This is a genomic window from Pseudomonas sp. 05N432, assembly GCF_056396945.1.
On record NZ_JBFTMM010000001.1, the window covers coordinates 169527 to 225418 of the forward strand.

Sequence of the window (55892 nt, forward strand, 5' to 3'; positions counted from 1 at the left end):
ACCGCGTTCTTGGCCAGGATTGCGTTGGCCAATTCCATGTCGGTAGCCTTCAAACCCGGATTGTCGGCACGGACTTTCTGCATGGCGGATTCCAGGTACGGACCACGGATATTGCCGTCACTGGCCACGAAGCTGCTGGCGTCGTCCTGAGCGGCGACGACCAGCTTGTGATCCCTGGAGGTCAGGTAGGTGGACGCGGTGGTCGCACCTGAGGAAATAACTTCTTGCAAGATGCCGTCATGGTCGTGGTCACGGCCATGGGCCATTGCTGAACCGATAGACAGGGAAAGCAAGGCAAACGTAGCGGCAGCAAGTTTAAAACGCATTATGGGTGACTCCAGTGGGATTTCTGGCAGGTTGGATTGCCAATACCCCAAACGAGTTCCGTAGCGTTCATCGGCGTGTTCGACCAGGATAACCCCCCCTATTTCTGCTCACTCTGCGGCGTCACTCGCAGCACCTCTTCAATTGTCGTCAGCCCCGCCGCGACTTTTTGTGCGCCCGACAGCCGCAGGCTGCGCATGCCTTCCTTGAACGCCTGGCGACGGACGGCGAGCAGGTCGGTGTCGGGGTTGATCAGGGCTTTGACGCTGTCGGTCATTTGCATGATTTCGTAGACCCCGGCGCGTCCGCGATAACCGGTGTCGCGACACTCCAGGCAGCCAATCGCACGTTGGGCGTTGCCTGGCAGCGGTGCTTGCCAGGGACGGGTCAAAGTTTGCCAATCGTCTTCGCCCAGCGTCAGCGGTGCCTTGCAATGCGGGCATAGCGTGCGGACCAGACGTTGTGCCATGACTCCCAGCAGGGTGGCTTTGATCAGGTAATGCGGCACGCCGAGTTCCAGTAAGCGGCTGATGGCGCTCGGTGCGTCGTTGGTGTGCAGGGTCGACAACACCAGGTGCCCGGTGAGTGCCGCCTGAATAGCCATTTCGGCGGTTTCGAGGTCGCGGATCTCGCCGATCATGATGATGTCCGGATCTTGTCGCATCAGTGCGCGCACACCGCTGGCAAAGGTCAGGTCGATGTTGTGCTGGACCTGCATCTGATTGAACGCCGGCTCGACCATTTCGATCGGGTCTTCGATGGTGCAGAGGTTGACCTCTGGCGTCGCGAGTTTTTTCAGCGTGGTGTAGAGCGTGCTGGTCTTGCCCGAACCGGTCGGCCCGGTGACCAGAATGATGCCGTTGGGCTGGCGGGTCATGTCCTGCCAGCGGCGCAGGTCATCGGCGGAAAACCCGAGCTGGTCGAAGTCCTTGAGCAGCACTTCCGGATCGAAGATCCGCATGACCATTTTTTCCCCGAATGCCGTGGGTAGCGTCGACAGCCGCAACTCTACTTCGCCGCCGTCCGGAGTTTTGGTCTTGACCCGGCCATCCTGGGGTTTGCGCTTTTCTGCAACGTTCATCCGCCCCAGGCTCTTCAGGCGACTGACGATCGCCATGGTCACCTGCGGTGGAAATTGATAGACGTTGTGCAATACGCCGTCGATGCGAAAGCGCACGGTGCCTTGTTCGCGCCGTGGTTCGATGTGGATATCACTGGCGCGTTGCTGGAAAGCGTACTGGAACAACCAGTCGACGATGTTGACGATGTGCGCGTCGTTGGCGTCCGGTTCCTGATCGCTGGCGCCGAGGTTGAGCAACTGTTCGAAGTTGCCCAGGGTGTTCATGTGCTGATCGGCATTGGTCGCGCCGCTGACCGATTTGGCCAGGCGGAAGAATTCCACGCTGAAGCGCTGGATATCCGCCGGGTTGGCCACTACCCGTTTGATCGGCAACTGTAGAACGTGGGTCAGGTCGGCTTCCCAGCTGCGCACATAAGGCTGCGCGCTAGCGACAGTGACGGCGTCGCGGTCGATCGCTACCGCGAGGATCTTGTGGCGCTGGGCAAAGGCGTAAGACATCAGCGAGGTAATTTGCGCGACGTTTATTTTCAGCGGGTCGATGCGCAAGTAAGGCTGGCCGGCCTGCTGCGAGAGCCACAGGGTCAGGCTTTCCAGATCCAGGCGTTTGCCGGGGCGGCTGAGGTCGTCGAGGTGTTGGCTGGCAAGGAACTCCAGCGGGTGCAACTGGCTGTTGCTGGCGTTGCGACGGGTGGTCAGCGCGTGCTCGGCCGAGTCCTGGCTGATGAAACCTTGGGCGACCAGTTCGCGTAGCAGGTCATTGAGATCCAGCCAGCGATCCTGAGTGGCGAGTTGAACGGACATCCGGGCTCCTTATGGAAACGATCCTGCACGTGCGGTGTAGACAGGTGCGTCTCTGACCACAGATGCCAAGAATAGTCCCCGCAAGGACCGACCGTTCGGTTGTCGGCCGATTCATCGTTGCGAGTCTTTACCGGAACGCTTCAGCCGGCGGCCTGTGCAGGCTGAACCCATTGCGAATCAGCCGCTTGCAGTTCCACCGAGCAGACACTGATCAGGTTACGTAATTTTTCCGCGATGACCTGGGCGCGGTGCCAGCTCAAGCCGTCCATGACGACACTGATCGACAGCAGGTCGTCGTCGCGCAGCACATTGACCTGCTGCGGAACCAGAAACTGCAATGCGAACAGATTCAGTGTCCGACACAACACGTCCGGCTCGGCCTCGGCCAGCAATTGGTAGTGCACGCGGCAATGGGCATTACTGACGTTCCACACATCGGCGCGGGTTGGGGTGTTGCTGACGGCTTCGAGCGGGGGCATGGTCGGTCTCCAAATCATTGGAGAAATTTTTACATTCGGTGCCGGGTATTTCTTATCTATGATGAGGCTAATTGGCTGTAAATCGAATTGTCCAATTCTCAGATAATGTTTTTACGGGTTTTTCTATGCATAGCGAACTTGACGCGTACGACCGACGGATTCTGGCGCTGCTGCAAGAGGACGCCTCACTTTCCAGTGCGCAGATTGCCGAGCAGGTCGGGCTATCGCAGTCGCCGTGCTGGCGGCGCATTCAGCGGATGAAGGAGGAGGGGGTTATTCGTGGGCAGGTGACCTTGCTCGATCGCAAGAAAATCGGCCTCAACACGCAAATTTTCGCCGAAATCAAACTCAACGCCCACGGGCGTTCGAACTTCACGGAGTTCACCGAGGCGATTCGCGGTTTTCCGGAGGTGCTGGAGTGTTATGTGCTGATGGGTGCGGTGGATTTTCTGTTGCGGATCGTCACCGCAGACATCGAAGCTTATGAGCGCTTCTTCTTCGAGAAGCTGTCGATGGTGCCCGGGATTCAGGAGGTCAACTCGATCGTGGCCTTGTCGGAGATCAAGTCCACGACGAGTTTGCCGGTGTTGCGGGGTTAAAGCCTTGCGGTGAATGTGCGGGCCTCATCGCGGGCAAGCCTTGCTCCTACGGGTTATGTGCCAACCACCCAATGGTGATTTGCCGTACATACTGTAGGAGCAAAGCTTGCTCGCGATGGCGGTCTTACATACGCAACAACATCTTCCACGCGCGGTTCTGATACACCGCAATCGCCTGCTGCTTGCGTGCGTCCAGCACTTCGTCGGTGATCGGCTCGTTGGCCAGTTGCGCGAGTTTGTTCAGTTCACCGTACAGGCGATCCATTTCCGGGATGTCCAGCACGTTGCGGGCATGGTGCAGCCAGGCCTGGATGCGTTCAATACGCGGCAGTTGCTCGGCCAGGTCTTCCGGCTGTTGCTGATAGCGCTGCAATTGCAGGGACGTCGCTTCTTCGCCCAGCAGGCGCGGCAACCAGTTACCCAGTTGTGCAGCACCCTGGCGATTGCCGCGAACGTTGCGATCGGCAGTCCAGGTGCGGGCCAGCAACCAGCGCGAGGTGTTCAGCGAGAACTGGCCCCAGCGCGGGTCTTCGAGCTCTTCAAGGAACTGCTCCGGCGCGGCTTTGCGCACGTCTTCGTCGTCCAGACCTGCCTGAACCAGCGGGCGCCAGTCTTCCAGCAAGGCATCCAGCGCCACGCGCAAGTCGTGGGTCGACTGACGCGGAGCGGCTTGACCCAGGCTGCTGAGCAGTGCGCGCAATTCAGCCAGGTTTTCGACCCAGTCCTGCAGCAGGCGCCAGTGGCCGTTGAAGCGATACTGCTCGGCCAGACGCTGACTGCTGCCCAGCAAGTGCCAGCTCAATGCGGCGAACGCGTCGTCCAGCGGCATTTCGAAGGTCAGCTCCGGCGCTGGCAGGCTCAATGAATAGCTGTTGGCGTCGAACAGGCGGTAGCCGCGCTCGGCCTTGCTGATATCGCACGGCATCAGCGCCAGGGTCGCGGCCAGCTCGGCGGCCAGTTCCAGCAATGCCTCGGGCTCGCCTTCGCGTAGCTCCAGCTCCAGCTCGCAGATTTCTTCTTTCTGTTTGCCGGCAATCACGTTGCCCAGGTCCAGTGCGGCTTCGATGACCACTTTGGTCTTGCCACGGCCCCAGGCGATTTCTGCGCGTTCACGGACGAAATCAGTGGTGAAAATAGCCTTCAGGGTTTTCTTGTCCAGCTCGGCCAGCTCTTCGGGCCAGCATTCGCCGTCGAGTTTCTTCACGTCGAGCTTGGCTTTGGGCAGATTCCAGTCGTATTCGTTACGCTCGGACAGACCGGCGACACTGTGGCCACGGGTCTTGAGTGTTTGAATGACTTCTTCGCCATCGCGGCGCAGGCGCAGGGCGACCTTGGCGCGGGCCAGGTCACGTTCTGGCGTGTCGAAGTACTGGTTCATCAACTCACGGCGTTCCCAGCCACTTTTGTTACGTTTTTTCAGTAGCGGGTGCTCGCGCAGGGCGGCGAGGGTTTCGCGGCTGACGCGGAGTTTGATTTCGGTTTCTTTCTGCATGGCCGGAAAATCCAGGATCGGGAGCGCAGCCGGGGGAATGTGTGGCTGCCAAGGCCGTGCAGTGTACAGCACTCATTAAACCTACGCGCCGCGACGGTTTATTCCTGTCACAGGATGGCTCTATGATGAGTGTTCATCTTGGGAGTTGGGAGTCAGCGATGCCTTTGCCGTCCATGAAAGATCAGTTCGCTGCGCTGATCGCCGCACCGTCCGTCAGCTGTACCCAACCCAGCCTCGATCAATCCAATCGCGCGGTCATTGATTTGCTGGCGACCTGGCTCGGTGACCTGGGCTTTTCGTGCGATATCCAGCAAGTCAGTCCTGGCAAATTCAACTTGCTCGCCAGTTTTGGCAGTGGCCCCGGCGGGCTGGTACTGGCCGGGCACAGCGACACGGTGCCGTTCGACGGCGCGCTGTGGCAGACCGATCCGCTGAAACTGACCGAAGTCGACGGCCGCTGGGTCGGCCTCGGCAGTTGCGACATGAAGGGGTTTTTCGCGCTGGCCATCGAAGCCGTGTTGCCGCTGCTGGATAAACCGTTCAAGCAGCCACTGATGATCCTCGCCACCTGTGACGAAGAAAGCTCCATGGCGGGTGCCCGGGCGTTGGCGGCTGCCGGTCGGCCATTGGGCAGGGTAGCGGTGATCGGTGAGCCAACAGGCTTGAAACCGATCCGTCTGCATAAAGGCGTGATGATGGAGCGCATCGATATTCTCGGTCAGAGCGGCCATTCGTCCGATCCGCGCCTGGGCCATAGTGCTCTGGAGGCCATGCACGATGCGATGGGCGAGTTACGCGGCTTGCGCCTGCAATGGCAGCGCGAGTTTCGTAATCCGCAGTTCAGTGTGCCGCAACCGACACTGAATTTCGGCTGCATCCACGGTGGCGACAACCCGAACCGGATCTGCGGTCAATGCTCGCTGGAATTCGACCTGCGGCCCTTGCCAGGCATGGACCCGAACGCATTGCGTGCAGCGATCCGGCAGAAACTCGAACCGGTCGCCGAGCTCCATCAGGTCAAGATCGACTACGCTCCGCTGTTCCCTGAAGTGCCGCCTTTCGAGCAGGCGGCCGACTCGGAACTGGTGCAGGTCGCCGAAAGACTCACCGGCCACCTTGCCGAAGCAGTAGCGTTCGGCACTGAAGCGCCTTATCTTCAGCGTCTTGGCTGCGAGACAGTGGTGCTTGGCCCAGGTGATATCGCCTGCGCCCACCAACCAGGGGAATACCTTGAAATGTCACGTTTGCAGCCTACCGTGCATCTATTACGTCAACTGATCGAACACTACTGCCTGACCCCGGCTTGATAAATCCCGGGGCACCCAACCCGTATTCATGAGGAGAACGCGCGTGTCGCCAAGCCTGTTCCGACGATAACCACCAGCCCGCTGTGCGTTTTGCTTCGTCCTTTTTATCGGCTGCTATTTGTTACAGGCGCAGGTGTTATGCCCGAATACGTTAACTGGCTTCGTCACGCTTCCCCTTACATCAACGCTCACCGCGATTGCACCTTCGTCGTCATGCTGCCCGGCGACGGCGTCGAGCACCCGAACTTCGGCAATATCGTCCACGACCTGGTGCTGCTGCACAGCCTGGGTGTGCGGCTGGTATTGGTTCACGGTTCGCGTCCGCAAATTGAAACCCGTCTTGCCGCACGTGGCCTGACTCCGCATTACCACCACGGGATGCGCATCACCGATGCGGCGACCCTGGAGTGTGTGATCGATGCGGTGGGGCAACTGCGTATTGCCATCGAGGCGCGCCTGTCGATGGACATGGCGTCTTCGCCGATGCAGGGCTCGCGTCTGCGAGTGGCCGGCGGCAATCTGGTGACCGCACGGCCGATCGGTGTGCTCGAAGGTATCGATTATCACCACACCGGCGAAGTGCGTCGGGTCGACCGCAAGGGCATCAACCGTCTGCTGGATGAGCGCTCTATCGTATTGCTGTCACCGCTGGGCTACTCGCCGACCGGGGAGATCTTCAACCTGGCCTGCGAAGACGTCGCCACCCGCGCCGCCATCGATCTGGGCGCCGACAAGCTGCTGCTGTTCGGCGCGGACCCGGGGCTGATCGATGAAAACGGCCGTCTGGTCCGTGAACTGCGTCCGCAGCAGGTGCCGGCGCATTTGCAGCGTCTGGGTGCGAACTATCAGGCCGAGTTGCTGGATGCCGCGGCTGAAGCCTGCCGTGGCGGCGTCGGCCGCAGCCACATTGTCAGTTATGCCGAAGACGGCGCGCTGCTGACCGAACTCTTCACCCGTGACGGTGGCGGTACGTTGGTGGCGCAGGAGCAGTTCGAGGTAGTGCGCGAAGCGGCTATCGAAGACGTCGGTGGTTTGCTGGACCTGATCAGCCCGCTGGAAGAGCAGGGGATCCTGGTGCGTCGTTCTCGCGAAGTGCTGGAGCGCGAAATCGAGCAGTTCAGTGTGGTTGAGCGTGAAGGCATGATCATCGCCTGTGCGGCGCTGTATCAGATCGCGGACTCGGATGCCGGGGAACTGGCCTGTCTGGCGGTGAACCCGGAATACCGCCATGGCGGCCGTGGTGATGAATTGCTGGAACGGATCGAGACCCGTGCTCGTGCCCAAGGGCTCAAAACCCTGTTCGTCCTCACTACCCGGACGGCGCACTGGTTCCGCGAGCGCGGCTTTGTGCCCAGCAGCGTCGAGCGCCTGCCGTCGGCCAGGGCCTCGCTGTACAACTATCAGCGTAATTCGAAGATCTTCGAAAAGACTCTGTAACCTGAGGCGCCTAGACTACCCCCGAGGCTGGCGGATCGTAGGAATAAGTCGATCATTTCTGTCATTTTGTTGCTTGTTACGGTGTTCAGTGAGCAGATGGAAAAAAAGTCTACTACTGTATACAAACTGTAACAATTTGACGGGAAGATGCACGTTTCGCCATGATGGCGTCGCTTATTTGATCGTGATTGACGTATGAGGGATTACGCGAGCACGAATGGAACTAAAGAAGCGTTTGTAAATATCATTTAGGAATTAGTTCATGGGCCGATACCTCTGCATGCGGTTCGGTTGAGGCGTGTTGAGCTATATTCCCAAATCGCATGAAAAATAAAGAAATAATTCTTTTTGGGTTTATGAGAAATTCACTAACCTGAACGGACCAAACACTGCGATTAGACCAAAGTCGTAGACGCGACTGCTTACGATTGACTTATCGGTCACGGTCTTGCGCTAATCGCGCATCGATGGGAACCGGGGCGTCAGATCCTGGACCAAAGTGCACAAAAATTAGAAACGTAGAGGAGCGAAACATGAATAAGTCCACCTTGGCCCTGGCTGTGGCCGTAGGGGTTTTGGCGCAGCAGGCAAGCGCCGCCGGTTTCATCGAAGACAGTAAGGCGACCCTGGGTCTGCGTAACTTCTACATCAACACCGATAACCGTGACGGCCAACCATCGGCTACGTCCAACACCAGGAGCAAGAACGCAGAATGGGGCCAAGGCTTCGATCTGCGCTTTATCTCGGGTTACACCCAAGGTACTGTCCAGTTCGGTGTTGACGCCATTGGCCTGTATGGCGTGCGTTTGGACTCCAGCCGTGAAAATCACGGTAACTACACCGGTACTGCTTCCGGTGGCACTGTATTCCCAAGTGATGGCAAGGAGGCTGTTAACGAATTCGCCAGCCTGGGTCTGACCGGTAAGGTCAAAATCTCCCAGACCGAGCTGAAAATCGGCACCCTGCAACCGAACAACCCGGTCATTAAGTACAACGATGGTCGTCTGTTGCCACAAACCTTCACCGGTGGCGAGATCAAGTCCAACGAGATCAAGGACCTGACCCTGACTGCAGGCGAGATCAACGAGGCCAAAGGCCGCAACTCCAGCAACGACGAAGGTCTGTCGATCGCCGGTGCCAACGGCAGCTCCAACTACGACGCGGGCAAGTTCAGCAACAAGTTCTACTACGGTGGTGCTGACTACAAGCTCACCAAAGACCTGACCGCCTCGTACTACTACGGCGAGCTGAAGGACTTCTACTCGCAGAACTTCCTGGGCCTGGTGCACAACTGGTCCATCGGTCCTGGCGTGCTGAAAAGTGACCTGCGCTACTACCGTAGTCGCGACAACGGTGCCAACGGCAACGACAAAAACTACTTCACCTCGGGTTACTACCCAGACACCCCAAAATCGCTGACCAAAGGCAAGGTCGACAACAACCTGTACAGCTACCTGGCTTTGTACTCGGTTGAAGGTCACACCTTCGGCGGCGGCTATCAGGTCAGCAGCGGCGACAGCGATTTCCCTTATCTGAACCAGGGTGACGGCTCGTCGAACAGCACCATCACTGACATGCAGATCCAGAAGTTTTCCCGCGCTGGCGAACGTACCTGGCAAGCTCGCTACGCCTATGACTTCGCCAAGGTTGGCGTACCTGGCCTGACCGCCGGTGTGATCTACCTGCGTGGCAACGGTATCGACACCACTACTGGCGACAAAACCGAGTGGGAACGTGACCTGAGCCTGGCGTACGTGGTTCCGGAAGGCCCGCTGAAAAACCTCGGCTTTGCCTGGAAAAACGCCATGTGGCGCACCGACCTTGCTAACACCCGCGACCAGGACGAAAACCGCCTGATCGTCAGCTACTCGATCCCGCTGTTGTAATACCCAGGCGTTTGTAAGCCTGTATAAAAAGCCCCGTTCGGCGCAAGCCTGGCGGGGCTTTTGCGTTTCAAGTCGGGCCCACCCCCGCAGGCCCGCCTTCACTTCCCTCTTTGCAGCAACTCAAGGCCTTCTCGAACCTTGGTTCCAAGAGTGGTCTTTGCTTGTGTATACGTCCAGTGAACAGATGTTTAATATTCACTTTTAGTCTAAATAAATCGATATTTATTCTTTTTAATAAGCGGCGACACTAGGCACAGTAGGCTCATCACGCACTCACCAGGAGCAGCACCATGAGCCTCAGACTGGGCGACATTGCCCCCGATTTCGAACAGGATTCCAGCGCCGGCACTATCCGTTTTCACCAGTGGCTGGGCGATAGCTGGGGCGTGTTGTTTTCCCATCCAGCGGACTTCACACCGGTGTGCACCACGGAGCTGGGGTTTACCGCCAGGCTCAAGGATGAATTCACCCAGCGCGGCGTGAAGGCCATTGCACTCTCGGTCGACCCGGTGGACTCGCACCACAAGTGGATCGAAGACATCAACGAAACCCAGAACACCCTCGTCAACTTTCCGATCCTCGCCGACGCCGACCGCAAGGTCTCCGACCTCTATGACCTGATCCACCCGAATGCCAACGACACCCTGACCGTGCGTTCGCTGTTCGTCATCGACCCGAACAAGAAGGTTCGCCTGACCATCACGTATCCGGCCAGTACCGGACGCAACTTCCACGAGATCCTGCGGGTGATCGACTCATTGCAGCTCACCGACAACTACAAAGTGGCCACCCCGGCCAACTGGCAGGACGGTGATGAAGTGGTGATCGTGCCGTCGTTGAAGGATGAAGATGAAATCAGCAAACGCTTCCCTAAAGGCTACCGTGCAGTGAAACCGTATTTGCGTCTGACGCCACAACCCAACAGGTAAGTCATTGACGTTTTGCGGCGTGGCTTAAATCGCTATCGCGAGCAGGCTCGCTCCCACAGGTGTACACATCCCAATGTGGGAGCGAGCCTGCTCGCGATAGCGGTCTGCCAAGCGCAACAGCTTCAAAGTATCCACAAAGCAGGGGATTTCAGGCCGTTTCGACGGCCTTTTTTTTCGCCTGGAAAACGTTTTCCTGCATATGCATTAAAAGAATAAACACATAAATAAATATGATTTATGGATATATAAATCAACTGGTAAGGTCTGTCCATTGTCGCGAGATCGCACACTGCGAATCGCCGGAAACGCTTAAGGAATAGCCGCATGCTGGTCGTCTCACTCGGAGGAAGTCCCAGCCAACGCTCCCGCTCCGGGGTGCTGCTGGATCGCTCCCAACGTTGGTTGCAGCAACAAGGTGTAGAGGTGGTGAGTTATCAGGTACGGGACTTCCCGGCCGAAGACTTGCTGCATGCACGCTTCGACAGCCCGAAGGTGATCGACCTGTTGCAACAGATTGAAAACGCCGATGGCTTGTTGATTGCCACGCCGGTCTACAAGGCGTCGTTTTCCGGCGCACTGAAAACCTTGCTGGACCTGCTGCCGGAGCGCGCCTTGAGCCACAAGGTTGTACTGCCGATGGCCACTGGCGGCAGCATCGCCCACATGCTGGCCGTGGATTACGCGCTCAAGCCCGTGCTGTCGGCACTGAAAGCCCAGGAAATGCTCCACGGAATTTTCGCCGAAGACAGCCAGATCGCTTACGGCGAAGGCAGTGCGCAGGCGCAGTTGTCGCCGGCACTGGAGCAGCGCTTGGTTGAGGCGCTGGAGCAGTTCTTCAGTGCCATGGCCCGTCGGCCCAAGCCGCTGGACCCCAACCTGTTGAATGATCGTTTGTTGAGTGCTCGCTGGAGCATTTAAGCCTTACCCGAATTTGATGTACTGGCCTTACTCGCCCGCTAACGGGCAAGCAGGTGCAGCCAAAACCCTACTGCAAAAAGGAGAGCGCTATGCGCACTGTCATTTTGCGTCGAGGTCTGGTCGCTCTGTTTGCTGCGGCTGTGTCCTTCGGCGTCATTACTCAAGCTCAAGCGGCCGAGACCTTGCGAATCGGCTATCAAAAGTACGGCACCCTGGTGCTGCTCAAAGCCCGCGGCTCGCTGGAAAAACGCCTCGCCGCCCAAGGCATCAGCGTGCAATGGACTGAATTCCCCGGCGGCCCGCAGCTGCTCGAAGGGCTGAATGTCGGCTCGATCGATTTCGGCGTGACCGGCGAGACTCCACCGGTGTTCGCTCAGGCGGCCGGTGCCAACCTGCTCTACGTCGCGTACGAGCCACCTGCGCCGACCAGCGAAGCGATCCTGGTGCCGAAAGACTCGGCGATCAAATCGGTGCAGGACCTCAAGGGCAAGAAAGTCGTCCTCAACAAAGGCTCCAACGTGCACTACCTGCTGGTGCGCGCACTGGAAGACGCCGGTCTCAAGTACACCGACATCCAAACCGTATTCCTGCCACCGGCCGATGCCCGTGCGGCGTTCGAACGCGGCAGCGTCGATGCCTGGGTGATCTGGGACCCGTACCAGGCCGCCGCCGAACAGCAACTGCACGCGCGCACCTTGCGTGACGGCAGCGGCATCGTCGACAACCATCAGTTCTACCTGGCGACCAAGCCTTATGCCGAAAAACATCCGGACGTGATCAAGACCCTGGTGGAGGAAGTCCGCACCATCGGCGAATGGTCCAAAGCCAACCCTGAAGAAGTCACCCAACAAGTCTCGCCGCTGCTCGGCTTGCCGGCAGACATTACCCTGACCGCGGTGAAACGCCAGGGCTTCGGCGCGCATCTCCTCACGCCGCCAGTGATCGCGGCCCAGCAGAAAATCGCCGACAGCTTCTACCAGCTCAAATTGATTCCGAAACCCTTGAGCATCAAAGACGTTATCTGGACGCCACCGGCAGCCGTTGCCACTGCGCCGTAATTCGATTTCCTTAGGAGACCACTCCATGAGCCTTAATATTTTCTGGTTCCTGCCTACCCACGGTGACGGCCATTACCTTGGCACCGCCGAAGGCGCTCGCGCCGTCGATCACGGTTATTTGCAGCAAGTCGCCCAAGCGGCGGATCGCCTGGGTTTTGGTGGGGTACTGATTCCCACCGGCCGCTCCTGCGAAGACTCGTGGTTGGTGGCTGCGTCGCTGATCCCGGTGACCCAGCGTTTGAAGTTTCTGGTCGCGTTGCGCCCCGGGATCATTTCCCCGACGGTGGCCGCGCGCCAGGCGGCGACCCTGGATCGCTTGTCCGGTGGGCGTGCGCTGTTCAACCTGGTGACGGGTGGCGATCCAGAAGAACTGGCCGGCGACGGATTGTTTCTCAGTCACGAAGAGCGTTATCAGGCCTCGGTGGAATTCACCCGGATCTGGCGTCGGGTGCTGGAAGGCGAGACGGTCGACTACGACGGTCAGCACATCAGCGTGAAGGGCGCGAAATTGCTCTATCCGCCGATCCAGCAACCGCGTCCGCCGCTGTACTTCGGTGGCTCTTCTGAAGCGGCTCAGGATCTGGCTGCCGAGCAGGTCGAAATGGTCCTGACCTGGGGCGAGCCACCGGCCGCCGTCGCCGAGAAAATCGAACAAGTACGCGCCAAGGCCGCGAAGCTCGGGCGCACCGTGCGCTTCGGCATTCGTTTGCATGTGATTGTCCGCGAAACCAACGCTGAAGCCTGGCAGGCTGCGGATCGCTTGATCTCCCATCTGGACGACGACACCATCGCTCGTGCTCAAGCTTCGTTGGCGCGTTTTGACTCAGTCGGCCAGCAGCGCATGGCCGCGCTGCACGGCGGCAGCCGCGACAACCTGGAAGTCAGCCCGAACCTCTGGGCCGGTGTCGGTCTGGTGCGCGGCGGTGCTGGCACCGCATTGGTCGGCGACGGTCCGACTGTGGCCGCGCGGGTCAAGGAATACGCGGACCTGGGCATCGATACCTTCATCTTCTCGGGCTACCCCCATCTGGAGGAATCGTATCGGGTCGCGGAGTTGTTGTTCCCGCACCTCGACGTCGAGCGTCCCGAGTTGCCGAAAAGCGCCGGTTACGTCAGCCCGTTCGGCGAGATGGTCGCCAACGACATTCTTCCCAAAGCCGCGTCCCAGAGCTGAGGCGCGCCATGAAAAGGGAAAAGCTTATCCACAGCCTGGCGCCGTGGGCCTTGCCGGTGCTGCTACTGGCGGTGTGGCAGTTGTCGGTGTCGGCGGGCTGGTTGTCGACACGGATTTTGCCGGCCCCCAGCGCGGTGATCGAGGCGGGCGTGAGCCTGGTGCGCAGCGGCGAAATCTGGAAACACCTGGCGATCAGCGGCTGGCGCGCCGGCATTGGTTTTGTGATTGGCGGCGGTATCGGTCTGGCATTGGGTTTCATCACCGGCCTGTCGAAGTGGGGCGAACGCCTGCTCGACAGTTCGGTGCAGATGATCCGCAACGTGCCGCATCTGGCGTTGATTCCGCTGGTGATCCTCTGGTTCGGCATTGACGAGTCGGCGAAGATTTTCCTGGTGGCGCTGGGGACGTTGTTCCCGATCTACCTCAACACTTACCACGGCATTCGCAACGTTGACCCGGCCTTGGTCGAAATGGCGCGCAGTTACGGCTTGTCCGGTTTCAGCCTGTTCCGTCAGGTGATTCTGCCGGGCGCGCTGCCTTCGATTCTGGTGGGCGTGCGCTTTGCCCTGGGCTTCATGTGGCTGACCCTGATCGTCGCTGAAACCATCTCTGCCAGCTCCGGCATTGGCTACCTGGCGATGAATGCCCGGGAGTTCTTGCAGACGGATGTGGTGGTGCTGGCGATTGTTCTGTACGCGGTGCTCGGCAAATTGGCCGACCTTGCAGCCCGTGGTCTGGAGCGGGTCTGGTTGCGCTGGCACCCGGCCTATCAAGTGGCCAAGGGCGGTGCAGCATGACGGCGCAACAACCTCCACGCCTGCTGCGCGGAATTCCGCTGGTGGTGCGCAAACTGCAAAAAACCTTTGGCGCGCGGCAGGTGCTGCGCGAGATCGATCTGCACATTCCGGCCGGTCAGTTCGTGGCCGTGGTCGGTCGCAGCGGCTGTGGCAAAAGTACCTTGCTGCGTCTGCTGGCAGGCCTTGATCAACCCACGGACGGTGAGCTGTTGGCCGGTTCTGCACCGCTCGACAAGGCGCGCGAAGACACCCGGTTGATGTTCCAGGAAGCGCGTTTGCTGCCATGGAAAAAGGTCATCGACAACGTCGGCCTCGGGCTCAAGGGCGATTGGCGCCAGCAGGCGCTGGACGCACTGGACGCCGTGGGCCTGGCAGATCGCGCCGATGAATGGCCGGCGGCGTTGTCCGGCGGGCAGAAGCAGCGGGTGGCCTTGGCGCGAGCGCTGATCCATCAGCCACGCTTGCTGTTGCTCGATGAGCCGCTGGGCGCACTGGATGCGCTGACCCGGATTGAAATGCAGCAACTGATCGAACGTCTTTGGCAGCAGCACGGTTTTACCGTGTTGCTGGTGACCCATGACGTCAGCGAAGCGGTGGCGATTGCCGACCGGGTGTTGTTGATCGAAGAGGGCGAAATCGGCCTCGACCTGCTGGTCGAACTGCCGCGCCCTCGGGTCCGTGGTTCCCATCGGCTGGCAGCGCTGGAAACCGAAGTGCTCAACCGCGTGCTGTCACTTCCGGGTTCGCCGCCTGCGCCGGAACCTGTTTCACCCTTGCCCACGCAATTGCGCTGGGCTCACTGACTCGATGTTCACCCAACGACAGGAATCAACCTCATGACGATCAAAGCCATCAATGTTCGTAACCAGTTCAAAGGCACCATCAAGGAAATCGTCGAGGGCGACGTGCTCTCGGAAATCGATGTTCAGACAGCGTCCGGCATCGTCACCTCGGTTATCACCACGCGCTCGGTCAAAGAGCTGGAACTGGCGATCGGCAGCGAAGTGATCGCCTTCGTGAAATCCACCGAGGTGTCGATCGCCAAGTTGTGATCGATGTGTCACACACAACCCCGGACGGCTTGAGCCCTTCGGGGTTGTTCCATGTGTGCCTGTCATGGAATCAGTGGTGTGGCCATCGCGAGCAGGCTCGCTCCCACAGGGGGATTTCTGCCATACACAAAATCTGTGTTCACTGAAGATCTATGTGGGAGCGAGCCTGCTCGCGATGAGGCCCGAGAAGGCAACAAGGAAATCAGGCGGGAATAGCGCGCTTGGGCAAATACGGTGGCAAATACAGCCCCAGATAAGCATCAAACACCCGCATCCCTTCCTCGGCCATGCGTGGGGTGATCTGCCCATGTTGTTGCACTGAGCGCGCATAGACGCGATCACCCAGCTCCATGGCCAAGGCAAACACATCGACATCCTTGGGCAACGTCGGCAGTTCGAAATGCTGATCGAAGAGTTTGTGCATCAGGTCGCCGAGTTCGAGGTCGTGCTGGCGGTCGGCCTGGGTGACTTCGGTCAGGCCGTGTTGAGCGAGGATCAGTTGCCGGGCGGCGGCGTCTTCGTCGTAGATGGCGAGCATGCGTTGCTCGACCAGTCGCGACAGATCACGCCAGCCATTCAGCGAGTCGACGTCGATCGGTTCTTGCAGGCACGCGCGAAAAGCGCTGTGGACGTCGGCGGTCAGGGCTTCGAGCAGGGCCGGGACGCTGGCGAAGAAGTGGTAGACCGATGACGGCGGGATCTCGGCGCGTTCGGCCACGCTGTAGATCGACAGGCTGGCCACGCCCTCGGCGGCAAGCAGCGTGCGGGCGGCGTCGAGTATCGAGTCGATCCGGGCCTGGCTGCGTGCGCGGGGTTTGCGAAGGGGGGCGGGGCGGGTCATTGAAGTCTCCTGCAGGGCAGCGGGCATTGTACGAGCAGGGTTCGATGTTGTCTGCCAGGACGCTTTCGCGAGCAGGCTCGCTCCCACATTTTATCTCCAGTGAGCATGAAACTTGTGTCTGACACCGATCTATTGTGGGAGCGAGCCTGCTCGCGATCCGCCGCAGGCGGCCACAAAAAAACGCCGCTGGCGATGAGGCCGGCGGCGTTGTTTTTTTGCTACAGCCGCTTACACGGTGTGCAGGTACCAGTTGTACTCGAGGTCGGAGATGGAGTGTTCGAACTCCTCCAGCTCGCTCTCTTTACAGGCGACAAAAATGTCGATGTATTTCGGATCGATGTACTTGGCCATGACTTCGCTGTCGTCCAGCTCGCGCAGTGCATCACGCAGGTTGTTCGGCAGGCTTTGCTCGTTCTGCTCGTAGCTGTTGCCTTCGACGGGCGCGCCCGGCTCGATCTTGTTGGTCAGGCCGTGATGCACGCCTGCCAGGACCGAAGCCATCAGCAAGTACGGGTTGGCATCGGCGCCAGCAACGCGGTGTTCGATACGTACGGCGTCGGACGAGCCGGTCGGTACGCGAATCGCCACGGTACGGTTATCCAGGCCCCAGCACGGCGAGTTCGGCACGTAGAACTGTGCGCCGAAACGACGGTACGAGTTGACGTTCGGGCAGAGGAAGGCCATCTGCGCCGGTAGGGTCTCGAGCACACCGCCGATCGCGTGACGCAGTGCGGCGTTCTGCTCGGGATCCTCACTGGCAAAAATATTCTTGCCGTCTTTATCAAGGATCGAGATGTGGACGTGCAGACCGTTACCCGCCTGGCCTGGGTAAGGCTTGGCCATGAAGGTGGTGTCCATCTCATGGTCGTAGGCGATGTTCTTGATCAGACGCTTGAGCAGTACCGCGTAATCGCAGGCCTTGATCGGGTCGGCAACGTGGTGCAGGTTCACTTCGAACTGCGCCGGAGCACTTTCCTTGACGATCGCGTCGGCAGGGATGCCTTGCTCTTTCGCACCTTCCAGGATGTCCTGGAGGCAGTCGACGTATTCGTCGAGGTCGTCGATCAGGTAAACCTGGGTCGAGTGCGGACGTTTGCCGGAAATCGGCGAGCGTGGAGGTTGTGGCCGGCCATTCACGTTCTCCTGGTCGATCAGGTAGAACTCAAGCTCGAATGCGGCGCAGATGGTCAGGCCCATCTCGTCGAACTTGGTCACGACCTGGCGCAGGACTTCACGTGGGTCGGCGAAGAAAGGTTCACCTTCCAGTTCGTGCATGGTCATCAACAGTTGCGCGGTAGGGCGCTTCTGCCAGGGTTCATTGCACAGGGTATCGGGGATTGGATAGCAGATTCGGTCAGCATCACCGATGTCCAGGCCCAGGCCGGTGCTTTCCACCGTCGAGCCGTTGATATCCAGAGCAAATAGAGAGGCCGGCAGGTTGATGCCTTTCTCGTAAACCTTGTGGAGGCTGGTGCGTTCGATGCGCTTGCCGCGCACCACACCATTCATATCCGCAATCAGAAGGTCAACGTACAGAACCTCAGGATGTTCCTTAAGGAACGCGTTCGCTTCGTTGAGCTGAACGGCACGCGGGGGTACCGACATGATGCAACACCTTTGTTGTTAAAAATATCAATCATTGATCTTTTCGGATTCCAGTCAACCCGAACGGCATGCCGAAGTCAAGCGAGGCCTTTTTTGCCCTAAAAAAGCGCTCCAAGGGCATTTTTGAGGCGCTTTGGGGCACTTTTATGCATTCAGGGTCTTTGGCGGCCGCAGCCTTGAGCGGGGCGTGTTGTATTTTTTACGGGGGTGTTGTGTAAAAAAATGAACAACGCTAAGCTCAAATCAAACCCATAACAGCAATAATACCGGGGTGCTTCATGTCTCGCCTGCCGTTAATCGGCGTCACCAACTGCTCAAGGCAGATCGGTTTGCATGCTTATCACATCACCCGCGATAAGTACGTCCGCGCAGCGGCCACCGCTGCCAAGGGCCTGCCGTCGATACTCGCGTCACTGGCGGAACTGCTCGATCCGACCGATATTATTGACGGTCTGGATGGCATCCTGTTTACCGGCTCTCCTTCTACTGTAGAACCTTTTCACTATAGCGGTCCTGCGAGTGTGCCGGGAACTGCTCATGATCCTGCACGCGACGCCACTGCCCTCCCGTTGATTCGCGCCAGCCAGCAGGCAACACAACGCGACGCGGATGCGTCAAATAACGCCTGACGTTTAAAGACGTCAGGACACTCAGCCCAGAGGCATTTATGAGTAACAACCTCGACCAGCTCACCGATTGGTTGAAAGACCACAAGATCACAGAAGTCGAATGCATGATTGGCGATCTGACCGGGATCACCCGCGGCAAGATTTCGCCGACCAACAAGTTCATTGCCGAAAAAGGCATGCGCCTGCCCGAGAGTGTGCTGTTGCAAACAGTGACGGGCGACTACGTCGAAGACGACATCTATTACGAACTGCTCGACCCGGCCGACATCGACATGATCTGCCGCCCGGACTCGAACGCGGTATTCCTCGTGCCGTGGGCCATCGAGCCGACCGCGCAGGTGATTCACGACACCTACGACAAGCAGGGCAACCCGATCGAGCTGTCGCCGCGCAACGTGCTGAAGAAAGTCCTGAAGCTCTATTCCGACAAGGGCTGGCAGCCGATCGTGGCGCCGGAGATGGAGTTCTACCTGACCAAGCGTTGCGAAGACCCGGACTTCCCGTTGCAGCCGCCGATTGGCCGCTCCGGTCGCCCGGAAACCGGACGTCAGTCGTTCTCCATTGAGGCGGCTAACGAATTCGACCCGTTGTTCGAAGACGTCTACGACTGGTGCGAACTGCAAGAGCTGGATCTGGACACGCTGATCCACGAGGACGGCACGGCGCAGATGGAGATCAACTTCCGTCACGGCGACGCGCTGTCCCTGGCCGACCAGATCCTGGTGTTCAAGCGCACCATGCGCGAAGCGGCGCTCAAGCACGACGTGGCCGCGACCTTCATGGCCAAGCCGATGACCGGCGAGCCGGGCAGCGCGATGCACTTGCACCAGAGCATCATCGACATAGAAACCGGCAAGAACGTCTTCTCCAATGAAGACGGGACGATGAGCGAGCTGTTCCTGCACCACATCGGTGGCTTGCAGAAGTTCATCCCCGAGCTGTTGCCGCTGTTCGCACCCAACGTCAACTCGTTCCGCCGCTTCCTGCCGGATACCTCGGCGCCGGTGAACGTGGAGTGGGGCGAAGAAAACCGCACCGTCGGCCTGCGAGTCCCGGACGCAGGGCCGCAAAACCGTCGGGTGGAAAACCGCCTGCCGGGCGCCGATGCCAACCCTTACCTGGCGATCGCCGCGAGCCTGCTCTGCGGTTACATCGGCATGGTGGAAGGCATCAACCCGAGCGCACCGGTGGTTGGACGGGGTTACGAGCGACGCAATCTGCGTTTGCCGCTGACCATCGAAGACGCACTGGAGCGCATGGAACACAGCGCGACCATCGAGAAGTATCTGGGCAAAAAATTCATCACTGGCTACGTCGCGGTCAAGCGGGCCGAGCATGAAAACTTCAAGCGCGTGATCAGTTCGTGGGAGCGGGAGTTCCTGTTGTTCGCCGTCTGATGCGCCGGGTGCAGCCCTGAACAGCCGCACTCTCACCCTATAAGGAGAGCTTTATGACCAGCAAGAACCCGCAAACCCGTGAATGGCAAACCTTGAGCCGCGAACACCACCTGGCGCCTTTCAGCGACTTCAAGCAGCTGAAAGAGAAAGGCCCGCGGATCATCACCAACGCCAAGGGCGTTTATCTCTGGGACAGCGAAGGCAACAAGATCCTCGACGGCATGGCCGGCCTGTGGTGCGTGGCTATCGGTTACGGTCGCGATGAACTGGCCGATGCCGCCAGCAAACAGATGCGCGAGCTGCCTTATTACAACCTGTTCTTCCAGACCGCCCACCCGCCGGTACTGGAGCTGGCCAAGGCCATCTCGGACATCGCGCCAGAAGGCATGAACCACGTGTTCTTCACCGGTTCCGGCTCCGAAGGCAACGACACCATGCTGCGTATGGTCCGCCACTACTGGGCGATCAAGGGCCAGCCGAACAAGAAGGTCATCATCAGCCGCATAAACGGCTACCACGGCTCGACCGTGGCCGGCGCCAGCCTGGGCGGCATGACTTACATGCACGAACAGGGCGACTTGCCGATCCCGGGCATCGTTCACATCCCGCAGCCGTACTGGTTCGGTGACGGGGGCGACATGACCCCTGAAGAGTTCGGTATCTGGGCCGCCAACCAGTTGGAAGAAAAGATTCTCGAACTCGGCGTCGACACGGTCGGTGCGTTCATTGCCGAGCCGATCCAGGGCGCGGGCGGCGTGATCATTCCGCCAGACAGCTACTGGCCGCGCATCAAGGAAATCCTCGCCAAGTACGACATCCTGTTCGTTGCGGACGAGGTGATTTGTGGTTTCGGTCGTACCGGCGAGTGGTTCGGCAGCGATTTCTACGGCCTCAAGCCCGACATGATGACCATCGCCAAAGGCCTGACGTCCGGCTACATCCCGATGGGTGGCCTGATCGTGCGTGATGAAGTGGTCGATGTGCTGAACGAAGGGGGCGACTTCAACCACGGATTCACCTATTCCGGGCACCCGGTCGCCGCTGCGGTGGCACTGGAAAATATTCGTATTCTGCGCGAAGAGAAAATTATCGAGCACGTTCGTGCAGAAACGGCACCTTATTTGCAAAAGCGTCTACGGGAACTGAACGATCACCCTCTGGTGGGTGAAGTTCGTGGGGTAGGTCTGTTGGGGGCTATCGAACTGGTTCAGGACAAGGCGACCCGTGCGCGGTATGTCGGCAAGGGGGTTGGCATGATCTGCCGGCAGTTCTGCTTCGACAACGGGCTGATCATGCGCGCCGTGGGCGACACCATGATCATTGCTCCGCCACTGGTCATCACCAAGGCCGAGATCGACGAACTGGTGACCAAGGCGCGCAAGTGCCTGGACCTGACGCTGAGTGCGCTGCAAAGCTAAGTGCTAGGCTCTGAGCGAGGTCCGTGGCTGGCACTTCGCTCAGGGCGCACAAAGGATGGGTCTTTCCTTGAAAGCCTGCCTTGTAACTTGCCAGACTATCCGCTGTTTGAGTTGCCAAGGAATCGGCCGCTGGATCTTGGTTCACAAAAAAAATGTGGTTAAAAAGAATAATTGGAGCATTACGCATGAAGGCATTAGGTTTGAAGAAAACTGGCAAGACACTGCTCGCCTTGTCCCTGATGGGCGTGATGGCTGGGGCAGCCCAGGCCGACGATAAAGTACTGCACGTTTACAACTGGTCCGACTACATCGCACCGGACACCATCGCGAACTTTGAAAAAGAGTCCGGGATCAAGGTCGTCTACGATGTGTTCGACAGTAACGAAACCCTCGAGGCGAAGTTGCTGGCCGGTAAGTCCGGTTATGACGTGGTGGTGCCCTCCAACAACTTCCTGGCCAAGCAGATCAAGGCCGGTGTTTACCGGGAGCTGGACAAGTCCAAGCTGTCCAACTACGGCAACCTGAACAAGTCGCTGCTCAAGGCGGTTTCTGTCAGCGACCCGGACAACAAACATGCCTTCCCTTACATGTGGGGTTCGATCGGTATCGGTTACAACGCCGAGAAGGTCAAAGCGGCGCTGGGCATCGACAAGATCGACTCTTGGGATGTGGTGCTCAAGCCGGAGAACATCGCCAAGCTCAAGGGCTGCGGCGTGAGCTTCCTCGATTCGCCGACCGAAATGCTGCCAGTTGCCCTGCATTACCTGGGTCTGCCGACCGACAGCCAGAAAAAGGAAGATCTGAAGAAGGCTGAAGAGCTGTTCCTGAAGATTCGTCCTTCGATCACCTACTTCCACTCGTCCAAGTACATCTCGGACCTGGCCAACGGCAACATCTGCGTAGCCGTCGGCTATTCGGGTGACGTTCAGCAGGCCAAGACCCGTGCCGCCGAAGCCGGTGACAAGGTGAAAGTCAGCTACGCCATTCCAAAAGAAGGCGCCGGCAGCTTCTACGACATGGTCGCTATTCCTAAAGATGCGGAAAACGTCGAGGGTGCCTACAAGTTCATGAACTACCTGTTGCAGCCGAAAGTGATGGCTGAAATCACCAACGCCGTGCGTTTCCCTAACGGCAACGCCGAAGCCACTCAGTACGTGAACAAGGAAATCACCTCGGACCCGGGCATCTACCCGACTGCCGAAGTGCAGGCCAAGCTGTATGCAATCGCCGATTTGCCAGCCGCTACCCAGCGTGAGCTGACCCGCAGCTGGACCAAGATCAAATCCGGTAAATAAGCCGGTTTAAGGCAATAACCTGTTGCCGTCGTCGCTCTGGCGGCGGCAGCAGGGATAATTAAATGACAGAAAGTTTTGCTGGAAAGGTTTATCGAGGGTAAGTTGCGCGCCGGTTTTGTTGCCACGCAGCCATGGCTGTCACGTAACGCTGGGCAACTTGGGCCCAACTATTTTAGAGGACCTTCACTTGCCTGTTTCTTTGTTTCGCAACGCCTTGCTGATCGGCGCCGGCCTGACGCTCGCCGTCAGTGTTCAAGCTGCGTCCACCGTGCATATTTATAACTGGTCGGATTACATCGGGCAGACCACCCTCGCCGATTTCGAAAAAGCCACTGGCGTCAAGCCGGTGTACGACGTGTTCGACTCCAACGAAACCCTGGAAGGCAAGTTGCTGGCCGGGCACACCGGGTATGACGTGGTCGTGCCGTCCAACCACTTCCTGGGCAAGCAGATCAAGGCCGGGGCGTTCCAGAAGCTCGACAAGTCGCAGTTGCCGAACTACCCCAACCTCGATCCGGTGCTGCTCAAGCGCCTGGAAATGAACGACCCTGGCAACCAGTACGCCGTGCCGTACCTGTGGGGTACCAACGGCATCGGCTACAACGTCGACAAGGTCAAGGCGGTGCTCGGCGTCGACAAGATCGATTCCTGGGCCGTGCTGTTCGAACCCGAGAACATCAAGAAGCTCAACAGCTGTGGCGTGGCCTTCCTCGACTCGGCTGACGAAATGCTGCCGACGGTCCTGAACTACATGGGCCTGAACGCCAACAGCACGAACCCGGACGACTACCAAAAGGCTGAAGCCAAGTTACTGGCAGTGCGGCCTTATGTGACCTACTTCCACTCGTCCAAATACATCTCGGACCTGGCCAACGGCAACATTTGTGTCGCGGTCGGTTTCTCGGGGGATATTTTCCAGGCCAAGGCCCGTGCTGCCGAAGCTGGAAAAGGCGTGAATGTTGCCTACGCGATTCCAAAGGAAGGCGGTGCGCTGTGGTTCGACATGCTGGCGATTCCCAAGGACTCCGCCAACGTCAAACAGGCCCATGCCTTCATCAACTATGTACTCAAGCCTGAAGTGATCGCTCAGGTGAGTGATGCCGTCGGCTACGCCAACCCCAATCCCGGGTCGGACAAACTGATGGAGCAATCGATTCGTAGCAATCAATCGGTGTATCCGCCGCAAGCGGTCCTCGACAAGACCTACGTGCAGGTTGAGCTGCCGCCAAAGATTCAACGGTTGATGACCCGCAGCTGGACCAAGGTCAAGTCGGGTAAATAGTGACAAAGGCTCAGACTATCCAAGGTTCGCCTGTATTGGGTGAACTGCAAATTTTGTTGGGAGTTTCGTAAATGGCAGTTGCCTCCGGCGCCTATAAGAAAGCCCTCGAGGGCGACCAGACACCGAAACAGGTGCTGGTCAAAATCGACCGGGTCACGAAGAAGTTCGACGAGACGATTGCCGTGGACGATGTGTCCCTGGAAATCAGGAAGGGCGAGATCTTCGCTTTGCTCGGCGGTTCGGGATCGGGCAAATCGACCTTGCTGCGCATGCTTGCAGGTTTCGAACGGCCCACGGAGGGGCGCATTTTCCTCGACGGCGTCGACATCACCGAGATGCCGCCGTACGAGCGTCCGATCAACATGATGTTCCAGTCCTACGCCTTGTTCCCGCACATGACCGTGGCGCAGAACATCGCTTTCGGCCTGAAGCAGGACAAGATCCCGGCGGCAGAAGTCGATGCCCGTGTGACCGAAATGCTCAAGCTGGTGCAGATGAGCCAGTACGCCAAGCGCAAGCCGCACCAGCTCTCCGGTGGTCAGCGTCAGCGTGTTGCGCTGGCTCGCTCACTGGCCAAGCGTCCGAAGCTGCTGTTGCTCGACGAGCCGATGGGCGCGCTGGACAAAAAACTGCGTTCGCAGATGCAGCTCGAACTGGTGGAGATCATCGAACGCGTCGGCGTGACCTGCGTCATGGTGACCCACGATCAGGAAGAGGCCATGACCATGGCCGAGCGCATTGCAATCATGCACCTGGGCTGGATCGCGCAGATCGGCAGCCCGATCGATATCTACGAAACCCCGACCAGCCGCCTGGTGTGCGAGTTCATCGGTAACGTCAACATCTTCGAAGGCGAAGTGGTGGACGATGCCGAGGGCCATGCGCTGATTACCTGCAAGGACCTGGACCGCAACATCTACGTCGGCCACGGCATCAGCACCTCGGTGCAAGACAAGTCGGTGACCTACGCGATTCGTCCGGAAAAACTGCTGGTGACAGCAGAAATGCCGACCTGCGAACATAACTGGTCGAGCGGCAAGGTCCACGATATTGCCTACCTCGGCGGGCATTCGGTGTTCTACGTCGAATTGCCAAGCGGGAAGATCGTGCAGTCGTTCGTGGCCAACGCCGAACGTCGTGGCCAGCGCCCTACCTGGGGCGATCAGGTTTACGTCTGGTGGGAAGATGACAGCGGCGTGGTACTGCGCTCATGAACACGCAAAAACTCACGCGCCGACTCAGTCGAATAATTCCCGCGGGTCGTCATCTGGTCATTGGGGTCCCGTTCCTCTGGCTGTTCATGTTCTTCATGCTGCCGTTCTTCATCGTCCTGAAGATCAGCTTCGCCGAAGCCGACGTGGCCATTCCGCCGTACACCGAGATCTACAGCTACGTCGATCAGAAGGTCCAGCTGCTGCTGAACCTGGGCAACTACACGATGCTGGGCGGCGACGAGTTGTATATCGCCGCTTACCTCGGCTCGTTGAAAATGGCGTTTTTCAGCACGCTTCTCTGTTTGCTGATCGGCTACCCGATGGCCTACGCCATCGCCAGCGCCCGTAAAGAAGTGCAGACAGTGCTGGTGCTGCTGATCATGATGCCGACCTGGACCGCCATCCTGATCCGCGTGTATGCGTGGATGGGCATCCTCAGCAACAACGGCTTGCTCAATGGCTTCCTGATGTCGATGGGCTGGATCAACGAGCCGCTGCAGATCCTCAACACCAACCTGGCGGTCTATATCGGTGTGGTTTATTCGTACCTGCCGTTCATGATCCTGCCGCTGTACGCCAACCTGGTGAAGCACGACAACAGTTTGCTGGAAGCCGCTTCGGACCTGGGTTCAAGCAACTTCAACAGCTTCTGGAAGATCACCGTCCCGTTATCGAAAAACGGCATCATCGCTGGCTGCATGCTGGTGTTCATCCCTGTGGTCGGTGAGTTCGTGATCCCGGAACTGCTCGGCGGCCCGGAAACCCTGATGATCGGTAAAGTGCTCTGGCAAGAGTTCTTCAACAACCGTGACTGGCCGGTGGCGTCCGCCCTGGCGGTGGTGATGCTGGCGATCCTGATTGTGCCGATCATCCTGTTCAACCGCAGTCAGGCCAAGGAAATGGAGGGTAAAGAATGAAGCGCTTCCGTTTCTCCAGCCTGATGCTGGTGCTCGGCCTGTTGTTCATTTATGCGCCGATGCTGATCCTGGTGATCTACTCGTTCAACGCCTCGAAACTGGTGACGGTCTGGGGCGGCTGGTCGGTCAAGTGGTACGTCGGTCTGCTGGACAACACCCAACTGATGGGCTCGGTGGTGCGCTCGCTGGAAATCGCCTGCTACACCGCGATTGCCGCCGTTGCGCTGGGGACGCTGGCGGCGTTCGTGCTGACCCGCGTCACTCGCTTCAAGGGCCGCACACTGTTCGGTGGCTTGGTCACCGCGCCGCTGGTGATGCCGGAAGTAATCACCGGTCTGTCGCTGTTGCTGCTGTTCGTGGCGATGGCGCAGATGATCGGCTGGCCGCAGGAGCGGGGGCTGGTGACCATCTGGATTGCCCACACCACGTTCTGCGCCGCCTATGTGGCGGTGGTGGTCTCGGCGCGCCTGCGTGAGCTGGACCTGTCCATCGAAGAGGCGGCCATGGACCTCGGTGCGCGGCCGTGGAAGGTGTTCTTCCTGATCACCATTCCGATGATCGCGCCGTCGCTGGCCGCCGGCGGCATGATGTCGTTTGCCTTGTCGCTGGATGACCTGGTGCTGGCGAGTTTCGTCTCCGGGCCGGGTTCCACGACCTTGCCGATGGAAGTGTTCTCGGCCGTGCGTCTGGGCGTGAAGCCCGAGATCAATGCGGTGGCCAGCCTGATTCTGTTGGCGGTGTCGATCGTGACCTTCATGGTCTGGTTCTTCAGCCGCCGTGCTGAAGAAAGCCGCAAACGTGCGATTCAGCAAGCCATCGAAGAGGGTGCTGCGGACTCCTGGAAGCAACCGGACGTACGCCGCGCGCAGGCGCCGGAAGCGGCTTGAACCCGATGCCGGGTTAATCCGGATCAACTGTGGGAGCGAGCCTGCTCGCGAAGGGGCCCTGTCAGTCGACGCAGGTGTCGACTGACACATCGCTTTCGCGAGCAGGCTCGCTCCCTCCGGTTTTCATGCCGCCCAAGGCGATGTGCGAATCACTTCGACGAAGTTCATCGGTTTGAACCCCGGTTCCTGATCCACCAGCACATCGGTCTTCACGTTGCCGAAGGTGGTATGCGGACGATGGCGCAGGCCGTCGGCAAAGGCGCAGATGATGCATTCCTTGAAACCTTCACCCCGTGGATGCGCGTGTACCACCGCTTCACGCTGCACGATCGAAAATGCCGAGTAGTCCACTCCCAACACGTCCATTTCGACGCCAGCGGTCACCAGCGCCACGGTCGGCCGCAGATGTCTGGGGATGCCCGGCGTGGTGTGCAGGGCGATCGATAGCCAGACCTGCTCGATATCGTCGTCGCTCAACCCGTACGGCTTGAGGAAGGCTGCGGCAGCGTTTGCCCCGTCGACTTCGAAGCGTTCGTCAGTGCTGCGGTGACCTTCCACCAAGCCCAGGTCATGGAACATCGCACCGACGTACAGCAGCTCCGGGTCGTAGGCCAGTGCCTGGCGTTCACCGCTCAGGGCACCGAACAGAAACACCCGGCGCGAGTGGTGGTAAAGCAGCTCGGACTCGATGTCGCGAATGTAGTCGGTGGTGGCGCGGGCGAGGGTACTGTCGGGGATTTTGATGCCGGCGATGCTGCTGCTCATGGTAGTTGCCTCATGGGGAACGCCGTGGCGGCGCTGATGGATCCAGTCTGTTCGCGCCTCCTGAAGTGAACAATCGACACGCGGCTACGATCCCGGCCAATCAGCATGCAAATCGTGCCAGTTCGCTTCTTGGCCATGGATTGGCTAGGGTGGGTGAGCCGTTCATCCGCCAGAGGCCGCTTTGCCCCATGACTAAATCCGTTGCCATCGTGGTGTTCTCTGGCGTCCAGTCGCTGGATGTCACCGGTCCCATGGACGTATTTTCCGAGGCCAATCGGTTCCTTGCGCGGCAGGATCATTATCAACTGCACGTCATCGGCCTCGAACGCGGTGTGATGCCGTGCTCGAACGGCCTGGCGCTGCACGCCCATCGGCATTTCAGCGAAGCGCTGGAGGCTTACGACTTGCTCTTGGTGGCCGGTGGGCCGCAGTTGCCGTTCGAGGATTTCGGCGCGCTGTTTCATGGTTGGCTACGCGAGGCGTGCGCGCGTTCGCAGCGCTTCGGCTCCATCTGCAACGGTGCCTTCACACTGGCCCGCGCCGGGTTGCTCGAGGGGCGTACGGTGACCACGCACTGGAGCGATGCCGCCGCGTTGGCGGCATTATGTCCGTCGACCCGGGTCGAAGCCGATCGGCTCTACGTCGAGGACGCTGAGCTGTTCACCTCGGCGGGCGTGACGGCGGGGATCGATCTGTCGCTGTACTTGCTCGCCAAGGATCACGGTCCGCAAGTGGCCTTGAGCGTGGCCAAGCGTCTGGTGGTGTTTACCCAGCGCTCCGGTGGGCAATCGCAGTTCAGCCCGTTTCTGACGCCGCATGCTGAAGCAAAATCCCCTGTGGCGATGGTTCAGCATTACGTGTTGGCCAACCTGACCGGGGATTTGGGCATTGCCGATCTGGCCGCAGCGGCCAACATGAGCACGCGCAATTTCTCTCGGGTGTTCGCCCGGGAAGCTGGAATCACTCCGGCGGAGTTCGTTGAGCAGGCGCGGGTGGACGCTGCCCGGGTGATGCTCGAAAGCTCTCGGGCACCGCTCAAGACGGTCGCGTATCAATGTGGTTTTCGTGACGCCCAGCACATGCGCAGCGTGTTCAACCGACGGCTGGGCGTGACGCCGCAGCAGTTTCGGCTGAATTTTTCGGCGATAGTTTGAGCTGTTCTGTGGCGAGGGAGCTTGCTCCCGCTGGGCCGCGAGCGGCCCCAAAACCTGCAACCGTGCTGTATCAGGTGTACCGCACTCATCGGTTTTTGGAGTGCTGCGCACTCCAGCGGGAGCAAGCTCCCTCGCCACAGGGGTTGATGTCAGCCTTTCAGCACGTCATGCGCTTCAAGTGCTCGCAGCGAGAAGACGTACGCTGCGCCGGCATTCAGCGAAATTGCGGTGGCCAGGGTGGCGGCGATTTCTTCGCGAGTGGCACCGGCCTTGATCGCCGCGTCGGTGTGTACTCCGATGCAGCCGTCGCAACGAGTGGTGATGGCGACAGCGATGGAAATCAACTCGCGGGTCTTGGCGTCGAGCACTTCATTTTCAGCGGCAGCTTCATCCAGCGCCATAAAGGCCTTGACCATTTTCGGGTTGCTCTTGCCCAGTGCGCCGAAGGCTTTCTGGATGGTGGGCAGCAGTTCGGACCAGTTATTGAACATTGCATTCACTCCTGAGCAGGTTGGGATGTACGGTGTGCGACACGTACAGTTTTGACCACTCGGGCGCTTTGCGTTTGCCCGATCCGCTCAGTTGTTGATCCAATCGTCGCAAATGAACTCGATCGATAAACTCATCGCTTTGGCCGGCCTGCGTTTATCAAGAAGTTCAAGAAAACAGCGCCGGGAAGATTGCGGCGAGGGATTTAAATCTTTGTTGTCTGTCAGGGCCTCATCGCGAGCAGGCTCGCTCCCACATTAGATCTTCAGTGCACACAGTTTTTGTGTACGAAGAAAATCAATTGTGGGAGCGAGCCTGCTCCGGGCGGCGTTCCGACGATGACGGCAGCCCTGCCAACAACAATCTCGATCTACTGCGCCACCCGCGCCGGCAACAGCTTCAAGGTGCTGCGGGTATTGGCCGTGACTTCTTCTTCATTGAAATGCGCCTCCTGGTAGACGCCTTCGATATAGGCTTCGGCCTGGTCATCGTAGTGTGAATCGAACAGCACACCGCTTTGGCCGACCGGGTTGATGGTCAGGCCGTGCGCCGGGTCGGCGAAGTCGATGATCCGGCGGGTCGACGGGCCGTAAGTCACAGGCCATGGCGCCGGGCCGATTTTTGCCGAGAGGTTGTTCGGCACTTCGTGGCTGCCGGGAGCCTCGAACGGGCCGACGTTGAAAATTCGATCCAGCGGCTTTTGCATGCCCAGCGGATGGCCGTGGGTCAGGGTGTGGGCATCGCCCCATAGCCATTGCGCCGGGTCAGGGCCGAGGGTGGTTTTCAGGTGGGCGATACTCGCCTGCCACGCAGCCTTGACGATGTCGGCGCGGGTTTCCTTGCCGAGTGTGTTGCGGTTGTCCCACCACGGCGAGTTCGCGGAGGCAGCCAGCCGAGGCAGTGCGGCATCGATCACGCGGGTCGAGAGCAAGGTCTCGAAAAAGCTGTCGCCGAGTTCGTCGTGCAGTGCGCCATCGACGAGGTTGAACAGGAACTGGTTGAACAGGGTGGCGCTGGTGGAGTTCACCGGGTAATCGCCTTTCCACTTGGCCAGTTGCTCCACCAGTTGCAGCTCTTGCGGGTCGCTGACCACTTCACGCAGTACCGGCAACAGCGGGGCCAACAGGCGAGGGCCGTAGTCGGTGGTGGTGCCCAGTTGCAGTTTCTGGCTGGCGTCGATGTTCCACTTCACGCTCTTGTCGCTGAGCTGGCGATTGAGCTGCTGACCGCGATCCGGCAGGTTGTAGTAGCCAGGGATCTCCATGCCCGTCGGCGAAACCGGCTGGAAGTTGGCCGAGACGATATAGCCGCGCGCCGGGTTTTCTTCCTGCGGGTTGGCGCTGAAGGGGTAGAAACCTTCCTTGTCAGCCTGACTGGTGCTGCCGTCGAGTATGAACCACGGTTTGACCCCGGCCGGACGTTTAGGCAGTTGTGCCGCTGCCCACCAGCCAATGTCACCCTTGGCATTGCCCCAGACGATATTCAGCCCCGGCGCATGAACCTTGGCCGCCGCCGCGCGGGCCTTGGCCAGGGTGTCGGCACGATTGAGCTGATAGAAGCCTTCGAGGATCGGGTTCTGGGTTTCGAGGAATGCCCACCACATGGCGATCGGCGTCTTGCCGGCGCTGGCACCGAGCACGTTGTTGATGATCGGGCCATGGGGCGATTGACGCAGGATCAACGTGACCGCCGCCTGGCCCTTCACGGCAATCTGCTGCTCGGTGTTGACCATGTCGACCCACTTGCCGTGATACCAGACCTGGTTGGCATTGTCCGGGTTGACCTTTTCGGCGATCAGGTCGAGGTCGTCATTCTGGAACATGGTCAGGCTCCAGCCGAAGTCCAGGTTGTGGCCGAGGAAAGCAAAAGGCACCAGGACCTGATGGTGCCCGTAAAGCTCGAAACCCGGCGCCGAGAGTTGCGCTTCGTACCACACCGACGGCGTCGAAAAACGAATGTGCGGATCACCGGCCAGCAGCGGTTTGCCGCTTTGGGTGCGAGTACCGGAAACCACCCAGGCGTTACTGCCCTCGAACTGTGGCAGGCCGTTGTCGGCCAACGCTTGCTCACTCAGGCGCGCAATGGCGTTGAGGTCTTTCCAGTCAGCGGCGGAGAGCACCGGGGCTTTGCTGGACGGACGTTTGGCCAGCACGCCTTTGGGCTGCCAATCGAGGTCGAAGATATTCAGGTAATCGCTGCCCAGCTGATCGCGTACATAGGTCAGCAACGGTTCGGTGCGAAACGCCGCGGCAAAGCTGTAGGCCATGTAGCCGGCGACGCTGACGGTGTCCTCGGCGGTGAACGCGCGTTTGCGGATGCCCAGCACGTCGAATTCTATCGGCGCTGCGTGGGTGTCCTGATACTGGTTGATCCCGTCCAGATAAGCTTGCAGCGCCTTCCACGCCGGAGACTGGCGGTCGAGTGCGGCCACGTAGCTTTCGGCGCGCTCGCGGATGCGCAGGCTGCGGAACAGTTTGTCGGTGTCGATCAGTTTTGGCCCGAGGACTTCGGCCAGCTCGCCACGGGCCAGGCGACGCATGGCTTCCATCTGGAACAGCCGGTCCTGGGCGTGTACATAACCGAGGGCGCGATAGAGGTCGGTTTCGTTCTCGGCGCGAATATGCGGCACGCCGCGTTCGTCGTAGCGCACCGTCACCGAGCCTTGCAGGCGTTGCAATTCCACCTGGCCCTGACGCGTCGGTTGCTTGCTGTACACATACCAGCCACCGCCAGCCGCGAGGACGACGAGTAGCAGGGCCAGCAGGGTCAGAACGCGTTTCATGGTGACTCCTTGTGCATTCGAAATTGCCGCCGTCTAAGGCTGCAAACATTTAGCACAGACCCTCTGTGCCGAGCATTACCTTCCTTGAAAAGTCCGGAATGCCTTAGGCTCTGTACGATAACTGCCTGCGCATCGACCAGGCTGCGTTAAAAACAGGCTCGGAATGCTCATTTAGGGGCCTAAAGTCGGGTGCGACCCCAGCCGTTCCTCGCCTGTTTTTGCCTTGCCTGATCGCCGCTCGGCGAGTTCTCGTACAGACCCTAGTGTGCCCATGGACAGTAGCAGCCCACCGCGAGGGTATGCGTGGCGCTCACCGGGCGGTCTTCGCTCAGTGCCTGGAGGATCGGTTCGATAAAGCTGTTGCTGGAGTTGCAGGTCAGGCCTTCGCTGTAGGGCCCGAAATACGCCAGTTTGCCGCTGCGGTCCCAGATCGCGACCGCCGGGCTTGCAGGGATTTGTTCGGAGCCTGGCAAGGTGTCGAGGGTTTTCAGGCGGCTCAAGGTACTGGGTAACTGACCCTGGCTACCGGGCTTCTGTACCGCATAAAACTCAACGCCTTGCGGCACAAAGTGCTCAAGCAGTTCGGCCAGGTGCTGTTGATTGCCGACGTTGCACGGGCAGGCCGGGTCCCAGAAGTGCACGACCCGAATCGCACCGGGGCCTGCCAGATTGGCGGGAAGGCTCAGCGGATCACCGGAAAACAACGCCGTGTGCGAGCTGAATGCCCGCAGGTAGCGTCCCTGAAACCAGTCATAGGCGGCCCACAGCGCGCCGGCACACACAAGGGCGAGCAGACTGGCAAGCAGTGTCGTGCGGTAGTGCGGACGCATACGGAACCATCCTCGAAGGTCGCGTAGCTTGCCATGCTTGCCGCGACAGATGAATATCGCAGGCCCATAAAGTCTGTTTTGCGCTCTGCGCTTTGCCTGGAAACCCGTGATGCCTGCCACCTTCAACCCCGATCATCTGCGTGCCAGCCTGCGGCCCTTGGCCGAGGCGCAGCCGTTGTCGGAGGAGGCGCAGGCTTATCAGCATTTTTATGGGCTGGATTTCCCGCAGCGCAGTGTGCCGGTCAAACGCGGGCTTGGCAGTTTCAAGGTCGGTGACTATCAGTTGGTCAGCCAGGTCTGGTGGCCGCAGCGGGTGGTGGCGACGATGTTCCTGTTCCACGGTTTCTACGATCACATGGGCCTGTATCGGCATGTGATCGAATGGGCGCTGGATCAGGGGTTCGTGGTGATCGCCTGTGATTTACCGGGGCATGGGTTGTCCAGTGGCGAGCGCGCGAGTATCGAGGATTTCGCCGAGTATCAGGCGGCGCTGCAAGGGTTGTTCGCTGAGGCGCGGTCGCTGGATCTGCCGCAACCGTGGCACCTGTGCGGGCAGAGTACGGGCGGTGCGATTGTTATCGATCACGTGTTGAACGCTGGCGCGGACAGTCCTGCGCAAGGGCAGGTGATACTGCTTGCGCCGCTGGTTCGGCCGCGCTCCTGGGGCTGGTCGCACTTCAGCTATTACCTGATGAAGCCTTTCGTCAAAGGCATCGCCCGGCGCTTCAGCGAGAACACCAACGACCCGGCGTTCTTGCCATTCCTGCAAGCCGATCCGCTACAACCGCTGCGTTTGCCGAGCGTGTGGGTCGGGGCGCTGGCGCGGTGGATCAAGCGCATTGAAGCGGCTCCGCACAGCAGCCGTCGACCACTGATCGTCCAGGGGCAGGCGGACATGACGGTGGACTGGGAACACAACCTTGACGTGCTGGGGAGCAAGTTCGACCGGCCGCAGGTGTTGAAACTGCCCGAGGCCCGCCATCATCTGGCGAATGAAACCCCGGCGTTGCGCCAGGAGTATTTCGGGTTTTTGACCAAGCGCATCAAAGGGCGAAATTTCTAGCGACTGTTATGACGCCATCGCGAGCAGGCTCGCTCCCACATTGGTTTTATGTCGTTCACAAATCCAGTGTGGGAGTGAGCCTGCTCCGGGCGGCGTTCCGACGATGGCGATCTTCCAGACGCAGAAGCTTACTGGCTAAGGCTCGAGGTGCTTTTCCCCACCGCCAGTCCCGCCCGAATCGCTGCCAACGCCGCCCGGTAATACGCCTTACCTTCAGAGGACTCGGCAAAGGTGGCGAACTCTTCCAGTTCGTCATCCGATAAGTCGCGATAGACGTACAGCAACGTGTTGTTCAAGTCGGAGCCGATTTGATCCATCAAGCGCTGACGCTGGCCGTCCAGCATGCCTTGGGCCTGACCGCCGCCGAGCAGGCCGGGGATCATCTGGCTCAGGCTGTCGGCCGCTACGCCGGCAATCGCCAGGCTGACTTCGGCACCGGCTTCGCGCGCCGGCAGTGCCTGGGCCAAATGGCCAATGATCAACTGACGGGTGTCGCTGGCTTCGATTTTCGGCAGGCCCTTGGCGTTCTTCGCCAACTGGTCGCGGCGGGTCGCCAGCAGTTCGGCGGCGATGATCTTGCGTCCCAGTGGTGACTGGAAAAACGCCAGTGCAGGTGCAGGGTCCGCGAGGTTTTTGCGCAGTTGCGCTTCGGCTCGATGGTCCATGGCTTGCGGGGCAAAGCGCTGGTTGCTGTTACTGACCAGCGCCTGAAACACCGCGGGCGGCAGGCTGCTTTGGTAGCGTTGCTGGGCGGCAGTGAGGGCATCGTTAAAATGCGCGCGTTGGTCTGGCCAACCGGCGACCTTGTACAACTGGTCGTGGCCGTCTGCCCAAGCGGGCAAAGTGCAGATCATCAACAGTGAAAAAAGCAAACGGCGCATAAGGACTCCTGTCAGCAGGCGACTATTCTCCGGGGCCGGACACAGGTTGTCGAGAATTCGTATCAGGTTCGTCAGCTTATCCGACGATCCTCCGCTACACGGCTCTGTCGGATTTTCTGGCGCAGGAATACTATGCGCGCCATGCAAATACCCTCTGATCACCCGCTGCTGTTACGTATCGTCGACGACCTGGCTACACATGGCTGGTCGCAGCAGAATATTTTCCTGCCCCAGGCTCTGACCCTGGAACTGGCGGCTGAGTGCCGTAAACGTGCAGCCGAAGGTGAGTTGGCGCCAGCGGCAGTGGGGCGCGGGCCTTTCTCGGAGATTCGCGAAGGCATTCGTGGCGACCATATTCAGTGGCTTGAGCCCGGGCAAGATGCGGCCTGCGACAGTTATCTGGGGTTGATGGACAGCCTGCGCGAGGCGATGAATCGGGGGTTGTTTCTCGGTCTTGAGGATTTCGAGAGCCATTTTGCGCTTTACCCGCCGGGCGCGTTCTACCTCAAGCACGTCGACCGCTTTCGCGACGACGACCGGCGCATGGTGTCGGCGGTCATCTATCTCAATGACAGCTGGCTGCCGGAGCATGGCGGCCAGTTGCGGATGTACCTGGAGGAGGGCAGAGAGCACGATGTGGTGCCCACTGGCGGTTGCCTGGTGGTGTTCCTGTCGGGCGAAGTGCCCCATGAAGTCCTGCCCGCGACCCGCGAGCGCCTGTCATTGACGGGCTGGTTTCGCCGGCGCGGCAACGAGCCATTCTGATCATGCAGAAAATTCTGGTGAGCCGTTGTCTGCTGGGCCACCGCGTGCGTTACGACGGTGGGGCCAGCGGGCCGTTCAATCAGCTGGAACAATGGATCGCCGAAGGTCGGGTGATCCCTTTGTGCCCGGAAGTCGCCGGCGGTTTGCCAACACCACGGGCTGCGGCCGAGATTCCGGGTGGGCAGGGCGGCCAGGTGCTCGACGGTATTGCACGGGTGATAACGACTGAGGGCGAGGACGTCAGCGCCGAGTTTCTCTCGGGTGCCCATCAGGCTCTGGAATTGGTCCGAAAACACGCAATCCGCATCGCCGTGCTCAAGGCCAACAGCCCGTCCTGTGGCAATCGGCTGACCTATGACGGGACCTTCAGCGGGGTCAAAGTCAGCGGCGAGGGCGTCACCGCAGCCTTGCTGACCCGCAATGGGGTGCAAGTGTTCAGCGAGCTGGAGTTGGCCGAGGCTGCGCTCGCGTTGGCTGCACTGTCCTTGTAGCAGCTGCCGAAGGCTGCGTTCGAGGACGAAGTCCTCGCAGAGCTAACACCACGCAGTTCCTGACGTAGTGCATTAGGACGCTTGCGACGGCTTCGCCGCCGAACGCAGGCTTCGCCAGTTGCTACAGGATTGCGTACATTTCTATATCAAGGTTTCGGTGGTTGGCTCGCGTCCATGCCGAACCATTTATCCGACAGCGCCATCAATCGGCCGTCCGCCTTGATCCGTTGCAGGGCCCGGTCGAGGCTGGCCTGGAATGCCGGGTTACCTTTCTGAAACGGAATCGCCAGGCTCAGGGTCGGACCGACCTTGGCACCTTCTTTTACCGGTAGACGACTGTCGCGAATGGCGTAGGGGATCAGTAAGCGATCGCTGATGGCTGCGTCGATCTGTTTGTCTGCCACATCCTTGAGCGGTTGCTGCGCGTCGGGATAGCTGCGCAGGTCAATACCTTCGACACCGCGCGCCTGTTCGACGAACTGACTGCCTTGCGCCACACCCAGGGACTGGCCCTTGAGCGCCAGCAAAGTGCCGAGCGGGCGTTGTTCTTCCTGGCGCACGATCAATTGTGCGCTTGAATAACTATAAGGTTCGCTGAAGTCGAAACGATCCTTGAGTTCTGGAGTCAGTGCTATGTGGTTGATGGCGACGTCGTACTTGCCGCTCTCGACCCCCGGCAACAGATCGGCCGAATCAGTGACCACGAAGTCGGCACGCACATCCAGTTCGTTGGCCAGCAGTTGGCCCAGTTCGACTTCGAAGCCGCTGAGCTTGCCGTCTTCCTTGAAGTTGAACGGTGGTGTGTTGGCTTCAAGCGCAATGCGCAACTCGCCACGGTCGTTTACATCGTCGATCAGTTCGGCATGAGCAAAAGGGCTCACAAGGGGCAGCAACAGTATCAGGCCAGGCAGAAAGCGCATGGTCACTCCTTGAATTCGTTATGTGCGGCGCGCTGTTTCGTGCGCTTTGCTATGGTGTTGAGGTGTTTCGACAACGAATCGCCACGAAGTTGTCACAACCGTAAAGATTAAGTTCAAAACTGGAGAAAAGAATGAAAACCTTTATGTCACGTGCAGTTCTCGCTGGTCTGATGCTCAGCGCTTCGATGCTGGCGAGCGCCGCGGACGTCCCCCGCACCAAGGCCCCTGCGGGTGCGAAGGTGTATATCGTCTCTCCGGCGGACGGTGCGACTGTAGATAAAACCTTCAAGGTCCGATTCGCTGTTGAAAAAATTGCCCTGGCGCCGGCCGGCGATCAGACCCCGCACACCGGGCACCACCACCTGCTGATTGACGTCAACCAGTTGCCAGTCGAGAACATGCCGATCCCGGCGGACGCCAACCACCTGCATTTCGGCAAGGCACAGACCGAAACCGAAGTGACCCTGACGCCGGGCAAGCACACCTTGCAACTGGAGCTGGGCGACAAGAACCACGTGCCGTTCGATCCGCCGATTGTTTCGAAAAAAATCTCCGTGACCGTCAAATAACAGGATGTCTTGGATCTGGCGTATTTAAGTTCGACGTTCGTTAAGCGCCCGAGGCAATGCCTCGGGCTTTTTTTTGAGTCTTTCGAGGTGGTCTACAATTGTTTCGCGGCGAGAAAGGAATTACGCCGATCCTGTTTCCTCAAGGACGTTCCCCCATGAATAGTCGTCTGTTGGCTGCCTCAATCCTGACGTTGTTTGCCGGCTCATCTTATGCGCTGTCTCAAACCGACAGAGCTGTTGTGGATGTACCCAATATCCAAGAAGCTATTACCATTCAGAAACAGATCGATGCACAAAGCGATAAGACCGCCCCTGCAGGAACTCCCTGGTTTATCGTGCTCAGGGGGAGTGCTCCGATTATTGTGACAGCGCCTCACGCTACACGGCCTTTGCGTGATGGTAGCTACCGATTCGCTGATGGCGGTGGTACGGCGGCTTTGGCCAAGATGTTAAATACTCTGGGTTGCGCCACGGTGATCTATACGCAATTTCAGAGTCCGTCAGACCCTAATTATTACGACGACAATGATTTCAAGGCGCAAGTCGCCAGCCTGATCAAGGAAGTGAAGCCTCAGTTGTTGATCGACTTGCATGGCAGCAACTCTTACCGTCCCTATGATGTGGATTTCGGTACCATGAACGGGAGTTCGTTGCTGGGCAAAGATCAGGTTGTTCAGGAGTTAACAGACGCCATGCTCAAGGAAGGACTTAAAAACTTTTCGCACAATTACTTTGCTGCTTCGAAAAATCAAACTATCACTAAATACGCATCTAGCCTGGGAGTGCCAAGTGTGCAATTGGAGATCAACAGCACTTGGATGATGCCGGCGATGGACGATCTTTACGCTCATCGTTTCTCGCAGTTGCTGCAAGCATTGACTCGCTATGTGCGGGTGGCGACTAGTAACCCGGAAGGCCTCTGTAAAACATCCCCTGCTGCATAAGGCATGAAAAAGGGAGACCCGAGGGTCTCCCTTTTTATTGACGCTTGAGCGTTAGAACAACACGCGGCAACGAATGGTGCCGTTGATGTGTTGCAGCTTCTCTTGCGCCAGGTCCGAGTATTCGGCGTCGACGTCGATCACGACGTAGCCGACTTTCTCGTTGGTCTGCAGGAACTGACCGGAAATGTTGATACCGTTTTCGGCGAAGACCTTGTTGATCTCGCTGAGTACACCCGGAATGTTCTGGTGAATGTGCAGCAGACGGTGCTTGCCAGGGTGAGCCGGCAGGGCCACTTCCGGGAAGTTGACCGAGGATACCGACGTACCATTGTCGCTGTACTTGACCAGTTTTTCCGCCACTTCCAGACCGATGTTGGCTTGCGCTTCAGCGGTGGAGCCGCCGATGTGCGGGGTCAGGATCACGTTGTCCAGGCCACGCAGCGGGCTTTCGAACTCTTCGTCATTGGAGCGTGGCTCCACCGGGAATACGTCGATGGCCGCGCCGATCAGGTGCTTGTCCTTGATCGCGTCCGCCAGGGCGTCCAGCTCGACCACGGTGCCGCGAGCGGCGTTGATCAGGATGCCGCCCTTCTTGATGGCGCGGATTTCTTTCTCGCCGATCATCCACTGGGTAGCAGCAGTTTCCGGAACGTGCAGGGTCACGATGTCGGACATCGCCAGCAGTTCGTGCAGGTTGCCGACCTGAGTGGCGTTACCCAGTGGCAGCTTGGTGATGGTGTCGTAGAAGTACACCTGCATGCCCAGGCCTTCAGCCAGGACCGACAGTTGAGTACCGATCGAGCCGTAACCGACGATACCCAGCTTCTTGCCGCGGATTTCGAAGGAGTTGGCCGCGCTCTTGATCCAGCCGCCACGGTGGCAGGAAGCGTTCTTCTCAGGGATGCCGCGCAGCAACAGGATCGCTTCAGCCAGCACCAGCTCGGCCACCGAACGGGTGTTGGAGTACGGTGCGTTGAAGACAGCGATGCCGCGTTCGCGAGCAGCGTTGAGGTCGACCTGGTTGGTGCCGATGCAGAAACAGCCAACAGCTACCAGTTTCTTCGCGTGATCGAAGATTTCTTCGGTCAGTTGAGTGCGGGAGCGAATGCCGATGAAGTGCGCATCAGCGATCTTTTCCTTCAGCTGGGCTTCCGGCAGAGAACCTGTCAGGTACTCGATGCTGGTGTAGCCCGCCGCCTTGAGGACGTCGACAGCCGATTGGTGGACGCCTTCGAGAAGAAGGAACTTGATCTTGCTCTTATCGAGAGAAGTCTTGCTCATCTGCGTAAACCTGTGTCCCGGAGAAAAATGGCAGGGAAGTGGCCAGCAGATGCTGACCCGAGCGGCAGGAACGCCGTCGCCGCAGAACAGCCTTTGGGCACTATCCTGCGGGGGCGGTATGCTAGCATATGCACCCCGCAAACACTCATTCCTGCGACGTGAAGCGTGCTCAGGATGACCATGAATTGTTCGAGAGTTCTGTCGATGACCAATCCCGCCCTGATTGAAGAGCTGAAGACCCTGGTTGAGCCTGGCAAGGTACTGACCGATGCCGACTCCCTGAATGCTTACGGTAAGGATTGGACCAAGCATTTCGCCCCGGCCCCGACGGCCATCGTATTCCCCAAGACCACCGAGCAGGTCCAGGCCATCGTCCGTTGGGCGAATGAGCACAAGATTGCGCTGGTGCCGTCTGGCGGGCGCACCGGGCTGTCCGCCGCTGCCGTGGCAGCCAATGGCGAAGTGGTGGTTTCGTTCGACTATATGAACCAGATCCTCGACGTGAACCTGACCGACCGCACTGCGACGTGTCAGCCGGGCGTAGTCACCGAACAGCTGCAAAACCGCGCCGAAGAGCACGGTCTGTACTACCCGGTGGACTTTGCTTCCGCCGGTTCCAGCCAGATTGGCGGCAATATCGGCACCAATGCTGGCGGGATCAAGGTTATTCGCTACGGCATGACCCGTAACTGGGTTGCCGGCATGAAAGTCGTGACCGGCAAGGGCGACCTGCTGGAACTGAACCGCGACCTGATCAAGAACGCCACCGGCTACGACATGCGTCAACTGTTCATCGGCGCCGAAGGCACCTTGGGTTTTGTGGTCGAAGCGACCATGCGTCTGGATCGCGCCCCGAAAAACCTCACCGCGATGGTCCTCGGCACTGCCGATTTCGACTCGATCATGCCGGTGCTGCACGCATTCCAGAGCAAGCTCGACCTGACCGCATTCGAATTTTTCTCCGACAAGGCGCTGGCCAAAGTCCTCGCGCGCGGCGACGTGCCGGCACCGTTCGAATCCGATTGCCCGTTCTACGCGCTGCTGGAATTCGAAGCGACCACCGAAGAAGTGGCCAACCATGCACTGGAAACCTTCGAACACTGCGTTGAAGAGGGCTGGGTGCTCGATGGTGTGATGAGCCAGAGCGAATCGCAACTGCAAAACCTCTGGAAGCTGCGCGAATACATCTCCGAGACCATTTCCCACTGGACGCCGTACAAGAACGACATTTCGGTCACTGTGTCGAAAGTCCCGGCATTTCTGAAGGAAATCGACGCGATCGTCGGCGAACACTACCCGGATTTCGAAATCGTCTGGTTCGGCCACATCGGCGACGGCAACCTGCACCTGAACATCCTCAAGCCAGAGAGCCTCAGCAAGGACGAGTTCTTCGCCAAGTGCGCGACCGTCAACAAGTGGGTGTTCGAAACCGTCGAGAAGTACAACGGCTCGATCTCGGCCGAGCACGGCGTGGGCATGACCAAGCGAGATTACTTGACCTACAGCCGTTCGCCGGTTGAGATCGAGTACATGAAAGCGGTCAAGGCGGTGTTTGACCCGAATGGCATCATGAACCCGGGCAAAATCTTCGCTGTTTGAAGCCGCTGTACCGGATGAATCAATAAGGGAGTCGGTAATGAGCTATCAGCACCAGTATGTCGACGGTACACGTATTCATTTCCCGGTCGGGAAAGTGGTGTGCATCGGGCGTAACTACGCCGAACACGCCAAGGAACTGGATAACCCGGTGCCAACCGAGCCGCTGCTGTTCATCAAACCGGGCAGTTGCGTGGTGTCGCTGGAGGGTGGTTTTGCGATTCCGGCCGAGCGTGGTTCGGTCCACTACGAGGCAGAAATCGCCGTGTTGATCGGCAAGCCGTTGTCGACCAAGCCAAGCCGCGAAGAAGTGCTGGACGCGATCTCCGGGTTTGCGCCGGGGCTGGACCTGACCTTGCGCGACAAGCAGGCCGAGCTGAAATCCAAAGGCCTGCCATGGGAAATCGCCAAGTCGTTCGACGGCGCCTGCGTGCTGGCTCCATTTGTGGTCAGCAGCACGTTCCCGGACCTGACCGATATCGGTATTCGCCTGACCATCAACGGTGAAGTTCGCCAGGACGGCAACAGCAGCTTGATGCTCAACCCGATCGTGCCAATGATCCAGCACATGGCAGGCTGCTTCTCGCTGCAAGCCGGTGACGTGATCATGACCGGCACTCCGGCTGGCGTCGGTCCGTTGAACGTTGGCGATGAACTGGTGCTGGAATTGCCGGGCGCCGGCAGCTTCAAGAGCAGTGTTCGCTAAACCGCAATACAGAGTCCTGATCGTGCTCTTCGCCGCAGTCGTGGCGTTGGGCGCGGCTGGGCAGCATTATCGTTTGTTCGAGCGCGGCTGGTTCAACCTGCAAGCCTGGTTGCACCCGGCCGATGGCGAGTCCATGGCACTCAACGATTACCAGGTGGTTGTCGAGGCGAAGGTCATTGACGGGCTGAGCGCGGACGTTTCGGCGCTGACGTTTGATCCGGTGCGCCAAAGCCTGTTCACCGTGACCAATAAAAACTCCGAGCTGCTCGAGCTGTCCCTCGACGGGCGAATCCTGCGCCGCGTGACGCTGATCGGGTTTGGCGACCCGGAAGCGGTGGAGTTCATCAGTGCCGATACCTATGTGATCGCCGATGAATATCAGCAGCGCCTGATCAAGATTCACCTGACGGATGAAACGGAGTTTCTCGACGCTGCGGATTCCGAGCAGATGACCCTTGGCGTGCACATGAGCAGCAATAAGGGCTTTGAAGGCCTGGCCTACGATTCGGTGGGCAAGCGGTTGTTCGTCGCCAAAGAGCGCGACCCGATGCTGATCTACGAAGTGCAGGGCTTCCCGCATTACAACCCGGAGAAATCCTACGCGGTGCATGTGGTCAACAACCCCAAGCGTGATGCCGGGCTGTTCGTGCGCGACCTGTCGAGCCTGCAATATGACAAGCGCAGCGGCCATTTGCTGGCGCTGTCGGATGAGTCGCATCTGGTGCTGGAACTGGATATCGACGGTCGGCCGTTAAGCACGATGTCGCTGGACAAAGGGCAGCAGGGTTTGCAAAAGACAGTGCCGCAAGCAGAAGGGATCGCCATGGACGACAGCGGCACGATGTACCTGGTCAGCGAGCCCAACCTGTTTTACGTCTTCAAAAAGCCACCACAGCCCTGATCAACCCCGCAAAACAATGTGGGAGCGAGCCTGCTCGCGATAGCGGTCGGTTATTCAACATCGATGTTGAATGTGCCGGACTAATCGCGAGCAGGCTCGCTCCCACAGGTTTTGTGTTCGCCTTACTTGGCGCGCAGGGTCTTCACGCCTTCACTGGTGCCCAGCAGCAGCAAATCTGCCGGACGGGCGGCGAACAGGCCGTTGGTGACCACGCCGACGATGGCGTTGATTTGAGTTTCGAGTTCGACCGGGTTGGTGATCTGCATGTTGTAGACGTCGAGGATGATGTTGCCGTTGTCGGTCAGCACGCCTTCGCGGTAAACCGGATCGCCGCCCAGCTTCACCAGTTCGCGGGCCACGTGGCTGCGGGCCATCGGGATCACTTCGACCGGCAGTGGGAAAGTGCCCAGGACCGGCACCAGTTTGCTGGCGTCGGCGATGCAGATGAAGGTCTTGGCCACGGCAGCAACGATCTTTTCGCGGGTCAGGGCTGCGCCACCGCCCTTGATCAGGTTCAGGTGTTCGTCGCTTTCATCGGCGCCATCGACATAGAACTCCAGGTCGCTGACGGTGTTGAGCTCATACACCGGAATCCCGTGGGCCTTGAGGCGCGCGGCGGTGGCTTCGGAGCTGGCAACCGCGCCATCGAACGCGCCCTTGTGTTGGGCGAGTGCATCGATGAAGCAGTTGGCGGTGGAGCCGGTGCCGACCCCGACGATGCTCTTGTCGTCGAGTTTTGGAAGGATGAAATCGACGGCGGCTTGGGCCACTGCCTGTTTGAGTTGATCCTGGGTCATGCGGGCTCCGAGGTGCCAAAAGGGGAACGAAAGGCCCGCATTATAGCCCCATGCCTGGCTAAATCCTCTGGATTCGTGTGGTCGCACGGGCAAAAGCCGGGTTAGACTCCTTGGCCCTGCCCAACCCGCTCAGTGATGCTTTCCGATGCTCGAACAGTACGTCAAAAAGATCCTCACCTCGCGCGTTTATGACGTTGCCGTAGAAACCCCATTGCAGACTGCTCGCCAGCTCTCCGAGCGGCTGGGCAATACTATTTGGCTCAAGCGCGAAGACTTGCAGCCAGTGTTCTCATTCAAGATTCGCGGCGCTTACAACAAGCTGACCCAATTGAGCGATGAAGAGCGCGCCCGTGGCGTGGTCACCGCCTCGGCAGGTAACCATGCGCAAGGCCTGGCGCTCGCGGCCAAAGTGCTGGGCGTGAAAGCGACCATCGTCATGCCCAAGACCACCCCCGAGATCAAGGTTGAAGGTGTGCGTTCGCGTGGCGGCAAAGTAGTGTTGCACGGTGATTCCTTCCCGGAAGCCCTGGCCTACTCGCTGAAACTGGTCGACGAAAAGGGCTACGTCTACATCCACCCTTACGATGATCCGCACACGATTGCCGGGCAGGGCACCGTGGCGATGGAGATTCTGCGCCAGCACCCGGGCCCGATTAATGCGATTTTCGTCCCGGTGGGCGGTGGCGGCCTGATCGCCGGGATTGCCGCGTACGTGAAGTACCTGCGGCCCGAGATCAAGATCATCGGTGTCGAGCCGGACGACTCCAACTGCCTGCAGGCGGCCATGGCGGCTGGTGAGCGCGTGGTTCTGCCGACCGTCGGGCTCTTTGCCGATGGCGTGGCAGTGGCGCAGATCGGTCAGCACACCTTCGACATCTGCAAGGATTACGTCGATGAAGTGATCACCGTCAGCACTGACGAGATCTGTGCGGCAATCAAGGATATCTACGACGATACCCGCTCGATCACCGAGCCTGCCGGCGCCTTGGGTGTAGCGGGGATCAAGAAGTATGTCGAGCTGTATGGCGTGACCGGGCAGACCCTGGTGGCCATCGACTCCGGCGCCAACGTCAACTTCGACCGCCTGCGCCACGTCGCCGAGCGCGCCGAGCTGGGTGAGGGGCGTGAAGCGATCATCGCCGTGACCATCCCGGAGAAGCCGGGCAGCTTCAAGGCGTTCTGCGAAGCCATCGGCAAACGCCAGATCACCGAATTCAACTACCGCTACAACACCGGCAGCGAAGCGCACATCTTTGTCGGCGTGCAGACGCACCCGGAAAACGATCCACGCAGCGCGCTGCTCGCCAGTCTGACCGAGCAGGGCTTCCCGGTGCTCGACCTGACCGACAACGAACTGGCCAAGTTGCACATTCGCCACATGGTGGGCGGTCGTGCGGCGCATGTCGTCGATGAAGTGGTGTTGCGCTTCGAGTTCCCGGAGCGTCCGGGAGCGTTGTTCAATTTCCTCAACAAGCTCGGCGGGCGCTGGAATATCTCGATGTTCCACTACCGTAACCACGGCGCGGCCGATGGTCGGGTGGTCGCCGGTCTGCAAGTGCCGCATGAAGAGCGTCATCTGGTGCCGGCGGCACTGGCAGAAATCGGTTACCCGTATTGGGATGAGAGCGACAATCCGGCGTATAAGCTGTTCCTCGGCTGAGCGTCTACGCTGCTGGTCAGTCCATAAGGAAATCGAACAATGGAAACGTTAACCGCCCTGAAAGTTGCGCATGTCCTGGCAACGGTGTTGTTGCTGGTCGGTGCGCTGGGCCTGGCGATCTGGGTCTGGCGCACGCGCCGTAACGGCGATGTGACGGCGCACGCGCGCACGTTGCAGCGGCCATGGGTGTTTGTCTGGCTGGTGATGGGCCTGGCGCTGCTGAGCATGCCGTTCACCGGATGGTGGATGGTGCACCTGGTGGGCTGGCCGCTGGGGCAGATGTGGATTCTGGCGTCCAGCGTGATCTACACAGTCGGTGCGCTGGCGATGTTCTGGCTGCTGGTGCGGCTTAACAAGCTGCGCACTGCGCCGGGTGGCAATGGCAAGTTTACGTTTGCCTTGGCGGTGTTCAGTTTTGTCTGCTTTATCGCGATTGCCGGGTTGATGGGTGCGAAACCGGTTTAAGGATTGAAACCGAGTCGTTCCCATCGCGAGCAGGCTCGCTCCCACATTAGATCTTCAGTGAACACAGATTTTGTGAACGGCGAGATCCAGTGTGGGAGCGAGCCTGCTCCGGGCGGCGTTCCGACGATGGCGATTTCAGTCGCGCAACGACATGATCGGCCAGCCACGTTTCTGTGCTTCGGCGCGCAGATTCGGGTCCGGGTCCACGGCCACCGGGTTTGCCACTTCCTCCAGCAATGCCAGGTCATTCATCGAATCGCTATAGAAATAGCTGTCTTCGAGCGACATGCCGGTCTCTTCCAGCCAACGATTCAGGCGCGTCACCTTGCCTTCACGGTAGCACGGCACGTCGGTGCTGCGTCCGGTGTAGCGGCCGTCGACCATTTCGCATTCGGTGGCAATCAGGGTTTCGACGCCCAGGCGCTGGGCAATGGGACCTGTGACGAAGCGGTTGGTGGCGGTGATGATCACCAGTTTATCGCCGGCAGCCCGATGCCTGGCCAGCAACTCGAGCCCCTTGGACAACACGAGCGGCTCGATGCAGTCGCGCATGTAGTCGCGGTGCCATTCGTCCAGCAGGGTCATCTCGGTACGGCCGAGGATTTCCAGGCAAAAGTTCAGGTACTCGGCCTGGTCCAGCTTGCCGGCCAGGTAGTCCTGGTAGAACTCATCGTTGCGCGTTTTGTAGGCGACGGCATCGAGGAAGCCGCGTTCGCACAGGTAATCGCCCCACGCGTGATCGCTGTCGCCGCCCAAAAGTGTGTTGTCCAAGTCGAATAAAGCCAGACGCATTTGCAGTTACTCGCTGAAAAGTCTGTAAAAAGGTCTCCAGAATACGGTCTTTTCACAAGAGTGCACATAACGTAGGAAGCTTCGTTGCCGCCTTCACGACCTTTGTGGAACAATGCGACGACATGCGTTTGCGAGGTTGTTGCCGTGATCGACCCCGATGGTTTCCGCCCCAATGTCGGGATCATTCTCACGAATGATGCCGGCCAGGTGCTATGGGCTCGCCGTATCAATCAAGATGCCTGGCAGTTTCCTCAAGGTGGTATCAACCCTCAGGAGACGCCAGAAGACGCCTTGTACCGCGAGTTGAACGAAGAAGTGGGGCTGGAGCGCGAAGATGTTGAAATTCTCGCCTGCACCCGGGGCTGGTTGCGCTATCGTTTGCCGCAACGCCTGGTCAGAACGCACAGCCAACCGCTGTGCATTGGCCAGAAACAGAAGTGGTTTCTCCTGCGCCTGGTCTCCAACGAGCAGCGGGTGCGGATGGATTTGACCGGTAAACCGGAGTTCGATGGCTGGCGCTGGGTCAGTTATTGGTATCCGTTGGGCCAGGTGGTGACATTCAAGCGCGAGGTTTACCGCCGCGCTCTCAAAGAGCTTGCCCCGCGCCTTTTAGCGCGCGACTGACGACGGAGTTCGACCCCGAGCCATGCTCAATACGCTGCGCAAGATCGTCCAGGAAGTTAACTCCGCCAAGGATCTCAAGGCGGCGTTGGGGATTATTGTGTTGCGCGTCAAAGAGGCCATGGGCAGCCAGGTCTGCTCGGTCTACCTGCTCGACCCCGAAACCAACCGCTTCGTGCTGATGGCCACCGAGGGCTTGAACAAGCGCTCGATCGGCAAGGTCAGCATGGCGCCCAACGAAGGTCTGGTTGGCCTGGTCGGCACGCGTGAAGAACCCCTCAACCTCGAAAACGCCGCGGATCACCCGCGCTATCGCTACTTCGCCGAAACCGGTGAAGAGCGTTATGCCTCGTTCCTCGGAGCCCCGATCATTCACCACCGCCGTGTTGTCGGCGTGTTGGTCATCCAGCAAAAAGAGCGTCGCCAGTTCGACGAAGGTGAAGAAGCCTTCCTGGTGACCATGAGCGCCCAGCTCGCGGGCGTTATCGCCCACGCCGAGGCCACCGGTTCGATCCGTGGCCTGGGGCGTCAGGGCAAGGGCATTCAGGAAGCAAAGTTCGTCGGCGTACCCGGCTCGCCCGGTGCGGCGGTCGGTACTGCGGTGGTCATGTTGCCGCCGGCCGATCTGGACGTGGTGCCTGACAAGACCATCGCTGATATCGAAGCAGAGCTGGGCCTGTTCAAGACCGCCATCGAAGGCGTACGCGCCGACATGCGTGCGCTGTCCGCCAAGCTTGCCACGCAATTGCGGCCGGAAGAGCGGGCGCTGTTCGACGTCTACCTGATGATGCTCGACGACGCTTCGCTGGGCAGCGAAGTGACCACCGTGATCAAGACCGGCCAGTGGGCCCAGGGCGCACTGCGTCAGGTGGTCACCGATCACGTCAACCGTTTTGAATTGATGGACGACGCCTACCTGCGTGAGCGTGCCTCGGACGTCAAGGACCTTGGCCGACGCCTGCTGGCTTACCTGCAGGAAGAGCGTCAGCAGACGCTGGTCTATCCCGACAACACCATTCTGATCAGCGAAGAACTGACGCCGGCGATGCTCGGCGAGGTGCCGGAAGGCAAGCTGGTGGGTTTGGTGTCGGTACTCGGTTCCGGCAACTCCCACGTGGCGATCCTGGCGCGAGCCATGGGTATCCCGACGGTGATGGGCCTGGTCGACCTGCCGTATTCCAAGGTCGACGGCATCCAGATGATCGTCGACGGCTACCACGGCGAGGTCTACACCAACCCGAGCGACGTGCTGCGCAAGCAGTTCGCCGACGTGGTCGAGGAAGAGAAGCAACTGGCGCTGGGGCTGGATGCACTGCGCGACTTGCCATGCGTGACGATCGACGGTCACCGCATGCCGCTGTGGGTTAACACCGGCCTGTTGGCGGATGTGGCGCGGGCGCAGAAGCGCGGTGCCGAAGGCGTGGGTCTGTACCGCACCGAAGTGCCGTTCATGATCAATCAGCGCTTCCCGAGCGAAAAGGAGCAGCTGGCGATTTATCGCGAGCAACTCGCGGCCTTCCACCCGCAACCGGTGACCATGCGCAGTCTGGACATCGGCGGCGACAAGTCACTGTCGTACTTCCCGATCAAGGAAGACAACCCGTTCCTCGGCTGGCGCGGGATTCGCGTGACCCTCGACCACCCGGAAATCTTCCTGGTACAAACCCGCGCCATGCTCAAGGCCAGTGAGGGCCTGAACAACCTGCGCATTTTGCTGCCGATGATCTCTGGCACGCATGAACTGGAAGAAGCCCTGCACCTGATTCACCGCGCCTGGGGTGAAGTGCGCGACGAAGGCACCGATGTGCCGATGCCGCCAGTTGGCGTGATGATCGAGATTCCCGCAGCGGTGTACCAAACCAAGGAACTGGCGCGGCAGGTGGATTTCCTGTCGGTCGGCTCCAACGACCTGACCCAATACCTGCTGGCCGTCGACCGTAACAACCCGCGGGTGGCCGATCTTTACGACTACCTGCACCCGGCGGTGCTGCAAGCCCTGCAAAACGTGGTGCGCGATGCACATGCCGAAGGCAAGCCGGTGAGTATCTGTGGCGAGATGGCCGGTGATCCGGCGGCGGCGGTGCTGTTGATGGCGATGGGCTTCGACAGCCTGTCGATGAACGCCACCAACTTGCCGAAAGTGAAGTGGATGCTGCGCCAGGTCAACCTGAGCTGGGCCAGGGATCTGCTTGCCGAGCTGATGACCATCGACAACCCGCAAGTGATCCACAGCTCGCTGCAACTGGCGCTGAAGAACCTTGGGTTGGCGCGGATGATCAATCCGGCGGCGATCAAGCCTCTCTAAAGCGCTGACGGCCTCATCGCGAGCAGGCTCGCTCCCACATTGATTTGTGTAGGTTCATTATTTTGTGATCAACACAAAACCCTGTGGGAGCGAGCCTGCTCGCGATGAGGCCAGTTCAGGCAGCACAAAGCTAAAGCCTGATCTCCACTTCCCCAAGATGCCCGCCATACGGCCCGAAACTTCGTTCAACCATATGCCGCGTCCCGTCCGCCCGCACAATCAGCGCGGTACTCGCCCGCGTGCCATACGTGGGGCTGGCTATAAACACGCTCGACAACAAACTCTCGGTCGCAAGACCAACCCCGGTATCCGGCAAGTCGGCGAATGGCGCTGTTTGCGGGTCGCCTAAAAGGGCCAGCAAGGCCTGTGGCTGCGGGTCGGCCAGGACTTCACTCAACGCCGCCTTGGCCTTGAGCACTTTCGGCCACGGCGTATCAAGCCCGGCATTCGACAATCCATAGATGCCTGATTGCAGTTTGCCTGGCCCAGGCGTGCGCGCGTTGTAATGCCACAGCTCATGACGATTGCCGATCAGCAGATTAAACCCGGCATATTCCGGTGATCTGTCGACAACCTCGGCCAAATACTGATCAACCGGTAAGTCGCCGGTGAGAAACCCTGCCACCAGCTCGCCTCGTGATTTGCGCGCCGGCGGCTGGTGCGGGTCGCGGATGTTGGTCAATGCGGCAAAGCGCCCGTCGGCGCCAATGCCCAGCCAGGTGCCACCCGCTTCCAGGTCGCGTCCGGCGTACACCTCTGGCGTCTCGGGCCATTGCGCCAGCGGCAGGCTGGGGCGCGCATAAAACTCGTCGCGGTTGGCCGCAACGATCAGCGGTGTCGCATGACCCGGCCGCCAGGCGAAGACGATCAAGCACATGGGGTTATCCCTCTTGGCTTTTTGCCCACTTTACGCATAGAACTGGCGGGTATCCATCGCCATCCAGTGGAGCTTGAGGCCATGCATCCGTTACCATGCCGCACTTATTTCGGGGTGCAGTCATGGAATTTCCGCTCTATCTGCTGCTGGGGGCCTGTGCCGGCGTGCTGGCCGGGCTGTTTGGGGTGGGCGGCGGGATCATCATCGTCCCGGTACTGGTGTTCAGTTTCACCTTGCAGGGTTTTGATGTGTCGGTGCTGACTCACCTGGCCGTCGGCACGTCGTTGGCGACGATCATCTTCACGTCGGTCAATGCAGTGCGCGAACATCATCTGAAAGGCGCGGTGCGCTGGCCGATTTTTGTCTGGATGACTGTCGGGATTCTGATCGGCGCGGGTTTTGGCGCGCTGACGGCCGAAGCCATCTCGGGACCGCATTTGCAGAAGATCATCGGCGTGTTCGCGTTGGTCATTGCCTTGCAGCTGGCGCTGGAGGTCAAGCCCAAGGCCAGCCGAACGGTGCCTGGCAAATTCGGCCTGACCCTGGCCGGCAGTGTGATCGGCTGGGCTTCGGCGATTTTCGGGGTCGGCGGGGGCTCGCTGACGGTGCCGTTTCTGACCTGGCGCAGTGTGCCGATGCAGCAAGCCGTGGCCACTTCTTCGGCCTGCGGTCTGCCGATTGCGCTCGTCAGTGCATTAAGTTTCATGATTTTGGGCTGGCACGATCCACGTCTGCCGGCTCATAGTCTCGGGTTCATTTATTTACCGGCGCTGTTGGGCATTGCCCTGACCAGCATGGTCTTTGCCCGCATCGGTGCGCGACTGGCCCACAAGCTGTCACCGCGGTTGCTGAAAAGACTGTTTGCCGCGTTGCTGTTTTGCGTGGGTTTGAGCTTTTTGCTTTGAGCTCTTTTGCCGGGAGCAGCGACGCAATCCTGGCTTAATCCAGGCGTGGCACGGTCGCGCAGGAATTTTACGTTTCAACTCTAACGAGGAGTCGCAATGCTGCCTTACCCGCAGATTGACCCGGTGGCCCTGGCCATCGGCCCGCTGAAAATCCACTGGTACGGCCTGATGTACCTGATTGGCATCGGCGGCGCCTGGCTGCTGGCGTCGCGACGGTTGAACCGTTTCGACCCGACCTGGACCAAGGAGAAACTCTCCGACATGGTCTTCTGGATGTCGATGGGTGTGATTGTCGGCGGCCGACTGGGCTATGTGCTGTTTTACGATCTGAGTGCTTACCTGGCCAACCCGACGCTGATTTTTGAAGTGTGGAAGGGCGGCATGTCGTTCCATGGCGGGTTCATCGGCGTGATGCTGGCGGCCCTGTGGTTCGGCAGAAAGAATGGCAAGTCGTTCTTCCAGCTGATGGATTTTGTCGCACCGATGGTGCCGATCGGCCTGGGGGCCGGGCGTATCGGTAACTTCATCAACGCCGAGTTGTGGGGCAAGCCGACCGACCTGCCGTGGGCAATGATCTTCCCGCCGTTCAGCGACCCGGCACAGCTGCCGCGTCACCCGTCGCAGCTGTATCAGTTTGCGCTGGAAGGCGTGGCGCTGTTCCTGATCCTCTGGTTGTTCTCGCGCAAGCCGCGGCCGACCATGGCCGTGTCCGGGATGTTCACGCTGTTCTACGGTATTTTCCGATTCATCGTCGAATTTGTCCGCGTGCCGGACGCGCAACTGGGCTATCTGGCCTGGAACTGGCTGACCATGGGCCAGGTCCTCTGCGTACCGATGATCCTTGCCGGTCTGTTCCTGATCTGGCTGGCTTATCACCGTGCTCCGGCGGCTCCGGTTGCCCCGACTGCTTAAGAGCCGTCGCGCTCTACATTCGAATCCCGGGGCTTTGGTCCCGGGTTCAAGGACACAGGTAACTCATGAAGCAATATCTCGATCTGGTCGCCCACGTCATCAAGAACGGCACCAAGCAAGCCAACCGTACCGGCGTGAACACCATCAGCTTTCCCGGCGCGATGCTGCGCTATGACCTGAAGGAAGGTTTCCCGGCGATCACTACCCGCAAGATGGCGTTCAAATCGGCCATCGGCGAGATGGTCGGTTTCCTGCGGGGCGTGAACAACGCGGCGGAGTTCCGGGCATTGGGCTGCAAGGTCTGGGACCAGAATGCCAATGAAAACGCCCAGTGGCTGGCCAACCCGTTCCGTCAGGGCGAAGACGACCTGGGCGAGATCTACGGCGTGCAATGGCGCAAGTGGCCGGCGTACAAGCAGATCCCGGTCAGCAATCAGGCCGCTATCGAACAGACGTTGAGCCAGGGTTATCGGCAGATCGCTGAAGGTGAAGAAGACGGCCAGGCCTATGTAGTGCTGTACAAGGCAATCGACCAGATTCGCCAGTGCGTCGACACTATCATCAAGGACCCGGGCAGCCGGCGTATCCTGTTCCACGGCTGGAACTGCGCCCAGCTCGATGAAATGGCCCTGCCGCCGTGCCATCTGCTGTATCAGTTCCACCCGAACATCGAGACCAAAGAGATCTCCCTGACGCTCTACATCCGCTCCAACGACCTGGGCCTGGGCACGCCGTTCAACCTCACCGAAGGTGCCGCGCTGCTGAGCCTGATCGGTCGCCTGACCGGTTACACGCCGCGCTGGTTCACCTATTTCATCGGTGACGCCCATGTCTACGAAAACCACCTGGACATGCTCAACGAACAGCTCAAGCGCGAGCCGTTCCCGATGCCAAAACTGGTGATTTCCGACCGTGTGCCGGAGTTCGCCAAGACCGGCGTGTATCAGCCGGAGTGGCTGGAACAGATCGAGCCGAGCGACTTTTCGCTGGAAGGTTATGAGCACCACGCCCCAATGACCGCGCCAATGGCGGTCTGAATACCTCCAGCCCTGATCGTTCCCACGCGTGGGAACGATCAAGCGTCAGCACCGCGAATCTAAAAGTCTACATGTCAGAAAATTCATCTCCCGGGGAAAGGGCCGATAAATAGCGCCCTATAGGATGAGCTCCAGTCAGGCCAATACAGGGTCTGGCAGAACCCAACTACTGGAGAGTTCCCGATGAAATCCCTGAAAGCTTTTTTGGTCGTTTCCCTGATGTGCGCTTCTGTGGCTGCGATGGCAGAAGGCGGCGGCGACAAGGTCCAGGCCCGAATGGACGCCGCGCGTGATGTGGCGATGGTTCACTATCAGCAGTCTGAACATGCGCAGGCTGTGGCGAGCAGTCAGAAAGCCCAGTCCGACACTGTCGAACGCTCGAATTGACGGCGGCTTTTACCCAGTTGCTGACGTGCCGTGTGGCAGCAGAACTTGTGGCAAAACAGGTGTCAAACGCCTGAAGCCCGGATGGCGGGGTACTCCGACTGTCCGGGCGATTGAAATTCGTAGGATAGGGGCCGCTCAGCGTGTGATCGCGGTGCGGGGATTTCTGATGACCTGAATGGCGTCTATGTGTGGAAGAACTCAATCGCAGCCTGTTCCTGGCGATCAACGCCAGCGCAGATGCCTCGGCGCCCATGCGGTCCTTGGCGATGTTTCTGGCGCAGTGGCTGATCTTCTGTGTACCGCTTTTGCTGGCCGGGTTGTGGTTGCAAGGCGCACGCCGGCAGCGGGCGGTGGCGCTCACTGCGACGCTGAGTATTGTCTTCGCGCTGGGCTGCAATCTGCTGATCAGCAGCCTTTGGTTCCACCCACGTCCCTTTATGCTTGGGCTGGGGCAAAACTTTCTGGCGCATACCGCTGAATCATCTTTTCCCAGCGACCACGCAACGGTGATGTTTGCGCTAGCCTTTGGGTTGATACTGGCCTCGCTGCGCAAGTTGGGCCTGCTGGTTTTGCTGCTGGGGGCGTTGGTTGGCTGGGCGCGTGTCTACCTGGGCGTGCACTTTCCATTCGATATCGCCGGGTCGTTCCTGGTTTCGCTGATCAGCGCCTGGCTGGTCAAACAGGTGCTGGACTGGAGGCAACTGGGTGAGCCCCTGCTCGACGTTTTGGAGCGCCTGTACCTGCGAGTACTACCGGCACTCGCTCGGCGCAATAGTCACTTATAGGGCTCGGTCATCGCCTTCGATAAGGCCCTGGAGCACGACAGGATGAACACGTGAATCAGGTCGGATCGGAGTCTCTTCGTATTCCGCGAACCATTTGGGCCTTGGGCTTTGTCAGCCTGTTCATGGATGTTTCGTCCGAACTGGTGCACAGCCTGCTGCCGGTGTTTCTGGTCACGACCCTGGGCGCGAGCGCGCTGACCGTCGGGGTGATCGAAGGCATCGCAGAGGCGACGGCGATGGTCGTCAAAGTCTTTTCGGGTGCGATCAGCGACTTTATCGGTCGACGCAAAGGCTTGCTGTTAGTGGGATACGGTCTGGCAGCGTTGTCCAAACCGCTGTTCCCGCTGGCTCACTCGGTGGATGTGGTGTTCACCGCGCGCTTTCTCGATCGTATCGGCAAAGGCATTCGCGGCTCGCCGCGCGATGCCCTGGTGGCGGATGTCGCTCCACTGGAAATTCGCGGTGCCTGTTTCGGTTTGCGCCAGTCGATGGACACGGTCGGCGCCTTTGTCGGCCCTGCGCTGGCCATCGTGCTGATGCTCTGGCTCGCTGATATCCAGCTTGTACTCTGGTTCGCGGTGATCCCGGCGGTCATCGCGGTGGCGCTGATTGTCACCGGTGTAAAAGAGCCTGAACACGCTGTTGGCAAGCACACCTTTCGATCGCCCATTCATTGGCGAGTCCTTCACGACTTCTCGTCCGGGTACTGGTGGGTGGTCATTGTGGGTGGGGTGTTTACGCTGGCGCGCTTCAGCGAAGCATTTCTGGTGTTGCGGGCGCAGCAGACCGGTTTGTCTGCCACCTGGGTGCCGCTGGTGATGGTGGTCATGTCGGTGTTCTATGCGCTGTCCGCGTACCCGGCCGGTTGGCTGTCCGATCGCATCAGTCGCACTAAACTGCTTTGCCTCGGTATGGCGCTGTTGGTGCTGGCGGATCTGGTGCTCGCGCAAAGCCATTCGCCCCTGACAATGATGCTGGGCGTAGCCCTGTGGGGACTGCACATGGGTTTCAGCCAAGGCATCCTCGCCACACTGGTTGCGGACACGGCCCCCGACGAGCTGAAGGGCACGGCGTTCGGTATTTTCAATTTGCTCAGCGGCATTTGCCTGTTGATCGCCAGTGTTCTCGCCGGCTGGCTGTGGCAAACCGTCGGGGCGCAAAGCACGTTCATCACCGGAGCGGTGCTGGCCGCGTTAGCCATGCTTTTGCTGCTGCTACGCCGGGCGGCTTAATGCCCGTGGCTTCGGCCGACATGGGAATGCTCGGCTTCGCTCGCCGCCACGCCACCGCTGACTTCCAGCTGCTGCAAAATCCCGCACTGCTCGATATCCGGCCGTTCGCTGCAGCTTTGGCGCAGTTCCAGCAGTTGTGCCTGCAAGGCCAGCAGGCCGTC

General features: G+C 59.5%; 54 protein-coding genes and 1 pseudogene (2 of these 55 cut by a window edge). 38 read left to right on the forward strand and 17 right to left on the reverse strand.

The window, feature by feature from the left end:
• The 3 genes from AC1DHT_RS00810 to AC1DHT_RS00820 all read right to left on the reverse strand — a co-directional run.
• A protein-coding gene (locus AC1DHT_RS00810; RefSeq protein WP_427538705.1) for a DUF2388 domain-containing protein crosses the window boundary here: on the reverse strand, positions 1–326 show its 5' portion. 13 nt of this gene lie to the left of the window's left edge; the window shows 326 of its 339 coding nt (coding positions 1–326); its start codon is at positions 324–326; its stop codon lies off the left edge, out of view.
• A 98-nt stretch (positions 327–424) separates the two neighbouring features.
• Positions 425–2206 (reverse strand): type IV pilus assembly ATPase TfpB, encoded by a 1782-nt coding sequence (tfpB, locus tag AC1DHT_RS00815; protein ID WP_427538702.1) that lies wholly within the window; start codon positions 2204–2206, stop codon positions 425–427.
• A 140-nt stretch (positions 2207–2346) separates the two neighbouring features.
• Entirely contained in the window at positions 2347–2685 is a 339-nt protein-coding gene (locus AC1DHT_RS00820; protein ID WP_427538699.1) for a hypothetical protein, read from the reverse strand.
• Between the two features lie 125 nt (positions 2686–2810).
• On the opposite strand from AC1DHT_RS00820, the gene AC1DHT_RS00825 reads away from it, so the two are divergent.
• Positions 2811–3284, forward strand: coding sequence for an Lrp/AsnC family transcriptional regulator (locus AC1DHT_RS00825; protein ID WP_123426265.1), 474 nt, complete (start codon positions 2811–2813; stop codon positions 3282–3284).
• 124 nt (positions 3285–3408) lie between these two features.
• On the opposite strand, the gene AC1DHT_RS00830 is transcribed toward AC1DHT_RS00825, so the two are convergent.
• Entirely contained in the window at positions 3409–4776 is a 1368-nt protein-coding gene (locus tag AC1DHT_RS00830) for a CYTH domain-containing protein (protein ID WP_427538696.1), read from the reverse strand.
• 158 nt (positions 4777–4934) lie between these two features.
• On the opposite strand from AC1DHT_RS00830, the gene argE reads away from it, so the two are divergent.
• The 10 genes from argE to AC1DHT_RS00880 all read left to right on the forward strand — a co-directional run bounded on the left by argE (position 4935) and on the right by AC1DHT_RS00880 (position 15334).
• Positions 4935–6083 (forward strand): acetylornithine deacetylase, encoded by a 1149-nt coding sequence (gene argE, locus AC1DHT_RS00835; protein WP_427538693.1) that lies wholly within the window; start codon positions 4935–4937, stop codon positions 6081–6083.
• A gap of 138 nt (positions 6084–6221) precedes the next feature.
• Positions 6222–7520: an amino-acid N-acetyltransferase gene (gene argA, locus AC1DHT_RS00840; protein ID WP_427538690.1), complete on the forward strand. Its 1299-nt coding sequence runs from the start codon at positions 6222–6224 to the stop codon at positions 7518–7520.
• 533 nt (positions 7521–8053) lie between these two features.
• Positions 8054–9406, forward strand: a complete 1353-nt coding sequence (locus tag AC1DHT_RS00845; protein WP_427538687.1) for an OprD family porin — start codon at positions 8054–8056, stop codon at positions 9404–9406.
• 290 nt (positions 9407–9696) lie between these two features.
• A complete protein-coding gene (locus tag AC1DHT_RS00850) occupies positions 9697–10335 on the forward strand; it encodes a peroxiredoxin (protein WP_427538684.1) in 639 nt (212 codons plus the stop codon).
• 324 nt (positions 10336–10659) lie between these two features.
• A complete protein-coding gene (ssuE, locus tag AC1DHT_RS00855; protein WP_427538681.1) occupies positions 10660–11253 on the forward strand; it encodes an NADPH-dependent FMN reductase in 594 nt (197 codons plus the stop codon).
• Positions 11254–11342: 89 nt separating this feature from the next.
• The gene (locus AC1DHT_RS00860) at positions 11343–12311 is read left to right on the forward strand and encodes a sulfonate ABC transporter substrate-binding protein (protein ID WP_427538678.1); all 969 of its coding nucleotides are present in this window, start codon (positions 11343–11345) and stop codon (positions 12309–12311) included.
• A 25-nt stretch (positions 12312–12336) separates the two neighbouring features.
• Positions 12337–13485 carry an FMNH2-dependent alkanesulfonate monooxygenase gene (ssuD, locus tag AC1DHT_RS00865; protein WP_025112025.1) on the forward strand — a complete coding sequence of 383 codons (1149 nt, stop codon included), beginning with the start codon at positions 12337–12339 and terminating at the stop codon, positions 13483–13485.
• Positions 13486–13493: 8 nt separating this feature from the next.
• Positions 13494–14282 (forward strand): aliphatic sulfonate ABC transporter permease SsuC, encoded by a 789-nt coding sequence (gene ssuC, locus AC1DHT_RS00870; RefSeq protein ID WP_123580989.1) that lies wholly within the window; start codon positions 13494–13496, stop codon positions 14280–14282.
• Positions 14279–15085 (forward strand): aliphatic sulfonates ABC transporter ATP-binding protein, encoded by an 807-nt coding sequence (gene ssuB / locus AC1DHT_RS00875; RefSeq protein ID WP_427538675.1) that lies wholly within the window; start codon positions 14279–14281, stop codon positions 15083–15085. The genes ssuC and ssuB overlap by 4 nt, the downstream gene beginning before the upstream one ends.
• A gap of 33 nt (positions 15086–15118) precedes the next feature.
• On the forward strand, positions 15119–15334 hold the full coding sequence (locus tag AC1DHT_RS00880) for a TOBE domain-containing protein (protein WP_003177394.1): 216 nt from the start codon (positions 15119–15121) through the stop codon (positions 15332–15334).
• A gap of 202 nt (positions 15335–15536) precedes the next feature.
• Here the strand turns inward: AC1DHT_RS00880 and AC1DHT_RS00885 are convergent, their stop codons facing one another.
• Together AC1DHT_RS00885 and AC1DHT_RS00890 are read right to left on the reverse strand one after the other, a co-directional pair.
• On the reverse strand, positions 15537–16175 hold the full coding sequence (locus AC1DHT_RS00885; RefSeq protein WP_427538672.1) for a TetR/AcrR family transcriptional regulator: 639 nt from the start codon (positions 16173–16175) through the stop codon (positions 15537–15539).
• Between the two features lie 228 nt (positions 16176–16403).
• Complete coding sequence (locus AC1DHT_RS00890; protein ID WP_010466681.1) at positions 16404–17780, reverse strand: glutamine synthetase family protein; 1377 nt, start codon at positions 17778–17780, stop codon at positions 16404–16406.
• 278 nt (positions 17781–18058) lie between these two features.
• On the opposite strand from AC1DHT_RS00890, the pseudogene AC1DHT_RS00895 reads away from it, so the two are divergent.
• The 8 genes and pseudogenes from AC1DHT_RS00895 to AC1DHT_RS00930 form a co-directional block, all read left to right on the forward strand.
• A pseudogene (locus tag AC1DHT_RS00895) lies at positions 18059–18373 on the forward strand (gamma-glutamyl-gamma-aminobutyrate hydrolase family protein); the annotation flags it as partial.
• 74 nt (positions 18374–18447) lie between these two features.
• Positions 18448–19806, forward strand: coding sequence for a glutamine synthetase family protein (locus tag AC1DHT_RS00900; RefSeq protein WP_054594537.1), 1359 nt, complete (start codon positions 18448–18450; stop codon positions 19804–19806).
• A 53-nt stretch (positions 19807–19859) separates the two neighbouring features.
• Positions 19860–21224 carry an aspartate aminotransferase family protein gene (locus AC1DHT_RS00905; protein WP_427538669.1) on the forward strand — a complete coding sequence of 455 codons (1365 nt, stop codon included), beginning with the start codon at positions 19860–19862 and terminating at the stop codon, positions 21222–21224.
• 200 nt (positions 21225–21424) lie between these two features.
• On the forward strand, positions 21425–22519 hold the full coding sequence (locus tag AC1DHT_RS00910; RefSeq protein ID WP_427538945.1) for a polyamine ABC transporter substrate-binding protein: 1095 nt from the start codon (positions 21425–21427) through the stop codon (positions 22517–22519).
• A 187-nt stretch (positions 22520–22706) separates the two neighbouring features.
• The gene (locus tag AC1DHT_RS00915) at positions 22707–23801 is read left to right on the forward strand and encodes a polyamine ABC transporter substrate-binding protein (RefSeq protein ID WP_427538666.1); all 1095 of its coding nucleotides are present in this window, start codon (positions 22707–22709) and stop codon (positions 23799–23801) included.
• Between the two features lie 71 nt (positions 23802–23872).
• On the forward strand, positions 23873–25015 hold the full coding sequence (locus AC1DHT_RS00920) for an ABC transporter ATP-binding protein (RefSeq protein ID WP_123580981.1): 1143 nt from the start codon (positions 23873–23875) through the stop codon (positions 25013–25015).
• 35 nt (positions 25016–25050) lie between these two features.
• Positions 25051–25932 carry an ABC transporter permease subunit gene (locus AC1DHT_RS00925; RefSeq protein ID WP_429538958.1) on the forward strand — a complete coding sequence of 294 codons (882 nt, stop codon included), beginning with the start codon at positions 25051–25053 and terminating at the stop codon, positions 25930–25932.
• Positions 25929–26819, forward strand: coding sequence for an ABC transporter permease subunit (locus AC1DHT_RS00930; protein ID WP_429538854.1), 891 nt, complete (start codon positions 25929–25931; stop codon positions 26817–26819). The genes AC1DHT_RS00925 and AC1DHT_RS00930 overlap by 4 nt, the downstream gene beginning before the upstream one ends.
• A gap of 123 nt (positions 26820–26942) precedes the next feature.
• On the opposite strand, the gene AC1DHT_RS00935 is transcribed toward AC1DHT_RS00930, so the two are convergent.
• Positions 26943–27584, reverse strand: coding sequence for an HD domain-containing protein (locus AC1DHT_RS00935; RefSeq protein ID WP_427546671.1), 642 nt, complete (start codon positions 27582–27584; stop codon positions 26943–26945).
• A 188-nt stretch (positions 27585–27772) separates the two neighbouring features.
• On the opposite strand from AC1DHT_RS00935, the gene AC1DHT_RS00940 reads away from it, so the two are divergent.
• Positions 27773–28738, forward strand: coding sequence for a GlxA family transcriptional regulator (locus tag AC1DHT_RS00940; RefSeq protein WP_427546669.1), 966 nt, complete (start codon positions 27773–27775; stop codon positions 28736–28738).
• Positions 28739–28887: 149 nt separating this feature from the next.
• On the opposite strand, the gene AC1DHT_RS00945 is transcribed toward AC1DHT_RS00940, so the two are convergent.
• The 3 genes from AC1DHT_RS00945 to AC1DHT_RS00955 all read right to left on the reverse strand — a co-directional run bounded on the left by AC1DHT_RS00945 (position 28888) and on the right by AC1DHT_RS00955 (position 32839).
• Positions 28888–29229: a carboxymuconolactone decarboxylase family protein gene (locus AC1DHT_RS00945; protein ID WP_427546666.1), complete on the reverse strand. Its 342-nt coding sequence runs from the start codon at positions 29227–29229 to the stop codon at positions 28888–28890.
• Positions 29230–29597: 368 nt separating this feature from the next.
• Positions 29598–32009: a penicillin acylase family protein gene (locus AC1DHT_RS00950; RefSeq protein ID WP_427546663.1), complete on the reverse strand. Its 2412-nt coding sequence runs from the start codon at positions 32007–32009 to the stop codon at positions 29598–29600.
• A 260-nt stretch (positions 32010–32269) separates the two neighbouring features.
• Positions 32270–32839, reverse strand: a complete 570-nt coding sequence (locus AC1DHT_RS00955) for a DUF6436 domain-containing protein (protein WP_427546660.1) — start codon at positions 32837–32839, stop codon at positions 32270–32272.
• A 109-nt stretch (positions 32840–32948) separates the two neighbouring features.
• Here AC1DHT_RS00955 and bipL point away from each other — a divergent pair, with 109 nt between their 5' ends.
• Positions 32949–33902, forward strand: coding sequence for a phospholipase BipL (gene bipL / locus AC1DHT_RS00960; RefSeq protein WP_427546657.1), 954 nt, complete (start codon positions 32949–32951; stop codon positions 33900–33902).
• 128 nt (positions 33903–34030) lie between these two features.
• Here bipL and AC1DHT_RS00965 read toward each other — a convergent pair whose 3' ends face one another.
• Positions 34031–34783: a DUF2059 domain-containing protein gene (locus AC1DHT_RS00965; protein ID WP_427546655.1), complete on the reverse strand. Its 753-nt coding sequence runs from the start codon at positions 34781–34783 to the stop codon at positions 34031–34033.
• Between the two features lie 132 nt (positions 34784–34915).
• On the opposite strand from AC1DHT_RS00965, the gene AC1DHT_RS00970 reads away from it, so the two are divergent.
• Together AC1DHT_RS00970 and AC1DHT_RS00975 are read left to right on the forward strand one after the other, a co-directional pair.
• Positions 34916–35548 carry a 2OG-Fe(II) oxygenase gene (locus AC1DHT_RS00970; RefSeq protein WP_427546652.1) on the forward strand — a complete coding sequence of 211 codons (633 nt, stop codon included), beginning with the start codon at positions 34916–34918 and terminating at the stop codon, positions 35546–35548.
• Positions 35549–35550: 2 nt separating this feature from the next.
• Positions 35551–36039, forward strand: coding sequence for a 2-thiouracil desulfurase family protein (locus AC1DHT_RS00975; protein WP_427546649.1), 489 nt, complete (start codon positions 35551–35553; stop codon positions 36037–36039).
• A 146-nt stretch (positions 36040–36185) separates the two neighbouring features.
• Here the strand turns inward: AC1DHT_RS00975 and AC1DHT_RS00980 are convergent, their stop codons facing one another.
• On the reverse strand, positions 36186–36959 hold the full coding sequence (locus AC1DHT_RS00980; RefSeq protein ID WP_427546646.1) for a transporter substrate-binding domain-containing protein: 774 nt from the start codon (positions 36957–36959) through the stop codon (positions 36186–36188).
• A 131-nt stretch (positions 36960–37090) separates the two neighbouring features.
• Here AC1DHT_RS00980 and AC1DHT_RS00985 point away from each other — a divergent pair, with 131 nt between their 5' ends.
• Together AC1DHT_RS00985 and AC1DHT_RS00990 are read left to right on the forward strand one after the other, a co-directional pair.
• Complete coding sequence (locus AC1DHT_RS00985) at positions 37091–37528, forward strand: DUF4399 domain-containing protein (protein WP_427546644.1); 438 nt, start codon at positions 37091–37093, stop codon at positions 37526–37528.
• 155 nt (positions 37529–37683) lie between these two features.
• Complete coding sequence (locus AC1DHT_RS00990) at positions 37684–38472, forward strand: ketol-acid reductoisomerase (RefSeq protein WP_427546641.1); 789 nt, start codon at positions 37684–37686, stop codon at positions 38470–38472.
• A gap of 51 nt (positions 38473–38523) precedes the next feature.
• Here AC1DHT_RS00990 and serA read toward each other — a convergent pair whose 3' ends face one another.
• Positions 38524–39753, reverse strand: a complete 1230-nt coding sequence (serA, locus tag AC1DHT_RS00995) for a phosphoglycerate dehydrogenase (RefSeq protein ID WP_054594522.1) — start codon at positions 39751–39753, stop codon at positions 38524–38526.
• A gap of 204 nt (positions 39754–39957) precedes the next feature.
• Here serA and AC1DHT_RS01000 point away from each other — a divergent pair, with 204 nt between their 5' ends.
• The 3 genes from AC1DHT_RS01000 to AC1DHT_RS01010 are packed head-to-tail and all read left to right on the forward strand — an operon-like array spanning position 39958 to position 42956.
• Positions 39958–41352 carry an FAD-binding oxidoreductase gene (locus AC1DHT_RS01000; protein ID WP_427546638.1) on the forward strand — a complete coding sequence of 465 codons (1395 nt, stop codon included), beginning with the start codon at positions 39958–39960 and terminating at the stop codon, positions 41350–41352.
• Between the two features lie 37 nt (positions 41353–41389).
• Positions 41390–42055, forward strand: a complete 666-nt coding sequence (locus tag AC1DHT_RS01005) for a fumarylacetoacetate hydrolase family protein (RefSeq protein ID WP_427532616.1) — start codon at positions 41390–41392, stop codon at positions 42053–42055.
• Positions 42045–42956: an SdiA-regulated domain-containing protein gene (locus tag AC1DHT_RS01010; RefSeq protein ID WP_427546635.1), complete on the forward strand. Its 912-nt coding sequence runs from the start codon at positions 42045–42047 to the stop codon at positions 42954–42956. Before AC1DHT_RS01005 ends, AC1DHT_RS01010 begins: the two co-directional genes overlap by 11 nt.
• A gap of 122 nt (positions 42957–43078) precedes the next feature.
• On the opposite strand, the gene rpiA is transcribed toward AC1DHT_RS01010, so the two are convergent.
• Positions 43079–43753 carry a ribose-5-phosphate isomerase RpiA gene (gene rpiA, locus AC1DHT_RS01015; protein ID WP_427546632.1) on the reverse strand — a complete coding sequence of 225 codons (675 nt, stop codon included), beginning with the start codon at positions 43751–43753 and terminating at the stop codon, positions 43079–43081.
• Between the two features lie 145 nt (positions 43754–43898).
• Here rpiA and ilvA point away from each other — a divergent pair, with 145 nt between their 5' ends.
• Both ilvA and AC1DHT_RS01025 read left to right on the forward strand, forming a co-directional pair.
• Positions 43899–45413: a threonine ammonia-lyase, biosynthetic gene (gene ilvA, locus AC1DHT_RS01020; RefSeq protein WP_427532622.1), complete on the forward strand. Its 1515-nt coding sequence runs from the start codon at positions 43899–43901 to the stop codon at positions 45411–45413.
• A 39-nt stretch (positions 45414–45452) separates the two neighbouring features.
• Positions 45453–45878 carry a DUF2269 family protein gene (locus AC1DHT_RS01025; protein ID WP_427546629.1) on the forward strand — a complete coding sequence of 142 codons (426 nt, stop codon included), beginning with the start codon at positions 45453–45455 and terminating at the stop codon, positions 45876–45878.
• 135 nt (positions 45879–46013) lie between these two features.
• On the opposite strand, the gene AC1DHT_RS01030 is transcribed toward AC1DHT_RS01025, so the two are convergent.
• Complete coding sequence (locus tag AC1DHT_RS01030) at positions 46014–46670, reverse strand: histidinol-phosphatase (RefSeq protein WP_427546626.1); 657 nt, start codon at positions 46668–46670, stop codon at positions 46014–46016.
• A 144-nt stretch (positions 46671–46814) separates the two neighbouring features.
• Here AC1DHT_RS01030 and AC1DHT_RS01035 point away from each other — a divergent pair, with 144 nt between their 5' ends.
• On the forward strand, positions 46815–47294 hold the full coding sequence (locus AC1DHT_RS01035) for an RNA pyrophosphohydrolase (protein ID WP_008064982.1): 480 nt from the start codon (positions 46815–46817) through the stop codon (positions 47292–47294).
• 22 nt (positions 47295–47316) lie between these two features.
• Entirely contained in the window at positions 47317–49596 is a 2280-nt protein-coding gene (ptsP, locus tag AC1DHT_RS01040) for a phosphoenolpyruvate--protein phosphotransferase (RefSeq protein WP_429538859.1), read from the forward strand.
• Positions 49597–49726: 130 nt separating this feature from the next.
• On the opposite strand, the gene AC1DHT_RS01045 is transcribed toward ptsP, so the two are convergent.
• Positions 49727–50473, reverse strand: coding sequence for an NRDE family protein (locus AC1DHT_RS01045; RefSeq protein ID WP_427546200.1), 747 nt, complete (start codon positions 50471–50473; stop codon positions 49727–49729).
• A 122-nt stretch (positions 50474–50595) separates the two neighbouring features.
• On the opposite strand from AC1DHT_RS01045, the gene AC1DHT_RS01050 reads away from it, so the two are divergent.
• The 6 genes from AC1DHT_RS01050 (at position 50596) to AC1DHT_RS01075 (ending at position 55731) form a co-directional block, all read left to right on the forward strand.
• Positions 50596–51378 (forward strand): sulfite exporter TauE/SafE family protein, encoded by a 783-nt coding sequence (locus AC1DHT_RS01050; protein WP_054594512.1) that lies wholly within the window; start codon positions 50596–50598, stop codon positions 51376–51378.
• A gap of 96 nt (positions 51379–51474) precedes the next feature.
• A complete protein-coding gene (gene lgt, locus AC1DHT_RS01055) occupies positions 51475–52290 on the forward strand; it encodes a prolipoprotein diacylglyceryl transferase (RefSeq protein WP_427546202.1) in 816 nt (271 codons plus the stop codon).
• 65 nt (positions 52291–52355) lie between these two features.
• Positions 52356–53327, forward strand: coding sequence for a thymidylate synthase (locus AC1DHT_RS01060; protein ID WP_427546204.1), 972 nt, complete (start codon positions 52356–52358; stop codon positions 53325–53327).
• Between the two features lie 183 nt (positions 53328–53510).
• Positions 53511–53714: a co-regulatory protein PtrA N-terminal domain-containing protein gene (locus AC1DHT_RS01065; RefSeq protein ID WP_019694124.1), complete on the forward strand. Its 204-nt coding sequence runs from the start codon at positions 53511–53513 to the stop codon at positions 53712–53714.
• A 188-nt stretch (positions 53715–53902) separates the two neighbouring features.
• On the forward strand, positions 53903–54499 hold the full coding sequence (locus AC1DHT_RS01070; protein ID WP_427546206.1) for an undecaprenyl-diphosphatase: 597 nt from the start codon (positions 53903–53905) through the stop codon (positions 54497–54499).
• A 50-nt stretch (positions 54500–54549) separates the two neighbouring features.
• A complete protein-coding gene (locus AC1DHT_RS01075) occupies positions 54550–55731 on the forward strand; it encodes an MFS transporter (RefSeq protein WP_427546208.1) in 1182 nt (393 codons plus the stop codon).
• Here AC1DHT_RS01075 and cadR read toward each other — a convergent pair.
• A protein-coding gene (gene cadR / locus AC1DHT_RS01080; protein ID WP_427533924.1) for a Cd(II)/Pb(II)-responsive transcriptional regulator crosses the window boundary here: on the reverse strand, positions 55728–55892 show its 3' end. The gene runs 285 nt beyond the window's last position; 165 of the gene's 450 nt are visible here — the last part of the coding sequence; its start codon lies beyond the right edge, outside the window — the gene reads right to left on this strand; it ends in the stop codon at positions 55728–55730. The two genes, AC1DHT_RS01075 and cadR, sit on opposite strands and share 4 nt — an antisense overlap.

Bases quoted from the DNA above. Each gene is read 5' to 3' on its own strand.
- tfpB (WP_427538702.1), bottom strand. From the start codon at position 2,206: ATGTCCGTTCAACTCGCCACTCAGGATCGCTGGCTGGATCTCAATGAC.
- AC1DHT_RS00820 (WP_427538699.1), bottom strand. From the start codon at position 2,685: ATGCCCCCGCTCGAAGCCGTCAGCAACACCCCAACCCGCGCCGATGTG.
- AC1DHT_RS00825 (WP_123426265.1), top strand. From the start codon at position 2,811: ATGCATAGCGAACTTGACGCGTACGACCGACGGATTCTGGCGCTGCTG.
- AC1DHT_RS00830 (WP_427538696.1), bottom strand. From the start codon at position 4,776: ATGCAGAAAGAAACCGAAATCAAACTCCGCGTCAGCCGCGAAACCCTC.
- argE (WP_427538693.1), top strand. From the start codon at position 4,935: ATGCCTTTGCCGTCCATGAAAGATCAGTTCGCTGCGCTGATCGCCGCA.
- argA (WP_427538690.1), top strand. From the start codon at position 6,222: ATGCCCGAATACGTTAACTGGCTTCGTCACGCTTCCCCTTACATCAAC.
- AC1DHT_RS00845 (WP_427538687.1), top strand. From the start codon at position 8,054: ATGAATAAGTCCACCTTGGCCCTGGCTGTGGCCGTAGGGGTTTTGGCG.
- AC1DHT_RS00850 (WP_427538684.1), top strand. From the start codon at position 9,697: ATGAGCCTCAGACTGGGCGACATTGCCCCCGATTTCGAACAGGATTCC.
- ssuE (WP_427538681.1), top strand. From the start codon at position 10,660: ATGCTGGTCGTCTCACTCGGAGGAAGTCCCAGCCAACGCTCCCGCTCC.
- AC1DHT_RS00860 (WP_427538678.1), top strand. From the start codon at position 11,343: ATGCGCACTGTCATTTTGCGTCGAGGTCTGGTCGCTCTGTTTGCTGCG.
- ssuD (WP_025112025.1), top strand. From the start codon at position 12,337: ATGAGCCTTAATATTTTCTGGTTCCTGCCTACCCACGGTGACGGCCAT.
- ssuC (WP_123580989.1), top strand. From the start codon at position 13,494: ATGAAAAGGGAAAAGCTTATCCACAGCCTGGCGCCGTGGGCCTTGCCG.
- ssuB (WP_427538675.1), top strand. From the start codon at position 14,279: ATGACGGCGCAACAACCTCCACGCCTGCTGCGCGGAATTCCGCTGGTG.
- AC1DHT_RS00880 (WP_003177394.1), top strand. From the start codon at position 15,119: ATGACGATCAAAGCCATCAATGTTCGTAACCAGTTCAAAGGCACCATC.
- AC1DHT_RS00885 (WP_427538672.1), bottom strand. From the start codon at position 16,175: ATGACCCGCCCCGCCCCCCTTCGCAAACCCCGCGCACGCAGCCAGGCC.
- AC1DHT_RS00890 (WP_010466681.1), bottom strand. From the start codon at position 17,780: ATGTCGGTACCCCCGCGTGCCGTTCAGCTCAACGAAGCGAACGCGTTC.
- AC1DHT_RS00900 (WP_054594537.1), top strand. From the start codon at position 18,448: ATGAGTAACAACCTCGACCAGCTCACCGATTGGTTGAAAGACCACAAG.
- AC1DHT_RS00905 (WP_427538669.1), top strand. From the start codon at position 19,860: ATGACCAGCAAGAACCCGCAAACCCGTGAATGGCAAACCTTGAGCCGC.
- AC1DHT_RS00920 (WP_123580981.1), top strand. From the start codon at position 23,873: ATGGCAGTTGCCTCCGGCGCCTATAAGAAAGCCCTCGAGGGCGACCAG.
- AC1DHT_RS00930 (WP_429538854.1), top strand. From the start codon at position 25,929: ATGAAGCGCTTCCGTTTCTCCAGCCTGATGCTGGTGCTCGGCCTGTTG.
- AC1DHT_RS00935 (WP_427546671.1), bottom strand. From the start codon at position 27,584: ATGAGCAGCAGCATCGCCGGCATCAAAATCCCCGACAGTACCCTCGCC.
- AC1DHT_RS00940 (WP_427546669.1), top strand. From the start codon at position 27,773: ATGACTAAATCCGTTGCCATCGTGGTGTTCTCTGGCGTCCAGTCGCTG.
- AC1DHT_RS00945 (WP_427546666.1), bottom strand. From the start codon at position 29,229: ATGTTCAATAACTGGTCCGAACTGCTGCCCACCATCCAGAAAGCCTTC.
- AC1DHT_RS00950 (WP_427546663.1), bottom strand. From the start codon at position 32,009: ATGAAACGCGTTCTGACCCTGCTGGCCCTGCTACTCGTCGTCCTCGCG.
- AC1DHT_RS00955 (WP_427546660.1), bottom strand. From the start codon at position 32,839: ATGCGTCCGCACTACCGCACGACACTGCTTGCCAGTCTGCTCGCCCTT.
- bipL (WP_427546657.1), top strand. From the start codon at position 32,949: ATGCCTGCCACCTTCAACCCCGATCATCTGCGTGCCAGCCTGCGGCCC.
- AC1DHT_RS00965 (WP_427546655.1), bottom strand. From the start codon at position 34,783: ATGCGCCGTTTGCTTTTTTCACTGTTGATGATCTGCACTTTGCCCGCT.
- AC1DHT_RS00970 (WP_427546652.1), top strand. From the start codon at position 34,916: ATGCGCGCCATGCAAATACCCTCTGATCACCCGCTGCTGTTACGTATC.
- AC1DHT_RS00975 (WP_427546649.1), top strand. From the start codon at position 35,551: ATGCAGAAAATTCTGGTGAGCCGTTGTCTGCTGGGCCACCGCGTGCGT.
- AC1DHT_RS00980 (WP_427546646.1), bottom strand. From the start codon at position 36,959: ATGCGCTTTCTGCCTGGCCTGATACTGTTGCTGCCCCTTGTGAGCCCT.
- AC1DHT_RS00985 (WP_427546644.1), top strand. From the start codon at position 37,091: ATGAAAACCTTTATGTCACGTGCAGTTCTCGCTGGTCTGATGCTCAGC.
- AC1DHT_RS00990 (WP_427546641.1), top strand. From the start codon at position 37,684: ATGAATAGTCGTCTGTTGGCTGCCTCAATCCTGACGTTGTTTGCCGGC.
- serA (WP_054594522.1), bottom strand. From the start codon at position 39,753: ATGAGCAAGACTTCTCTCGATAAGAGCAAGATCAAGTTCCTTCTTCTC.
- AC1DHT_RS01000 (WP_427546638.1), top strand. From the start codon at position 39,958: ATGACCAATCCCGCCCTGATTGAAGAGCTGAAGACCCTGGTTGAGCCT.
- AC1DHT_RS01005 (WP_427532616.1), top strand. From the start codon at position 41,390: ATGAGCTATCAGCACCAGTATGTCGACGGTACACGTATTCATTTCCCG.
- rpiA (WP_427546632.1), bottom strand. From the start codon at position 43,753: ATGACCCAGGATCAACTCAAACAGGCAGTGGCCCAAGCCGCCGTCGAT.
- ilvA (WP_427532622.1), top strand. From the start codon at position 43,899: ATGCTCGAACAGTACGTCAAAAAGATCCTCACCTCGCGCGTTTATGAC.
- AC1DHT_RS01025 (WP_427546629.1), top strand. From the start codon at position 45,453: ATGGAAACGTTAACCGCCCTGAAAGTTGCGCATGTCCTGGCAACGGTG.
- AC1DHT_RS01030 (WP_427546626.1), bottom strand. From the start codon at position 46,670: ATGCGTCTGGCTTTATTCGACTTGGACAACACACTTTTGGGCGGCGAC.
- ptsP (WP_429538859.1), top strand. From the start codon at position 47,317: ATGCTCAATACGCTGCGCAAGATCGTCCAGGAAGTTAACTCCGCCAAG.
- AC1DHT_RS01045 (WP_427546200.1), bottom strand. From the start codon at position 50,473: ATGTGCTTGATCGTCTTCGCCTGGCGGCCGGGTCATGCGACACCGCTG.
- AC1DHT_RS01050 (WP_054594512.1), top strand. From the start codon at position 50,596: ATGGAATTTCCGCTCTATCTGCTGCTGGGGGCCTGTGCCGGCGTGCTG.
- lgt (WP_427546202.1), top strand. From the start codon at position 51,475: ATGCTGCCTTACCCGCAGATTGACCCGGTGGCCCTGGCCATCGGCCCG.
- AC1DHT_RS01060 (WP_427546204.1), top strand. From the start codon at position 52,356: ATGAAGCAATATCTCGATCTGGTCGCCCACGTCATCAAGAACGGCACC.
- AC1DHT_RS01065 (WP_019694124.1), top strand. From the start codon at position 53,511: ATGAAATCCCTGAAAGCTTTTTTGGTCGTTTCCCTGATGTGCGCTTCT.